Raw genomic sequence first — 57671 nt, 5'->3', positions numbered from 1 at the left:
TATCTACCACAACCCGGCCTGCGGCACGTCGCGCAATACGCTGGAGATGATCCGCAACAGCGGTACGGAACCCGAAATTATTCTCTATCTTGAGAACCCACCGTCGCGTGATGAACTGACCAGGCTGATTGCAGACATGGGGATTCCCGTGTGCGATCTGCTGCGCAAAAACGTCGAGCCTTACGAGCAACTGGGCCTTGCCGGGGGAAATTTCACCGATGACCAGCTTATTGATTTCATGCTGCTATACCCCATTCTGATTAACCGTCCGATTGTGGTGACGCCGCTGGGTACACGTCTGTGCCGCCCTTCTGAAGTCGTTCTCGACATCCTTCCGGACGCGCAAAAAGGGGCATTTACAAAGGAAGATGGCGAAGTCGTCGTTGACGCCAGCGGGAAAAAAATCTCCTGACATCAGGCGTGGCCGGGGCGAGCGCTATCAGACGGTATCCTCGCCTGCAATCCGTCCCACTATCGCCCGGATCTCCTCCCGGGTTAACGGCGACCGGTCGGTTACAAAATGCAGCGTCATCCCCTCGATAAACGCATCCAGCGCACGGGCGGTGGCCGGATCAAACCACTGCTCAAGCGTAGTCTGACTCATCTTCATCCAGTCCTGCATCACCGTTTTCAGCGCGGCGCTGCGGTGCATAAAAGCGTACAGCTGATACATCAGCGCCATATTGTGTGGCGTGGTCACGGCTGAACTGTGGATCAGCGTGGTAATGGCCTCGCACGCCCTCTCCCGCCCGGTCACCCCCGCGAAGAAATCCCGGTACTGCTGAGACATCTGCTGCGTAAACCACGTGAACGCCTCCTCCAGAAGCGACTCCATCCCGTCGAAATAGTAGGTCATCGACCCCAGCGGCACGCCTGCGCAGGTGGCAATTTTGCGGTGCGTGACGGCATGAATACCGTGCTCAGCAATGGTGTCCAGCGTCGCCTGGAGTATCTTCTCGCGGCGGTTAGGGTCGTTCGGTGGTCTGCTCATAAAATCCTCATCCAGTTTGTGTACAAATGTACACAAAGTTGCTAGTGTTGTCGCTATTGTTGTACTTCTGGTGCTGATCCCAATGACGCTAACTTCTCCTCGCAAAGCCCTGCATCTGCGCATGTGGGCGCTGTTTATGTTCTTCTTCATCCCCGGGATGCTGATGGCTTCCTGGGCAACGCGCACCCCGGCAATCCGCGATACGCTGTCCGTCTCGACGGCGGAGATGGGGATCGTGCTGTTTGGCCTGTCGATTGGCTCGATGAGCGGCATCCTCTGCTCGGCCTGGCTGGTGAAGCGCTTTGGCACGCGCGCGGTGATCCGTACCACCATGTGCTGCGCCGTGGTGGGAATGTTCGCTTTGAGCGTGGCGCTGTGGTTCGCCTCGCCGCTGATGTTTGCCCTTGGGCTGATGGTATTTGGCGGCAGCTTTGGTGCGGCTGAAGTGGCCATTAACGTCGAGGGGGCCGCCGTCGAACAGGCGATGAACAAAACGGTGCTGCCCATGATGCATGGCTTTTACAGTCTCGGCACGCTGGCGGGCGCGGGCGTGGGGATGGCGCTGACGGCGCTGGGCATTGCGGCCAATGTGCACATTTTGCTGGCGGCGCTGGTCTGTATTATCCCGATCCTCACCGGCATCAGGGCTATTCCCGCAGGCACAGGACAACACGCCTCGGACGAACAGAAGTCTGCGGCAAAAGGGTTGCCCTTCTATCGTGATTTCCAGCTAATGCTGATTGGCGTGGTGGTGCTGGCGATGGCATTTGCTGAAGGCTCCGCCAACGACTGGCTACCGTTACTGATGGTGGACGGGCACGGATTTAGCCCCACCTCCGGCTCGCTGATCTACGCCGGATTTACGCTCGGCATGACCGTCGGACGCTTTACCGGCGGCTGGTTTATCGACCGCTACAGCCGCGTGGCGGTCGTCCGTGCCAGCGCCCTGCTGGGTGGGCTGGGCATCGCGATGATCATCTTTGTGGATGTGGACTGGATTGCCGGTGTGTCGGTGATCCTGTGGGGGCTGGGCGCCTCCCTTGGCTTCCCGCTGACCATTTCCGCTGCCAGCGATACCGGCCCCGATGCGCCGACGCGCGTGAGCGTTGTGGCGACCACGGGCTACCTTGCCTTCCTGGTGGGGCCACCGTTGCTTGGATTCCTCGGTGAGCACTACGGGTTGCGCAGCGCCATGCTGGTGGTGTTAGGGTTAGTGATTATTGCCGCCCTGGTGGCGCGTGCGGTGGCAAAACCGGAAGCAGAACAAACGACAATGGAGAAGGGATATGAGCGTTAAACTGATTGCAGTCGACATGGATGGCTCCTTCCTGAGCGATGCGAAAACCTATAATCGCGCGCGTTTTCTGGCGCAGTACGCGCGCATGAAAGCGCAAGGCATCCGTTTTGTGGTCGCCAGCGGAAACCAGTACTACCAGTTGATCTCATTTTTCCCCGAGATCGCCCATGAAATCGCCTTCGTCGCCGAAAACGGCGGCTGGGTGGTGGATGCGGGCGAAGACGTGTTTAACGGCGAACTGTCGAAAGAGCATTTTCTGACCGTCGCCACCCTGTTAAACGACGTGCCCGGCATTGAGATAATTGCCTGCGGAAAAAACAGCGCCTACACGCTGAAAACGTATAACGACCTCTTCAAAGAGATTGCGGCGAAATACTATCACCGCCTTGAAAGCGTCAGCAGCTTTGACAACCTCAACGATATTTTCTTCAAGTTCGGGCTTAACGTCTCTGACGACGAAATACCGCGCATTCAGGCGCTGCTGCATGAGAAGCTTGGCGACATCATGGTGCCGGTGACCACGGGTCACGGCAGTATCGACCTGATAATCCCTGGCGTGCACAAAGCTAACGGCTTGCGGATCCTGCAAGCGCGCTGGGGCATTGAGGACAGTGAAGTGGTGGCCTTTGGCGACAGCGGTAACGACGTGGAGATGCTGCGCCAGGCTGGGTTTGGCTTCGCGATGGCCAACGCCAGACCGCATATAAAGGCTGTGGCCCGCTATGAAGCGCCGAACAATAATGACGAAGGGGTGCTGGACGTGATTGATATGGTGCTGGAGGGGAAGGCGCCGTTTAATTGATTTCGTGCGCTCTGGTCCCTTCACCCTAACCCTCTCCCACCGGGCTGAGGGTTCCCCACAAAATAATGCCTGCACAGATGGCCCCCTCTCCCTTGAGGGAGAGGGCTGGGGTGAGGGGGAACATACGGCTCTGGTGGTCATTCCGTTCACTTTATGTTCCTTGCTACTCTGTCACGACATGACCGGTGAACGTGCCAGGGTGGCTCAGTCGCCACCACCCTGGCGACCCGGGCTTCCGGCGGAAAATCGCCGCTTCGCGGTGCCTTCGGCTTATTCCTTCCGGCTTATCGGGGACGGGCGGAGGTAACATCCCTGTAAAGCCCGCCCTCTCGGCGCATCCCTGCGCCTCGCCCCGGCCTACAGGAAACGCCTCAGCGATTTACAGCCGGACCGAGGCATCGCTGAAAGCCCTCAGTTATTCTGAGGCAACGTCATCGCTTTTGCTTTCAAATTACTGGGGATCCCTCAGCCCACAGGGAGAGGGAACTGTCCCGAGCTCGCCCAGGGGGGAGAGGGAATAAGGATTACGGTTGCAGGGCATTTCCGACGCGTTTGTCCTTCAGGAACACCACCATCAGACCTACCCACAGCACACCGTTTGCGAGGTTGAACAGGCTGAACAGCCCGTTACCGCCGAAAGCATAGGCATGTTTGCTCACCTCAATACCGACAGTGAAAATCAGCATTTGCAGCATCCCCATCGCGGCAGACACCGTGCCTTTACTCATTTCACTGGCGAACAGCGTCAGGCGCACTAGGCCAGCATTCGCCACGCCGATACCAAACGCGTAAACACTCAGTCCCGCCGTCATCCACAGGTACGCATGAGACGAGGCTACGGTCGCCACCGCCGCGATAATCAGCCCTGCCGCTATGGGCCAGCCGCCCAAAATAATCAGCGAACGCACGGTACGGCGTGACGTCAGACGCGCCAGCACCAGGTTACCGATAATCAGCGCGCCAAAAATCGGCACCTGTAACAGGCCATACTCATAGCTGCTAAGCTGTTCGCCGCTGATGATAATGACCGGCGACTGGGCAATCCACGCCAGCAGTGGCAGGCTGACAAACCCCGTCGCCAGCGCGCCCGCGACAAAACGACCGTTTTTCAGCACTGCCTTATAATCCCGCCCAAGCTCTTTAAGCGAGAGCTTTTCGCCCAGGCGGGTGGCGGTTTCCGGCATCGCACGGTGCAGGCCAAAGAAAGAGATAGCCGCAAGCGCGGCAAAGAGGACGAACATCCCCTCCCACGGCGCGACGTGAACCCATGCGGCTCCCACCAGCGGCCCAAGAAGCGGTGCAATCAGCGCCACGTTTGCCATCAGCGCGGTAATTTTGATACACACCGCCTCCTCAAACGACTCCTGAATAGCGGCATAGCCCACGGCGCCAATAAAGCACAGGCTCACGCCCTGAAGGAAACGCAGCAGCGTGAACTGCTCAATACTCTGCGCCAGCAGCGTGGCGAGACAGGTGACGATAAACCACACTACGCCCGTCAGCATCACCGGACGGCGGCCAATACGATCCGACAGCGGCCCTAACAGCCACTGTAAAAACATGCCGCCCGCCAGATAGGCGGTCATGGATGTCGGTACCCACTCAATACCTGCGTTGTACTGCTCAACCACAGCCAGCATGCCGGGCTGGATCATGTCGTTGCCGATGTAGGTAGAGAATTCGTAAAGCACCAGACACAGAGGAAAAAGTAACGCCTGACGACCCAGACGATTACCGGAAGAAGAACGGTTTATCATGCAATCTCTTTAGTATGAAAAAATCGCGATGAGTGTAATGAATTGCCGCTGTCTGAGATAGCAAATTAACGTGAAAAAACAGAAATAACGCACTTATCGTTGTTGTTTAAGGTTTCCTTAAGTTGCCCTCCCTATGATAGTGCTATTTCACGTTATTGACCGAAACTATGATACACGCCGTCAGCCCTTCAGAATTATCTAAGTTACCGACAAATAAGACAAAACGTCTTTACCGTTTGCCTGCCCGCTTTTATGGTTATCAACTTTTCGTGCTTATTGCCCTTGCGGTGCTTTTTACCTGGCTTTCGCGCGATGAATCGCTTGACCGATGGATAACCGGCTTCTGGTATGACGCAGCGACGCATCATTTTCCGCTACAGCAAAACCCGTTGCTGGATCTGCTGAACCATCGGCTGGCGAAATATGTGACCATTGTTATCGCTGCCGCATCGCTGATTTACGGCGCTTACAAACGCAATGCCCGACTGGTAACGGCCGCGCTTCTGATGGGGCTGGGTGCGCTGGTAGTAGGGGTGCTGAAAAGCATAAGCCACCACAGCTGTCCGTGGGATCTGGTGGAATATGGCGGCAGGTCCGTTTCGTATCCCCTGTTCAGCGCCGTTCCGGCAGACAGCGGACCGGGACGCTGCTTTCCCGGCGGCCACGCCTCAAGCGGGTTTATGGTGATGGGGCTGTTTTTTGCCTTCTGGCGTGAACGTCCGCGCCTGGCATGGTCCTTTGTCGCGTCAGGCGTTGTTATAGGGCTGGTGATGGGCTTCGGGCAGGTCATGCGCGGCGCGCATTTTTTCTCTCACAACCTGTGGGCCGGGTGGTGGGTCTGGTTTTCCCAGGTGCTGGTTTACGGGCTGGTTTCCGCCCGGTTTGCTAAAGAGTAACGAGATTATGTTAGAAAATCTGAACTACGAACTGTTTTACCTGCTCAACGCCACACCGTCGTCACCGGAATGGATGATCGATCTCGCCACCTTCATTGCGAAAGATCTGATTAGCATTGTACCGGCGCTGGCGGTGATCCTCTGGTTATGGGGGCCTCGTACACAGGTCACCGCCCAGCGCCATCTGGTGATCAAAATGGCGATGGCAATTGGCGTGAGCGTGCTGGCAAGCTACGTGCTGGGTCACGCCTTCCCGCACGATCGTCCGTTTGTCGATCGCGTCGGCTACAACTTCCTGCACCATGCGCCGGATGACTCGTTCCCGAGCGATCACGGCACGGTGATCTTCACCTTTGCGCTGGCCTTCCTGTTCTGGCATCGCCTGTGGTCCGGCGTAGTGCTGATGGGCGTGGCAGTCGCCATCGCCTGGTCCCGCGTCTACCTGGGGGTGCACTGGCCGCTGGATATGGTCGGCGGTTTCCTGGTGGGGCTGATGGGCTGCGTCAGCGCAGCCATCCTGTGGAGCCTTTTTGGCCCGGCGCTTTATCGTGGATTATCACAGGCCTATCGCGTTCTGTTTGCCCTTCCGATCCGCAAAGGCTGGATACGTGACTAACCCCGGTCCGTCAGGTTACACTTGAGCCCCCGCCCTGCGGGGGCTCACTTTTTTAGCCCGAGGATCTATGGAAACACGTCGCGATGACCGCATTGCTCAGCTGCTTCAGGCGCTGAAGCGCAGCGATAAGCTGCATCTTAAGGAAGCCGCTTCCCTGCTTGGCGTGTCTGAAATGACCATTCGTCGCGATCTGAACAGCGACAGCGCCCCCGTTGTGCTGCTTGGCGGGTATATTGTTCTGGAGCCGCGTAGCGCCAGCCATTATCTGTTAAGCGATCAAAAAACACGCCTGGTGGAAGAGAAGCGCAAAGCCGCGCGGCTCGCCGCCTCGCTGGTGCAGCCGCATCAAACGCTGTTTTTTGACTGCGGTACGACAACCCCGTGGATCATCGAGGCCATCGACAGCACCGTTCCCTTTACCGCCGTCTGTTATTCGCTAAATACCTTCCTGGCTTTGCAGGAGAAACCAGCATGCCGGGTGATTTTGTGTGGCGGCGAGTTTCATGCCAGCAACGCCATCTTCAAGCCGCTGAATATTCAGGACACGCTGAGCAATGTATGCCCTGATATCGCCTTTTACTCTGCGGCGGGCGTGAATGTGAAACAGGGGGCAACCTGTTTTAATCTTGAAGAGTTACCGGTGAAACAGTGGGCGCTCAACGCCGCGCAGCAGCATGTGCTGGTGGTTGATCACAGTAAATTTGGCAAGGTCCGTCCGGCAAGGATGGGAGAACTGTCGCGCTTTGACGCCATCGTCAGTGATTGCCGCCCGGATGACGAGCTGGTGGCATACGCGAAAGCGCAGCAGGTGAAGTTGATGTATTGAGGTTATGCCGGGTGGCGCTGCGCTTACCCGGCCTACGTTCGAGCCGTTGTAGGCCGGGTAAGGCGAAGCCGCCACCCGGCAAAAACTTAGCTGAACCAGCTGCCAAACCAGCCGTGGAATTTCATTAACACAAAGTCCCACATCCGGCTGAAGAAGCCGCCCTCTTCCACCGCTTCCATTACCACCAGCGGACGCTGCTCAATAGATTTGCCGTTAAGCTGGAAATCTATCGTCCCGACCACCTGACCTTTTTTCAGCGGTGCGGTGAGCTGTGGCTCGGTCAGGGTATAGCTGGCTTTCAGGTTTTTCAGCTGACCGCGTGGAATGGTGACGGAACCCGCTTCACCCGCTCCCAGGTTCACTTCACTTTTATCACCAAACCAGACGCGCTGACTCACGAAGGTAGCGTCCGGCTTAATCGGCGTGACGGTTTCAAAGAAGCGGAAACCCCAGGTCAGCAGTTTTTCGGATTCGTTAAAACGAATTCGGTCGGTTTTCGTTCCCAGCACCACTGAGATCAGGCGCATATCGCCCTGCGTCGCAGAAGCCACCAGGTTGTATCCGGCCCCGGCAGTTGTACCGGTTTTCATGCCGTCCACGTTAACGTTACTGCTCCACAGCAGACGGTTACGGTTAGGCTGGCGGATATTGTTGAAGGTAAACTCTTTCTCTTTATGGATAGCGTACTCATCCGGCACGTCATGGATCAGCGCTTTGCCCAGCAGCGCCATATCGCGCGCGGTACTGAACTGACCCGGCGCATCCAGGCCGTGAACAGTTTTAAAAGTGGTATTGGTCAGACCCAGTTTTTTCGCGTAGCCATTCATCAGCCCAATAAATGAGTCCTGACTGCCCGCGACGTAATCGGCCAGCGCAATACAGGCATCATTTCCCGACTGAATAATGACCCCTTTATTCAGATCGGACACGGAGACCTGGTCGCCAGGCTTCAGGAACATCACGGACGAGCCGCGCAGCGCCGGGTTACCGGTCGCCCAGGCATCTTTCCCGACGGTGACCATGTCATTCAGCTTGATCTTGCCCGCTTTCAACGCCTGGCCGACCACATAGCTGGTCATAATTTTCGTCAGGCTCGCCGGGTCGAGTTTCTCGTCGGCGTTACCTTCCGCCAGCACTTTCCCGCTGGCGTAATCCATCAGGATCCAGGCGCGCGCATCAACAGGCGGCGCTTCGGGCGCTGTCTGTTCCGCCGCATGGAGCGTTGGGGCAAAAAGGAAAAGCAGCGCCGAGCCTGCCGCCAGGCTGCGCAGAGAGGAAGTTTTTTGCGTCATAAATGCCACCCGAGTGTCCATTCTAAAAATCACGTCACAATCACCGTGTCGCAAGAAGCGATGAGTAATAGCGCACTACAGCCTTCAAAGAAACCTGTTCCAGGTAAAGTTTTTAAAGTTTATGCAATAACATTCAGATACGCTTTGATTGCGGTGTTTTTTTTAGCATCTGTTGCGTAATTGTTAGGTTTATCTCACCATGGCGAAAAGCTGACTCGGATTCACATCTCATCGGGAGTAAATATGATTACGCTGTGGGGCAGGAACAATTCGACCAACGTGAAAAAAGTGCTCTGGACGCTGGAAGAGCTGGATTTACCGTTTAAGCAGGTTATGGCGGGCCTGGAGTTTGGCGTGAATAAAGACGCGGACTACCTGGCGATGAACCCAAACGGACTGGTGCCGCTACTGCGCGATGACGAGACAGACGCCACGCTGTGGGAGTCTAACACCATCGTGCGATACCTCGCCGCGCAGTACGGCCAGGGTCGGCTGTGGGTAGAAAATCCAGCCCAGCGCGCGCAGGGCGAAAAATGGATGGACTGGGCAAACCAGACGCTTTCCCCAACGCACCGCGTGATCCTGATGGGGCTTATCCGTACGCCGGAAGCCGATCGTGATTATCCCGCCATTCATGCCGCCCAGGACGCGTGCGAGTCGCTGTTTGCGATGATGGACGACGAACTGGCGAAGCATACCTGGTTCTCCGGCGACACGTTCGGCGTGGGCGATATCGCCGTCGCCCCTTTCGTCTGGAACCTCACTAACATGGGTCTCAGCTGGACCCCGCGCCCTCACCTTCAGCGCTGGATCCAGCAGCTCAGCGAGCGCCCGGCGTATCGCAACGTGGTGATGATCCCGGTGACCTGATTACGACCCGGACGGGCTGACTTTCCAAAGCTGCCCGTCCGTCTCGTCGGTCAGCACGTACAGGTAACCATCCGGCCCGACGCGCACATCGCGAATTCGCTGATCTTTATCCCCAAGAATGCGCCCGTCCTCCGTCACGGTATTGCCCTTCACGCTCAGCACGATGACGTCTTTCTCCTTCAGCGCGCCGATAAACAGCTTGTTTTTCCACTGCGGGAAGACGTCGCTGTTGTAGAACGCCATGCCGCTGACGGCGGGCGACACTTTCCAGACAAACAGCGGTTTTTCAGTGCCCTCAACGTGCTCGCCTTTCGCTTCCGGGATTTTCAGGCCGCTGTAGTTGATCCCGTGCGTCGCCATCGGCCAGCCGTAATTTTTGCCTTTTTCAGGAATGTTGATCTCATCCCCGCCGCGAGGGCCGTGTTCATTAAGCCACAGCGCGTCGCTCCACGGGTTCATCGCCATCCCCTGCGGGTTGCGAATGCCGTAAGACCAGATTTCAGGCCGTGCACCGGCGGTGTTCACAAACGGGTTATCCGGCGGCACTTTCCCGTCCTCCGTCAGGCGCACCACCTTACCCTGAAGCTTATCCAGATCCTGCGCCGTCGGGCGCTGGTTGTTTTCACCTAAGCCAATAAAGAGATAGCCTTTGCCGTCGAACACCAGCCGTCCGCCAAAGTGGTTGCCAGTAGAGAGCTTCGGCATCTGTCGGAACACCACCTGGAAGCCCTCAATGCGCGAGAGGTCATCGCTCAACCGCCCGTAGCCCACCGCGGTGCCCGCTTTTCCATCATCACCCGCCTCGGCGAAGCTGAGCCAGATCCGCCGTGATTGTTCAAAATCCGGGGCCAGCACCACGTCCAGCAATCCGCCCTGGCCGCTCGCCCAGACCTTCGGCACGCCGACAATCGGATCGGAGAGCCCTTTCCCTGCCTGCCAGTGCTTAAGCTGCCCGTCTTTTAGCGTGATCAGCAGCCCCTTATTATCAGGCAGAAACGCCAGCGACCAGGGGTGATCCAGTTTTGTCTGTAGCACGTCGACCTTAACCGTCTCGGGCGCCGCAAGCAGCGAAAGCGGGAATAACAGTACAGGGAGGAAAAGCAGCGAGGATCGAGGCATAACGCACTCCTTTATCGGCATATGGCTTAAAGATTAGCCACTGTTCCCGGGTGCGTTAACACTTTTACAAAAGCTTAATCAAAAGGGGGAGTTGCCTCCCCCAGGTTCAGTGTCGGGCAAGCGTTTCCGGCTTGTTCAGACACATGATGCAAAGCGCGAGCGTGGTCAGGCAGTTTTCAAGCTTCTCCGCGTTAACGGCAATAAAATTCGGGCAGTCGTGACGTCCGTTCATCAAACAGACCCCGGCGATGGAAAGCACCTCGGCGGCGCGGCGCAGCGCCACTAATTCGTTTTCAGCGCAGTGCGCTTTCAGGATGGGTGCTTTATCACGCATGAAATTGCAAAGTTCAAAGAAATTATCACGCAGATTTTCGCTTTCGCTGACTGACATATACCCTTTCGCCTTGCGGAGTTGCAGATATGCAGCCAGGTCGATTCGGGCGTTGATCAGCTTGTTAAGCAGATCGCGTTTCAGTCTGTCAACGGACATGCTATTTCCTCCTCTGTCAGCCATGTTACCCTATTAATAATAAGGTCATTTTTTGTACAATGTGATGCCTGAGATCAATAAACGATAACTGATTAACATTCTTTACAATGTTACAACGATTGCCCGCCTCAACTGCGCCATCAAGAGTGTATAAATCCCCCGCGATACGCTGTAAAATCCCGCCCTGATAACTCCATAATTGATGAATTTTTAACCTATGAGCAATGTTACGCACCCGCCGAAAATCGGCTTTGTCTCCCTGGGCTGCCCGAAGAACCTGGTGGATTCCGAACGCATCCTGACTGAACTTCGCACTGAAGGCTATGACGTGGTGCCAAGCTACGACAACGCCGACATGGTGATCGTCAACACCTGTGGGTTCATCGACAGCGCGGTCCAGGAGTCACTGGAAGCCATTGGTGAAGCCCTGACGGAAAATGGCAAAGTGATTGTCACCGGCTGCCTGGGCGCGAAGGTGGATCAGATCCGCGAAGTGCACCCGAAGGTACTGGAGATCACCGGCCCGCACAGCTACGAGCAGGTGCTGGAACATGTTCATCACTACGTACCAAAGCCAAAGCACAACCCGTTCCTGAGCCTGGTGCCGGAACAGGGCGTGAAGCTGACGCCGCGCCACTATGCTTACCTGAAAATTTCCGAAGGCTGCAACCATCGCTGCACCTTCTGCATCATCCCGTCGATGCGTGGCGATTTGGTGAGCCGTCCGATTGGCGAGGTGCTGGCAGAAGCCAAACGCCTGGCCGACGCGGGCGTGAAGGAGTTACTGGTCATCTCCCAGGACACCTCCGCCTACGGCGTGGACGTCAAACACCGCTCCGGCTTCCATAACGGCGAGCCGGTAAAAACCAGCATGGTTGGCCTGTGCGAGCAGCTTGCTAAGCTCGGGATCTGGACGCGTCTGCACTACGTCTACCCTTACCCGCACGTTGACGACGTGATTCCGCTGATGGCGGAAGGCAAAATCCTGCCGTATCTGGATATCCCGTTACAGCACGCCAGCCCGCGCATTCTGAAGCTGATGAAGCGTCCTGGATCCGTTGACCGCCAGCTGGCGCGCATCAAGCAGTGGCGCGAGATCTGCCCTGAACTGACCCTGCGCTCCACCTTCATCGTTGGCTTCCCGGGTGAAACCGAAGAAGATTTCCAGATGCTGCTCGACTTCCTGAAAGAAGCGCGTCTGGATCGCGTGGGCTGCTTCAAGTACAGCCCGGTTGAAGGCGCAACGGCCAACGAGCTGGCGGACCAGGTACCGGAAGAAGTCAAAGAGGAACGCTGGAACCGCTTTATGCAGCTGCAACAGCAGATCTCTGCTGAACGCTTGCAGGAGAAAGTGGGCCGCGAAATTCTGGTCATTATCGACGAAGTGGACGAAGAAGGCGCGATTGGCCGCAGCATGGCGGATGCGCCTGAAATCGACGGTGCGGTGTACCTGAACGGGGAAACCAACGTCAAGCCGGGTGATATTATTCGCGTGAAGGTTGAAAACGCCGACGAGTATGATTTGTGGGGCAGCCGGGTTTAATCTTTAACCCCTCACCCCGGCCCTCTCCCCAAAGGGGCGAGGGGGAACAGACCGCACCGAGCAGTCCCCTCTCCCCTCAGGGGAGAGGGTTAGGGTGAGGGGTAACTCGCCTGCAAAAACCTACCCCCTTAAATCCGCGGATCCAGCGCGTCGCGCAGCCCATCCCCCAGCAGGTTAAACGCCAGCACGGTCAGGAAAATCGCCAGGCTCGGGAAGATCGCCACGTGCGGGGCGATCACCATATCCGCCCGCGCCTCGTTCAGCATCGCGCCCCACTCCGGCGTCGGCGGCTGTGCGCCTAACCCCAGAAACGACAGGCTGGCCGCCGAGATAATCGACACGCCTATGCGCATGGTGAAATAGACCACGATAGACGAGACCGTTCCCGGCAGAATATGGCTGAACAGGATAGTGGCATCGCCGGCTCCCATGCTGCGGGCCGACTCGATAAAGGTCTGCTGCTTCAGCACCAGCGTGTTGCCACGTACCAGGCGCGCGAAAGCGGGAATCGTGAATACCGCCACGGCGATGATGACGTTCGCCATGCCGCTGCCCATCACCGCCACCACGGCAATCGCCAGCAGAATACCGGGAAAGGCAAACAGCACGTCGCAGATACGCATGATGATGCGGTCCCACCAGCCTTCATAGTACCCGGCCACCAGCCCAAGCACGGTGCCAATCGCTGCGCCCATCAGCACCGCAAAGACCCCGGCCGCCAGCGAGATCTGCGCCCCTACCAGCACGCGGCTGAAAATATCGCGCCCGAGCGAGTCCACGCCAAACCAGTGCATCATCGACGGTCCATCGTTCAGCCGGTCGTAATCGAAGTAATTTTCCGCATCAAACGGGGCTATCCAGGGGGCGATAATCGCCACCAGGATCAGCAGTAACACAAACAACCCGGCGACCATAGCGACGGGCTGACGACGGAATCGACGCCAGAACTCAACCCACGGGGTGCGAATATGGTCCGGCCTGATCCCCGGCATAGCGTTTAAAATGGCCTGGCGACGCCAGTTCAGTAATCGCATCTTACTTATACCTGATGGCCGGGTTAATGGCGGCGTACAGCACATCCACCACTAAGTTGATAAGAATAAACTCCAGCGAGAAAAGCAGAACTTCAGCCTGAATAACCGGATAGTCACGCATATCGACCGAGTCGACCAGCAGGCGCCCCAGCCCCGGCCAGTTAAAGACCTTCTCAACCACGATAGAGCCGCCCAGCAGGAAGCCGAACTGTAGCCCCATCATCGTGACCACCGGGATCATCGCATTACGAAAACCATGCTTCAGAATGACCCATTTCTCACTCACCCCTTTTGCCCGCGCGGTGCGAATGTAATCTTCGCTCAGCACGTCGACAAAGGAGGCGCGGGTGAAACGGGCCATCACTGCCGCAACGGCTGCGCCAAGCGTCATAGAGGGCAGAATGTAGTGCTTCCAGGTGTCGGCCCCGACGGTGGGCAACCAGCCCAGCTCGACGGAGAAAATCTGCATCAGCAGCATACCCAGCGCAAACGCCGGGAAAGAGATACCGGTGACCGCCAGCGCCATACCGAGCTTATCCGGCCAGCGGTTGCGCCAGACGGCGGCGACAATCCCCGCGCCCAGGCCAAACACAACCGCCCAGCTCATACTGGCAATCGTTAACCAGAAGGTAGGCATAAAGCGGCTGGCAATCTCCTCCGACACCGGACGACGCGACACCATCGAGATGCCGAAATCGCCCTGAAGGACATTGCCAATGTAGCGCAGAAATTGCCGATACAGCGGCTGGTCAAGACCGAGCTGTTTACGCACCAGTTCTATAACCGTGGCATCCGCTTCCGGTCCGGCAATCAAACGCGCCGGATCGCCGGGCAGCATGTGGACAAACAAAAACACCAGCACGGCCACAATCAGCAGCGTCGGGATAAGCCCCAGCAGGCGTTTACACACATAATTCAGCATGAGTTTTATTTTAGATCCGCGTCATCAAAGCTAAAGCCCGTATCCGGCATGATGTAAAAACCGGTCAGCGCTTTATTGTGGGCTGAGACCAGTTTTTCCACCACCAGCGGCACCCACGGCGACTCTTTCCAGATAATGTCCTGCGCCTCTTTGTACAGTCGCGCTTTCTCTTCCGGTTTGGTGGTTTTCAGGGCATCGGCCAGATCCTTATCCACCTGCGGATTACTGTAGAACGCGGTATTGAACAGCGTTGGCGGCCAGTTCTGGGAAGCAAACAGCGGCGACAGGGACCAGTCCGCTTCACCGGTTGAAGCCGTCCAGCCGGTGTAGAACATCCGCACGCCGCTCTCTTTCTGTCCTTTGCCTTCCACTTCCGCCGCGCGCTGTCCGGCATCCATCGCCGTGACCCTGGCTTTAATGCCCACCTGCGCCAGCTGCTGCTGGGTAAATTGCAGCACCTTCTGCGCGGTACTGTGGTTATGCGACGACCACAGCGTGGTGCTAAAGCCGTTCGGATAGCCCGCCTCTTTCAGCAGTTCCCGCGCTTTCGCCGGATCGTACGGCCACGGCTGATAGCTCTGCGCGTACTCAATGGTTGGCGGCATCACGCCCGTCGCCGGGGTGGCGTAGCCGGCAAAGGCCACCTTCACCAGTGCCTGGCGGTTAATGGCGTAGTTGATGGCTTCGCGCACCTTCGGGTTATCAAACGGTTTCTGCGTGACGTTCATGCTGATGTAGCGCTGCATAATCGACGGGCTGGCCACCAGCTCCAGCTTGCTGTTTTTCGCCAGCAGCGCTGCCTGTTCGTAGGGGATCGGGAAGGCAAACTGCGCTTCGCCGGTTTGCAGCATCGCGGCGCGGGTATTGTTGTCCACGACCGGCCGCCAGGTGAGGGTATCCAGCTTCGGCAGCCCCGGCTGCCAGTATCCGGCGAATTTCTTCACCTTCACATAATCGGTCTGGTTCCAGGTAAGCAGTTCGTACGGTCCGGTCCCCACCGGGTGGAAGCCAATCTCTTTGCCGTATTTCTTCAACGCCGCAGGGGAAATCATCACCGTCGCGGGATGCGCCAGGATATTGATAAACGCCGAGAACGGCTCTTTGAGGGTGATCTTCACCGTCGCCGGATCAACCGCCTCGGTTTGGGCGATATTTTTATACAGGTTGTAGCGCTTAAGACCGTTTTCCGGATTGCTGGCTCGGTCCAGGTTGACCTTAACCGCCTCGGCGTTGAAGTCGGTGCCGTCCTGGAACTTCACGCCGGTACGGAGCTTAACGGTATAGACCAGCCCGTCGTCCGACACGGTATAGCCTTCCGCCAGCACGTTTTTCAGCTTCATCTCGCGGTCCAGGCCGAATAGCCCCTGGTAGAAGGATTTTGCCACCGCCTGAGAAAGGGTGTCGTTAGCATCATACGGATCCAGCGTCGTGAAGTTAGACCCCACAGCCACCACCACGTCTTTCGCCGCGATCGCGGGGGCGGCGGCCAGCGCAGCCGTCACGCTCGCGGCAAGCAGCCATTGACGAGCAACAAAAGGAACCATTGTGTTCTCCTGCCTGTTGTAAGTTATAACCGCGAGAATGCATTGCCCTGACGCGGGGGTGCGACAAAATGACCGGGACCGACTTCACGCAGCGCCACGCGCTCCAGAGTTTCGCCCCGTTTACGAATATTGCTCGGCATTTCGTCCTGCAACAGCACGCGCTGGGCGTGACGATGCTCAGGATCGGCAACCGGTACGGCGGCCATCAGCTTGCGGGTGTACGGATGCTGCGGGTTTTCAAATACCGCCCGACGGGGGCCAATTTCAACAATTTGCCCCATGTACATCACCGCCACGCGATGGCTGATCCGCTCAACCACCGCCATATCGTGAGAGATAAACAGAAACGCAATGCCCAAATCCCGCTGTAAATCGAGCAGGAGATTGATGATTTGCGCGCGGATGGAGACATCCAGCGCTGACACGGACTCATCCGCAATCACCACTTTCGGATTCAGGGCCAATGCCCGGGCTATGCAGATACGCTGTCGCTGACCGCCAGAAAATTCGTGCGGATAACGCCAGGCATGCTCCGGTTTCAGGCCCACGCGCTCCAGCAGCCACGCGACGCGGCGCTGCGCGGCTTCACCGTCGAGCAGGTTGTGCACCCGCAGCGGCTCCATAATCGAGTACCCCACCGTATGGCGCGGATCGAGCGACGCATAAGGATCCTGAAAAATAAACTGAATATCCCGGCGTACCGCCTGCAATTTACCATTGGGGAGTGTATCGATGCGCTCACCGTTGAAGGTGATGCTCCCCTCCTGCGACTCAACCAGCCTGAGCAGCGCCCGCCCGGTGGTGGATTTACCGCAGCCGGACTCCCCCACCAGCGCCAGCGTTTCGCCCGGCCAGAGATCAAAACTGACGTATTCAACCGCATGCACTTCGCGCTTCACGCGGTTAAGGATCCCGCTGCGCAGCGGGAAACGGGTCACCAGTTCACGCACTTCAAGGATCGGCCTGCCGGAAACCACCGTGTTCTGCTCGGTTTCGTCTTCCTGCTGGCCCTGTTCGGTCTGAGAGAACAGCGGAAAACGGCGCGGAAAATCACTGCCATTCATGGCGCCCAGACGCGGGACCGCCGCCAGCAGCGCTTTAGTATAAGGATGCACCGGCGCATGAAAGACCTGCTCCACCGTGCCGGTTTCCACAGCATTGCCCTGATGCATAACCAGCACCCGATCGGCAATATCCGCCACCACCCCCATATCGTGGGTGATGAATATCACCCCCATCTCCATCTCCTGCTGCAACACCTTAATCAGTTGCAGGATCTGGGCCTGAATGGTGACATCCAGCGCCGTGGTGGGTTCGTCCGCAATGAGCACCGCCGGACGGCACGACAGCGCCATCGCAATCATCACCCGCTGGCGCATGCCACCGGAAAGCTGATGCGGATAGCGGGACAAAATCGCGTGCGCCTCAGGGATACGTACCAGCTCCAGCATCCGTTTAGCTTCGTTAAGCGCCTCATCACCGCTCAATCCCTGATGCAGGCGGATAGATTCGGCAATCTGCTCGCCCACCGGGAAGACCGGGTTCAGGGAGGTCATCGGCTCCTGAAAAATCATCGCAATATCCGCCCCGCGCACCCCCTGCATCCGGGACGCGCTCAGCTCGTTGAGATCGATAACCTGACGATTGCGACGGCGCAACAGCATCCGCTCGCTGGTGACCTGCCCGCCCGTCTGCTCAAGCAGACGCATCAGCGCCAGCGCGGTAACCGATTTACCGGATCCGGACTCGCCGACAATCGCCAGCGTCTCGCCGCGCCTGAGCGAAAACGATAAATTCTGTACTGCAGGGATGAACTGCCGCTCTTCCTGAAAGGCAATATTCAGTTGGTGGACAGCCAGCACTTCGCAGTTGTCCAGCTCTTCACTGTGCGGCACGCAATGCCCCCTTATTCACGATAAATGCCTGTGCTGGGCGCATCGCCGGCATACCCCCACGCCCGGTACATCCCTTCACTGTTGAACGGCAGCGCCACGTTGCCCTCCCGATCCACCGCGATTAAGCCACCTTCTCCGCCCAGGGCTGGCAGTTTCTCCATTACCACCCGCTCGCAGGCCTCACTCAGGCTTAATCCGCCGTAATCCATTAGCGCGGTAATGTCGTAGGCCGCCAGCGCGCGAATAAACACTTCGCCAGTGCCGGTGCATGACACCGCCGCCGTGGCGTTATTAGCGTAACACCCGGCCCCCGGCAGCGGACTGTCGCCGACGCGTCCGGGAAGCTTGTTGGTCATACCGCCTGTCGACGTCGCGGCGGCGAGGTTACCGGCTTTATCCAGCGCCACCGCGCCTACCGTGCCCATTTTGCTGCGTTCATCGAGCGGCGCGGCATGGTCCAGCTGCGTCATCCCCGCTGTACGGGCCTCCAGCAACTGCCGGTAACGCTCCTCGGTGGAAAAAAGATCGGGCGAGACCGTATCCATCCCGTGCTCGACGGCAAATTTCTCCGCCCCCGCCCCGGTCAGCAGCACATGCGGGCTTTGATCCATCACCAGACGCGCGGCCAGTACGGGATTGCGCAGTCGGCTGACGCCCGCCACCGCCCCCGCTTTCAGGGTGATGCCGTCCATCACGCAGGCATCCAGTTCATGCGTTTCATCGCGCGTAAAGACCGAGCCAATACCGGCATTAAACAGCGGACACTCCTCCAGCAGGCGCACCGCTTCGGTCACCACGTCCAGCGCGCTTTTGCCCGCTTCCAGCATGCGCTGGCCTGTTTCCACAATGGCGTTCAGCGCATCAATATAACGCTTCTCCTGCTCGGGACTGAGCTGTGCACGGGTGATTGCCCCGGCACCGCCATGAATTGCGATAACCGCTTTACTCATTTCGCATCACCCATCAGCCTGGCTGGCTGCTTTTTCTATAAATATCATTATCGTCGACGAATCTTCAGATGATTTTTGAATATAGAAAGACGCAACTGTGATGTAAAGCTTACACCCATCGGGTCATACAGTTAGCCGCACTTTTCTGCCATAATGAGCGCTTTCGTTGTTACTCCGCAGGAGCCCACCATGGATTTTACCGCCGGACTGATGCCGCTTGAGACGGCACTCTCGCAGATGCTTGATCGTATTACTCCCCTGCACGACGTTGAGACGCTGCCGCTTGTGCGCTGTTTTGGCCGTATTGCCGCGCGCGATATCGTCTCGCCGCTGAACGTGCCGGGGTTCGATAACGCGGCGATGGACGGCTATGCCGTACGTCTGGCGGATTTGCAAACGGGTCAGCCGCTGCCGGTGGCAGGTAAAGCCTTTGCCGGGCAGCCGTTCAACGGTGAGTGGCCAGCGGACACCTGCGTGCGCATTATGACCGGCGCGCCGGTGCCAAAGGGCTGTGAAGCCGTGGTGATGCAGGAAGAGACCGAACTAACGGACGACGGCGTGCGTTTTACCGCCAGCGTCAAAGCGGGACAGAATATCCGCCACATCGGGGAAGACATTACCCTCGGCGCAACGGTCTTTGCCGCCGGGCAAAAACTGACGGTCGCCGAACTGCCGGTGCTGGCATCGCTTGGCATCGCGGAGATTGACGTTGTCCGCAAGGTACGCGTGGCGGTGTTCTCAACGGGAGACGAGCTACAGCTTCCGGGTCAGCCGCTGAACGAGGGGCAGATTTACGACACCAACCGTCTGGCGGTGCACCTGATGCTTGAGCAACTGGGCTGCGAGGTGATTAACCTCGGCATCATTCCTGACGATCCGGAGAAACTGCGCACGGCGTTTATCGACGCGGACGCCTCTGCCGACGTGGTGATCAGCTCCGGCGGCGTTTCGGTTGGCGAAGCGGATTACACCAAAACCCTGCTTGAAGAGCTGGGTGAAATCGCCTTCTGGAAGCTGGCGATTAAACCGGGCAAACCGTTCGCGTTTGGCAAACTTCCGCACAGCTGGTTCTGTGGCCTGCCGGGTAACCCGGTCTCTGCCGCGCTGACCTTCTACCAGCTGGTGATCCCGCTGCTGGCGAAGCTTTCAGGCAACAATGCCGACCCGCTGCCGGAACGTGTGCGCGTGCGGGCGGCAACGCGCCTCAAAAAATCTCCGGGCCGTCTCGATTTCCAGCGCGGCATTCTGGCGCGCAACGCCGATGGCGAGCTGGAGGTGAGCACCACCGGGCATCAGGGTTCGCACATCTTTAGCTCCTTCAGCCAGGGTAACTGCTTTATCGTGCTGGAGCGCGATCGCGGCCACGTTGAGGCGGGCGAATGGGTTGAAGTGGAACGCTTTAACCACCTGTTCGGAGGCTGACATGACGGTGGAACTGAGCGACCCGGAGATGATGCGCTACAACCGCCAGATCGTGCTGCGCGGGTTTGATTTCGAGGGTCAGGAAGCGCTCAAGGCGGCCAGCGTGCTGGTTGTCGGCCTTGGCGGGCTGGGCTGCGCGGCGGCGCAATATCTGGCTGCGGCGGGCGTCGGCCGCATGACGCTACTGGATTTCGATACCGTGTCGGTGTCGAACCTGCAACGCCAGACGCTGCACAGCGACGCGACGGTTGGTCAGCCGAAAGTGGAATCTGCGCGCACGGCGCTGGCGCGAATTAACCCCAACGTTCAGTTCACCCTGATTGACGCGATGCTGGATGACGACGCGCTGTTTGCGCAGATTGCTCGGCATGACCTGGTGCTGGACTGCACCGATAACGTAGCCATTCGTAACCAGCTCAATGCGGGCTGCTTTGCCCATAAAACGCCGCTAATTTCCGGCGCGGCCATCCGCATGGAGGGGCAAATCAGCGTTTTCACCTACGCTGAGGGAGAGCCCTGCTACCGTTGCCTGAGCCGTCTGTTTGGCGAGAATGCGCTGACCTGCGTCGAGGCGGGCGTGATGGCGCCGCTGGTTGGGGTGATTGGTTCCTTGCAGGCGATGGAGGCGATTAAGGTGCTGGCGCATTACGGCACGCCCGCAGCGGGCAAAATCGTGATGTATGACGCGATGACCTGTCAGTTCCGCGAGATGAAGCTGATGCGTAATCCGGGGTGTGAGGTGTGCGGAGGTTAAACCCTGCTGCGGCCTGATGCCCTCACCCCGGCCCTCTCCCACAGGGAGAGGGAGAAAATCGTAGGCCGGGTAAGCGTCAGCGCCACCCGGCAACAGCATCAAATAGACGTCCGCCCAAACGCCCCCTGCCAGTCCTGCTCAAACTTCACAATTGCCGCATCTACTGCCGGAGAGGTAATAAACTGCTGCGCCACGTCCAGCGGCAGCGTGATGGACTCGCACCCTGCCAGCAGGCAGTCCAGCGCCTGGCGCGGCGTTTTAAAGCTCGCGGCGAGCACTTTTGACTGCGGTGCGTGCAGCGTAAGCAATTGTTGCAGTTCAATCACCGTCTGGATCCCGTCCCCGCCCTGCGCGTCCACGCGGTTCACGTAAGGGGCCACATACTCAGCACCCGCCAGCGCGGAGAGCATCCCCTGCGCTGCGCCGTATACCGCGGTACCCAGCGTCGGGATCCCTTCTGCTTTCAGCATCTTGATCGCCGCCAGCCCTTCAGCGGTCACGGGCACTTTCACCACCAGGTCATCGATTATCGCGCGCAGCTTACGTGCGTCTTCCACCATCCCCTCGGCGGTCTTCGCCATCACCTGGGCGAACAGCCGGCCCTTGCCGCCCAGCGCGTCGTGCAGCGCGGGCAGCAACTCTTCCAGGGGGGTTTTACCCGCCGCCACAATGCTTGGGTTAGTGGTCACGCCCGCCAGCGGGAAGATACGCGCCAGCTTTTTGACTGCCGCAACGTCAGATGTGTCGAGATAAAGTTCCATGATGTCACCCTCAAAATTAGCCTGCATTTACCCTATCACGAGAAAACCTGCTCATGAATTGACCCATATCAAGATAACTTTCATTCGAAAGTAATTTAATCTTCATATGTAATTAGAGGGCAAAAAAATGATCTTCAACATACAGCGTTACTCCACCCACGACGGCCCCGGTATTCGAACCGTGGTGTTCCTGAAAGGCTGCTCGCTGGGCTGTCGCTGGTGCCAGAACCCGGAAAGCCGCTCCCGCACGCGGGACGTCCTGTTTGACGCCCGTCTGTGTCTGGACGGCTGTGACCTGTGTCAGCAGGCCGCGCCAGGGTGTGTTGAACGCGCGCTGAACGGGTTGACCATCCATCGTGAAAAATTAAGTGAAAAGACGCTCACTGCCCTCACCGACTGCTGCCCGACGCAGGCGCTTACCGTCTGCGGTGAAGAGAAGCAGGTGGAGGAGATTATGGCCACCGTGCTGCGCGACAAGCCCTTCTACGACCGCAGCGGCGGCGGGATCACCCTTTCCGGCGGCGAGCCGTTTATGAATCCTGACCTGGCGCACGCCCTGTTTAAAGCCAGCCATGAACAAGGCATTCATACTGCGGTTGAAACCTGCCTTCACGTGCCCTGGCATTATATCGAGCCTTCACTGCCGTATGTCGATCTGTTCCTGGCGGACCTGAAACATGTCGACGGCGAGGTGTTCAAGCAGTGGACCGATGGCTCTGCTAAGCGGATCCTGGACAACCTGAAGCGCCTGGCTACCGTCGGGAAGAAGATCACCATCCGCGTGCCGCTGATCCAGGGCTTTAACGCCGATGAAGCGTCGGTTACCGCCATTACCAACTTCGCCGCCGATGAACTCGGCGTCGATGATATTCATTTTCTGCCGTATCACACGCTGGGCATGAACAAATACACCCTGCTCGGCCAACCCTACTCTGCCCCTGACAAACCGCTGGATAACCCTGCCCTGCTGGACTTCGCGCAGCAGTATGCCTGCCAGAAAGGGTTAACCGCGACCTTACGAGGATAAACTTATGACCACCCTGAATCTCAACACCCTCAGCGAGCGCATCAAGGCGCACAAAACGGCTCTGGTGCATATCGTTAAGCCGCCGGTCTGTACCGAACGCGCGCAGCACTATACCGAAATGTATCAGCAGCATCTGGACAAGCCGATCCCGGTACGTCGCGCGCTGGCCCTCGCCCACCACCTGGCAAAACGCACCATCTGGATCAAGCACGATGAGCTGATTATCGGTAACCAGGCCAGCGAAGTGCGTGCCGCGCCGATCTTCCCGGAATATACCGTCTCCTGGATTGAGAAAGAGATTGACGATCTGGCGGACCGTCCAGGTGCAGGCTTTGCGGTGAGCGAAGAGAATAAACGCGTTCTGCATGAAATCTGCCCGTGGTGGCGCGGCCAGACGGTACAGGATCGCTGCTACGGTATGTTTACCGACGAGCAGAAGGGCCTGCTGGAAACCGGCATCATCAAAGCGGAAGGTAACATGACCTCCGGTGACGCACACCTGGCGGTGAATTTCCCGCTGGTGCTGGAGAAAGGGCTCGACGGCCTGCGCGCGAAAGTAGCCGAGCGCCGCTCGCGCATCAACCTGACGGTACTGGACGATCTGCACGGCGATCAGTTCCTGAAAGCCATTGATATCGTGCTGGAAGCCGTAAGCCTGCACATCAGGCGCTTCGCCGATCTGGCTCGTGAGATGGCCGCCAGCGAAACCCGCGACAGCCGCCGCGACGAGCTGCTGGCGATGGCGGAAAACTGCGACATCATCGCCCACCAGCCGCCAAAAAGCTTCTGGCAGGCGCTACAGCTGTGCTACTTCATTCAGCTGATCCTGCAAATTGAGTCCAACGGTCACTCCGTCTCCTTTGCCCGTATGGACCAGTACCTTTACCCGTACTATCGCCGCGACGTGGAGCTGGACCAGAGCCTGGATCGCGAGCACGCCATCGAGCTGCTGCACAGCTGCTGGCTGAAGCTGCTGGAGGTGAACAAAATCCGCTCCGGCTCGCACTCCAAAGCCTCTGCGGGCAGCCCGCTGTATCAGAACGTCACCATCGGCGGCCAGAAGCTGGTCAACGGCGAGCCAATGGACGCGGTCAACCCGCTCTCCTACGCAATTCTGGAATCCTGCGGCCGTCTGCGCTCCACCCAGCCAAACCTGAGCGTGCGCTACCACGCTGGCATGAGCAACGACTACCTCGACGCTTGCGTGCAGGTGATCCGCTGCGGCTTCGGGATGCCGGCGTTTAACAACGATGAAATCGTCATCCCGGAATTTATCAAGCTCGGCGTGGATCGAGAGGACGCGTATGACTATGCGGCGATTGGCTGCATCGAAACCGCCGTCGGCGGAAAGTGGGGCTATCGCTGCACCGGCATGAGCTTTATCAACTTCGCCCGCGTGATGCTGGCAGCGCTGGAAGGCGGTCGCGATGCCACCAGCGGCAAGGTGTTTCTGCCGCAGCAGAAAGCCCTCTCTGCCGGTAACTTCGATAACTTCGAGGAGGTGATGGCGGCGTGGGACACCCAGATCCGCTACTACACCCGCAAATCCATTGAGATCGAGTACGTGGTGGACACCATGCTGGAAGAGAACGTCCACGATATTCTCTGCTCGGCGCTGGTGGACGACTGCATCGAACGCGCGAAAAGCATTAAGCAGGGCGGCGCGAAGTATGACTGGGTTTCCGGCCTTCAGGTGGGGATCGCCAACCTCGGTAACAGCCTGGCCGCGGTGAAGAAGCTGGTGTTTGACCAGGGCGTTATCGGTCAGCAACAGCTGGCGGCGGCGCTGGCGGATGACTTCGAGGGGCTGACCCACGAGCAGCTGCGCCAGCGCCTGATCAACGGCGCGCCGAAGTACGGCAACGACGACGACAGCGTGGACCTGCTGCTGACCCGTGCCTACGAAACCTACATTGAAGAACTGAAGCAGTATCACAACCCACGCTACGGCCGTGGCCCAATTGGGGGTAACTACTACGCGGGCACGTCGTCTATCTCCGCAAACGTGCCGTTTGGCGCAGCAACCATGGCGACGCCGGACGGACGTAAAGCGCACACCCCGCTGGCGGAAGGGGCAAGCCCGGCCTCCGGTACCGACCACCTCGGCCCGACGGCGGTGATTGGCTCCGTGGGTAAACTGCCGACGGAAGCGATCCTCGGCGGCGTGCTGCTTAACCAGAAGCTGAACCCGTCGACGCTGGAAAACGACAGCGATCGCCAGAAGCTGATGGTGCTGCTGCGCACTTTCTTTGAGGTGCATAAAGGCTGGCATATTCAGTACAACATTGTCTCGCGCGAAACGCTGCTGGAAGCGAAGAAACACCCTGATCAGTATCGTGACCTGGTGGTGCGCGTCGCGGGTTACTCGGCGTTCTTCACCGCCCTGTCACCTGATGCGCAGGACGATATTATTGCCCGTACCGAGCATACACTGTAAAAAAACGCCCGGTGGCGCTTCGCTTACCGGGCCTACATTGTCTCCCCTTAGGCCGTGTAAGGCGAAGCCGCCACCCGGCTTTCTGACTTTCATTCGAAATTAAATTTGTGCTCCCCGTCACCTTGTTATTAGAATGTTTCAAAACGCAGTGACCCAGGAGCACAGTATGACCGTAAAAGTTATCGTCACCGATATGGACGGAACTTTCCTTGATGATGCCAAGCAGTACGATCGTGACCGCTTCCAGGCACAGTTTGAGCAGCTTAAAGCCCGTAACATCGAATTTGTTGTCGCCAGCGGCAACCAGTATTACCAGCTCATCTCCTTTTTCCCGGAGCTGAAAGATCAGATCTCCTTCGTCGCGGAAAACGGCGCGCTGGTGTTCGACCACGGCGAACAGATTTTCCACGGTGAGCTAACGCGTCATGAGTCGCAGATCGTCATTGGCGAGTTGCTGAAAGACAAAGGGCTGAACTTTGTGGCCTGCGGGCTGGAGAGCGCGTACGTCAGCGATAAGGCTCCAGAAGCGTTCGTGAAGCTGATGTCGAAACACTACCATCGCTTAAAACCCATCAGCGATTACCGCGACATTGACGACGTGCTGTTTAAATTCTCCCTGAACCTGCCGGACAGCGATATCCCGAACCTGGTTGATAAACTGCATGTCTCCCTGGACGGCATCATGAAGCCGGTTACCAGCGGCTTCGGTTTTGTCGATTTGATTATCCCGGGCCTGCACAAAGCCAACGGCATCAGTCGTCTGCTGAAACGCTGGAAAGTCTCCCCGCAGGCGTGCGTGGGCATTGGCGACAGTGGCAACGATGCGGAAATGCTGAAGCTGGTGAAATATTCATTTGCGATGGGCAATGCGGCGGAAAGCATTCAAGCGGTCAGCCGTTACACTACCGACGATAACAACCATCAGGGCGCGCTGAATGTGATTCAGGCCGTGCTCGACGCCCACTCCCCGTTCGACGTCTGATCCCCTACCTGCCGGAGCCTCGCTCCGGCCCCTTCACTCTTTTTCCATCCTGTGGCGCCCGTCAAGGTTTTAAACTTGCATTAACTTATTTTTAACTTAAAGTATCACTTGTAGACACTTTTACTTTCGAATGAAAGATGCGAGGCAGTTATGACTTTTACCAGCGAAACGTTGCCAGCGGACCACAAAGCGGCAATTCGTCAGATGAAACGCGCGCTACGGGCCCAGATCGGTGACGTGCAGGCAGTGTTCGACCGGCTTAGCGACAAAATCGCCGCCCGCTTGGCGGAAATTAACGCCCTTAAAAATAAAGGTGAATCCGTATGGCCGGTAATCCCCTTTACGGATGTGAAAAACGGTACGATCACCGCCGAACAGCGCGAAGCGGTTAAACGTCGCGGCTGCGCGGTGATCAAAAGCCACTTCCCGCGCGAGCAGGCGCTGGCATGGGATCAATCGATGCTCGACTACCTCGATCTGAATAAGTTTGACGAGGTTTACAAAGGACCCGGCGATAACTTCTTCGGCACCTTAACGGCCTCTCGCCCGGAGATTTATCCGATCTACTGGTCTCAGGCGCAAATGCAGGCGCGCCAGAGTGAAGAGATGGCACAGGTACAGTCGTTCCTGAACCGTTTATGGACATTTGAGAGCAACGGTAAGCAGTGGTTCGACCCGGACGTGAGCGTAATTTATCCGGACCGCATTCGCCGCCGCCCACCAGGAACAACCTCGAAAGGACTTGGCGCACACACCGATTCCGGCGCGCTGGAGCGCTGGCTGCTGCCCGCTTATCAGCAGGTCTTTGCCCGCGTGTTTGACGGCAACGTTGAGAAATACGATCCGTGGAATGCTGCGCACCGTACCGAGGTGGAAGAGTACACAGTGGATAACACCACCAAATGCTCCGTGTTCCGCACCTTCCAGGGCTGGACGGCACTGTCGGACATGATCCCCGGCCAGGGGCTGCTGCACGTGGTGCCGATCCCGGAAGCGATGGCTTACATTCTGCTGCGTCCGCTGCTGGACGACGTGCCGGAAGACGAACTGTGCGGCGTGGCGCCGGGGCGCGTGCTGCCGATTTCTGAGAAGTGGCATCCGCTGCTCATCGAAGCGTTGACCAGCATTCCCGCGCTGGAAGCCGGTGATTCTGTCTGGTGGCATTGCGATGTGATCCACTCGGTCGCGCCGGTGGAAAACCAACAGGGCTGGGGCAACGTGATGTATATTCCTGCCGCGCCGATGTGCGAGAAAAACCTCGCCTACGCGAAAAAGGTCAAGGAAGCGCTGGAAACCGGCGCGTCACCGGGAGATTTCCCGCGCGAGGATTATGAGAAAAGCTGGCAGGACCGTTTCACCGTGAACGATCTGAACATCCACGGCAAGCGCGCGCTGGGCATGGCTTAACTGTCGTAAAGCCCTTCCCGCTCAACGGCGGTGCGTCGTTTTCCCTGACGTATCCGCCGTACCGATTCCCGCACGGCCAGCGTGCCGTTCAGCAGCAATGTTCCGACCGGCGCGTCCGGGCGCATCAGCCGCTGCTGGAGCATATATACCGCTTCTGTTCCCAGCTCATCGCGCGGGACATGCACCGCCGTCAGAGGCACATCCTGAATCGCCGCGAGATTAAAGCCGTCGATGCTCATCACCGAGACATCCTGCGGCACGCGCAGACCGTGTTTTTGCAGGGCGCTGATGGTCCCCGCCGCCATAAAGTCGCCGCCCACCAGGAACGCCGTCGGCAGATCTTTCCCTTTTTGCTGGTGAAGCCACTCACTCACCAGCTGCTCCGTCTCTTTGGCGCTGAAGCTTGGCACCATCAGCAGATCGCGCCGGTCGCTAAACCTGAGGTTATGGCCGTGCCACGCGTCGCGGATCCCCGACAGGCGCAGCTCCATGGTATAGCGACGCAAACACAGCACATTCATCACCTCCCGGTGCCCCATCTCGAACAGGTACTCCGCCGCCCGCTCGCCAATGGCGCGGTGATCCGGCGCGACGGCGGGCAGGCGCATGTGGCGGTCCCGGCAGTTAATCAGCATGCAGGGTTTGCCCACGTCTACCGCCAGATCGTGGATATGCGGATCGTCGATACCGAGGAGGATCGCCGCCTGGGTGTCCACTTCGTTCATGCGGGCCAGAAACAGCTGGGCGTCGCTGTCGTTCTCCTCCAGCGCACAGTAACGCAGGCGAACCTCGTGCGAGGCCAGCCCTTTGCTCACGCTCTGGATGACGCGGTAGTAAAAGATGTCAGACCGCTCGTCAAACGCCCGCTGCGGGGCAAACACCATCAGGCTGTTAAGCAGCAGACGCCCCGCCGCCATGCCCTCTATTACCCCCAGCTCCCGCGCGCATGCCAGCACCGTTGCCCGTGCTTTTTCGCTGGTGTTTGCCTTCCCCGCCAGCACGCGGGAAACGGTGCTGATGGAGAGCCGGGTACGGGCGGCGATTTCGGTGATTTTAAGCCTTTTATCCATTTTGTGATCTGGCTCCGGATGTGAAATGAAAAAATTTTCACAACATCTTTATCAGGTAATAACTTGCGAGAAGGCCATAATGCCGAAAATTAAACCTCGGTTATGAGAAAGTTTGCACAAAATCCACTATTTCCTGCTCAATTTCTCTCTTAAGGTGAACCTGTCACACAACTTCCATACTAGTTGTATAGCAGCTTAGCACTCTAAAACAGATAACTTTCAAACGCCTGACGCTGTGTGACACCTGAACCTTTGTCCCTTACCGTCCGTCTTGTGGAGAAGAAAATGAGTCAGGACATCAACAACACCGTTGCGACAAGCAAAACCCGTCGCGTCATTAAGAATCTGCGCTGGTACGTACTGGTGCTGTTTCTTCTTGGCGTGACCGTAAACTACATCACCCGTAACTCGTTAGGTATTCTCGCCCCCGAGCTGAAAGAGAGCCTTGGTATCACCACCGAGCAATACTCGTGGATCGTCGGCGCGTTCCAGATCGCCTATACCATTTTCCAGCCCCTTTGCGGCTGGCTGATTGACGTTATCGGCCTCAAGATTGGCTTTATGGTCTGCGCCGGGATTTGGGCGCTGATGTGTATCTTCCACGCAGGTGCCGGGAGCTGGCTGCATCTCGCGATCCTGCGCTTCTTTATGGGCGCGTCCGAAGCCGCCGCCACGCCAGCGAACGCCAAAACCATCGGTGAATGGTTCCCGAAATCAGAGCGTCCTGTTGCCGCCGGTTGGGCGGGCGTGGGCTTCTCCATCGGTGCGATGCTGGCTCCGCCAATCATTTACTTCGCTCATGCGTCGTTCGGCTGGCAGGGTGCGTTTATGTTTACCGGCGTGCTGGCGCTGCTGTGGGTGATCCTGTGGTGGATCTTCTATCACAACCCGGAGCAACACCCGAACCTGAGCCGCGACGAGCTGGCGTTTATCAAACAGGATAACGAACCCGCACCGGTCAGGCTGCCCTTTCTGACCGCGCTGAAAACCGTCTCGAAGAACAAACGGTTCTACGGTATCGCCATTCCGGCCTTTATGGCGGAACCCGCCTGGGCGGTGCTGAGCTTCTGGGTGCCGCTGTACCTCGCCAAAGAGCACGGCATGGATTTGAAACAGATCGCGATGTTCGCCTGGCTGCCGTTCCTCGCCGCCGACCTCGGCAGCGTGGCGAGCGGCTACCTCACCCGGCTTTATACCCGCTGGTTCGGCTGCACCCGCGTCAACTCGGTGGTGGCAAGTTCAGTGACCGGCGCGTTTTTGATGATTTCTCTGGCCGTTGTGGCCGTGACCCGCGACCCGTATATCACCATCGTGCTGATCTCCATCGGCGGTTTCGGCCACCAGATTATCTCCTGCATGCTGAGCGCGCTGGTCGTGGAGTCGTTCGACAAGGGCCAGATGGCGACGGTTAACGGCATGCGCGGCTCGGCGGCGTGGATCGCCAGCTTCCTGTTCTCCCTTTTGATTGGGGTGACCGCCGACAAAATCGGCTTCAACCCGCTCTTTATCGCCATGGGCTTCTTTGACCTGATTGGCGCTTTCTTCCTGGTGGCATTTATTGCTGAACGTCGCGCCAAGCGCGCCTGATAGTGGATGTATTGCATATGAAAACCCTGAAAAACTGGACCATCGATACGCAGTCAGCGAATCATCTGGAACTGCTGGTGGATAACCAGCACCGTCTGTGCCTGTATGTGCTGGAAGAGAATCTGTTCCGCGTGCTGATCAAGCGTAAAGGCCAGCTGGCACTGGACCGCACCTGGAGCATCGCGCCGGAACAAGACGTACCGTGGGAAGGCCGCCGTCGTGACGATGTCAGCGGCTTCACCTGCCCGGCCTGGACACTGACGCAGCTGGGCGATGCGTTAACCGTAGCGACCGAACAGCTGCGCGTCACCGTCCACCAGCCCCTGTGGCTGGAGTGGCACTACCGCAATGAAGCGGGCGAGTGGCAGCCGCTGGTTAACGACCGTCCCACCAGCGCCTACCTGCTGAACGCCCACGGTGACGGCGTGGCGCACTATCTCAGCCGCCGTAAGGATGAACGTTTTTACGGTCTGGGTGAGAAAGCGGGGGATTTACAGCGTAACGGCAAACGCTATGAGATGCGTAACCTGGACGCGATGGGCTATAACGCCGCCAGCACCGATCCGCTTTACAAGCACATCCCGTTCACCCTCACCCGTCGCGATGACGTGAGCTACGGCCTGTTCTACGATAACCTGAGCAGCTGCTGGCTGGATCTGGGTAACGAGATCGACAACTATCACACCGCCTACCGCCGCTGGCAGGCGGAAGCGGGCGATATTGACTACTACCTCTTCACCGGCAAGCGCGTGCTGGACGTGACGAAAGCCTTCGTGCGCCTGACGGGGAAAACGCTGTTCGGACCGAAGTGGAGCCTGGGCTACAGCGGCTCAACCATGCACTACACCGACGCGCCGGACGCGCAGGACCAGCTGATGAACTTCATCCGCCTGTGCGATGAGCATGCCATTCCGTGCGACTCGTTCCAGCTCTCCTCCGGCTATACCTCGATTAACGGCAAGCGCTACGTTTTTAACTGGAACTACGACAAAGTGCCGCAGCCGAAGGTGATGAGCCAGGCGTTCCACGACGCGGGGCTGCGGCTTGCGGCAAACATCAAGCCGTGTCTGTTGCAGGATCATCCCCGCTACGGCGAAGTGGCGGAACGCGGCCTGTTCATTCGCGATTCAGAAACCGATGCGCCTGAACGTTCCAGCTTCTGGGATGACGAAGGATCGCATCTCGACTTCACCAACCCGCAGACGGTGCAGTGGTGGCAGAACGGCGTGACCACGCAGTTGCTGGAAATGGGCATCGACTCCACCTGGAACGACAACAACGAGTATGAAGTGTGGGACGGGGAAGCGCGCTGCTATGGCTTCGGCCAGGAGATCGCCATCAAGCATATTCGCCCGGTGATGCCGCTGCTGATGATGCGCGCCTCGCTGGAAGCACAGCAGCGCTTTGCGCCGGATAAACGTCCGTATCTGATCTCCCGCTCCGGCTGTGCCGGAATGCAGCGCTACGTTCAGACCTGGAGCGGCGACAACTGTACCAACTGGGACACCCTGCGCTACAACATCCGCATGGGCCTGGGCATGAGCCTGTCCGGACTGTTCAACGTCGGTCACGACGTCGGCGGTTTCTCCGGCGACAAGCCGGATGCCGAGCTGTTCGTGCGCTGGGTACAGAACGGCGTGATGCATCCGCGCTTTACCATCCACTCGTGGAATGACGATCGCACCGTGAACGAACCGTGGATGTACCCGGGCGTGACCCCTGCGATTCGCAGCGCCATTGAACTGCGCTATCGCCTGCTGCCGTATCTCTACACCCTGCTCTGGCAGGCGCACGCCGACGACGAGCCGATGCTGCGCCCGACCTTCCTCGATCATGAACACGATGCGCAGACCTTTGAAGAGTGCGACGACTTCCTGCTGGGCCGTGACCTGCTGGTGGCCAGCGTCGTCGAAGCCGGGCAGCGCGAGCGCCGCGTCTGGCTGCCGGATAACGAAACTGGCTGGTACGATTTTTACACCCACGCGTGGTATGCGGGCGGGCAATCGATCGTCCTTGATGCGCCGCTGGAAAAGCTGCCGCTTCTGGTGCGCGCAGGGGCCGGTTTGCCGCTCAGCGAACGCATCCGTCACGTGAGCGCCGATAAAGACGTTACCCGTGAGCTAAAACTGTTCCCGGTGAAAGGCGTCGGCACCACCTCCGGGCTGCTGTTTGAGGATGACGGCGAAAGCTGGGGCTACCTGAACGGCAATGCGCTGTGGGTGGAATGGGAGATGGTGTGCGACGGCGCAAGTATCAACCTGAAGGTGAATGCGCGCGGCGACTATCGTCCGGCATGGAAGGCACTGAAGGTGTCGTTACCGACGGGGGAAAAACGTACGCTGCGGGTGAACGGGGTTGAAGGGGGCGAGTGGGTGGTTTAGTACGTCCTGATGCCCTCACCCTAACCCTCTCCCACAGGGAGAGAGGATAGAACGTAGGCCGGGTAAGGCGAAGCCGCCACCCGGCTATTTTTTTAACTCTCGATACCTTTACTGCGCAGGTAATCTTCGTAGTTACCGGTAAAGTCCACCACGCGCTCTGGCGTGATTTCGATCACGCGGGTCGCCAGGGAGCTAACGAACTCACGGTCGTGAGAGACGAAGATCAGGGTGCCCTGATACATCTCCAGCGCCATGTTCAGGGATTCGATCGATTCCATATCCAGGTGGTTGGTTGGTTCGTCCATCACCAGGATATTCGGTTTTTCCATCATCAGCTTGCCGAACAGCATACGGCCCTTTTCACCACCGGAGAGCACTTTGGCGGGCTTTTTGATGTCGTCCTGGCTGAACAGCAGACGCCCCAGAATGCTGCGTACCGCCTGCTCGTCGTCGCCTTCCTGCTTCCACTGGCTCATCCAGTCGAAGACGGTCAGATCGTTTTCGAACTCATATTCATGGTCCTGCGCGTAGTAACCAATCTGCGCGTTTTCAGACCATTTCACGGTACCGTTATCCGGTTGCATTTCGCCCACCAGAGTTTTCAGCATAGTGGATTTACCCACGCCGTTGGCACCCAGGATAGCAATCTTCTCGCCCACTTCCAGCAGCAGGTTGAAGTTTTTGAACAGCGGGCCTTCATCGAAGCCTTTGGTGAGGGCTTCCACTTCCAGCGCGTTACGGAACAGCTTCTTGTCCTGCTCGAAGCGGATGAACGGGTTCTGACGGCTGGAGGCTTTTACCTCTTCGAGCTTGATTTTGTCGATCTGACGGGCACGCGACGTTGCCTGGCGCGATTTAGAGGCGTTAGCGCTGAAGCGGCTGACGAAGGATTGCAGGTCAGCAATCTGCGCTTTCTTCTTGGCGTTGTCGGCAAGCAGACGTTCACGCGCCTGGGTTGCCGCCGTCATGTACTCATCGTAGTTGCCCGGATAAACGCGCAGCTCGCCGTAATCCAGATCCGCCATGTGGGTACACACCATGTTCAGGAAGTGACGGTCGTGCGAGATGATGATCATGGTGCTGTCGCGATCGTTCAGCGTCTGCTCCAGCCAGCGGATGGTGTCGATGTCCAGGTTGTTGGTCGGTTCGTCGAGCAGCAGGATGTCTGGATTAGAGAACAGCGCCTGCGCCAGCAGCACACGCAGCTTCCAGCCTGGCGCAACTTCGCTCATCGGACCATAATGCTGTTCAACAGGAATGCCGACGCCCAGCAGCAGTTCGCCCGCACGCGCTTCCGCAGAATAACCGTCCATTTCGCCGTACTGCGTTTCCAGGTCGGCCACTTTGTAACCGTCTTCTTCGCTCATCTCAGCGAGACCGTAGATACGATCGCGTTCCTGCTTCACTTCCCACAGCTCCGCATGCCCCATGATCACGGTGTCGAGCACGGTGAACTCTTCGAAGGCGAACTGATCCTGACGCAGCTTACCGATACGCTCGTTCGGGTCGAGCGACACGTTGCCCAGCGTCGGCTCCAGGTCACCGCCGAGGATCTTCATAAAGGTGGATTTTCCGCTACCGTTGGCACCAATCAGGCCGTAACGGTTGCCGCCGCCAAATTTGACGGAAATATTTTCGAACAGCGGCTTACTGCCAAACTGCATAGTGACGTTGCTGGTAACTAACACGGAGAGATTCCTGCGAAAAGTGTGATAAACGCGGCATTATGCCACAATTCCGAATTGAGATCCTGTGTTGCGGTAATCCACTAAACTTTAACAAAATCGAAAAAAATGTGATTTCGTACACATCTGAATTCCCAGTTAACGGGAATGCACATATAATGCGCTCCCATTACAGATTCAGACTTCTCAACTCATCGCCAGAATGGCTTAGATACCTCGCATAACATGAACATGAAATTAACAACGCTTTTTGCGGCGGCGTTAGCCGTAGTAGGTTTTTGTAAGACCGCGTCTGCGGTGACGTATCCCCTGCCGACAGACGGAAGCCGTCTGGTGGGTGAAAACCAGGTGGTGACGGTTCCGGAAGGTAACACTCAGCCGCTGGAATACTTTGCGGCGCAGTATCAGCTCGGCCTGTCTAACATGCTGGAAGCGAACCCGGGCGTTGACCCGTATCTGCCGAAAGCGGGTACCGTACTCAACATTCCACAGCAGTTGATCCTGCCGGATACCGTGCACGAAGGTATCGTGATTAACAGCGCCGAAATGCGTCTGTATTACTACCCGAAAGGCACCAACACCGTGATCGTGCTGCCTATCGGTATCGGTCAGCTGGGTAAAGACACCCCGCTGAACTGGACCACCAAAGTGGAGCGTAAGAAAGCGGGCCCAACCTGGACGCCGACCGCCAAAATGCACGCTGAGTACATTGCTGCCGGTGAACCGCTACCGGCCGTTGTGCCTGCTGGCCCTGATAACCCGATGGGTCTGTACGCGCTGTACATTGGTCGTCTGTATGCCATCCACGGTACTAACGCCAACTTCGGTATCGGCCTACGCGTAAGCCACGGCTGCGTACGTCTGCGTAATGAAGACATCAAATTCCTGTTCGATAACGTGCCGGTCGGTACGCGCGTGCAGTTCATTAACGAACCGGTGAAAGCGACGTCAGAGCCGGACGGCAGCCGTTACATTGAAGTGCATAATCCGCTGTCCACCAGCGAAGATCAGATCAACAACAACGAAATCGTACCGATTAAGCTGACCAGCGCGGTGCAGTCCGTTACCTCTCAGGCGGATGTTGACACGACCATCGTTGACCAGGCGATTCAGAACCGTTCCGGTATGCCGGTGCGTTTGAACTAATCGCGAGCACGAACAAAGCGGGCCTCGAGGCCCGCTTTTTTTTATCCGTTATTCACAATAACGATGCCGCCATGGTCATAGCGATAGTGACAATGGGCGTACTCCAGCGGCGTACCATCTTCCAGATAGATCACCTGCTCGACCTCCAGCACCGGGTCGGTTGGCTCACAGACCAGATGCTGCATATCCAGCGCACTGGGCTTCAGCGCCCGCACCACACGATACGATCCCATGATCTTCAGCCCCAGCGTCTCCTGCACATACCGGAATACCGAACTTTCAAGATGGGCTTTGTTCAGGCCGGGCACCAGATTGAGCGGCATCACCGTGGCGTCCAGGGACATCGGCTCACCGTTGAGTAAACGCAGACGGATGAAGTCATAGATCGGCGTATCCGGATTTATCATCAGCGAGGCCTGCTCTTTCTCGTTCGGGAAGCGAAGTTCGAAGTGCACCACCTGGCTCGTCACCGTGCCTAAATGTTCCCAGGTTTTGGTCGCCCCAAAGTAGTCGCTGCCGGAGAGATCCCACTGGGAAAGCTGGAGGAAATTTTTGCGGATGAACGTGCCCTGTCCCTGCCGGGTATAGACCAGCCCTTCTACGATCAGCTGACGCATCGCCTGCTGAATGGTCATCCGGCTGGTGCTGAATTCCGCCGCCAGCGCGAACTGGTCCGGCAACGGTTCATTGGCGGCGTACTGCTGGGTAATAATGCGTTTCTTAATTTCCCGCGCTATGGTGATGTACTTCGCCGCCATCTTCCTTCCTTAAATTAGTTTTCTGTCCCGCTGTTTTTCAAGGCCACTCGCTCGGCCACCTTGAGGAAAGGCAGGTAGAAGAATACACCAAATACGATGATTGCCAACTGCACCACCACCGCCCGCCAGTCTCCCGCCGTCGCCAGCCAGGCGCTGAGGATCGGCGGCGTGGTCCACGGGATCATCACCACGCAGCGCGACATCAGACCCAGCGTGGTACAGAGCCACGCAAAGTAAATCCCGATGGCGGGCAGCAGCACAAACGGGATCATCAGCGGCAGGTTAAAGACAATCGGCAGGCCGAAAATCACCGGCTCGTTGATGTTGAACAGACCCGGCGCCAGTGACAGACGCGCCACCTGCTTCGCTGATTTCTGTCTTGAGAAGATGAAGATAGCGATCAGCAATGAGATAGTGCTGCCCGTCCCGCCCACCATGCCAAAGGTCGGCACAAAAATGTTGTTGATGATGTGTGGGATCGGCTGGCCGTTGGCAAAGGCCAGCATGTTCTCGTTGGTGTTGATCAGCAGAAACGGCTCCAGCACCACGCTGTTAACTACCGACTGATGAATACCGAGCGTGAACAGGAAGTTACCGAAGCTGTAAATGAAGATCGTCCCGGGCAGACTGGTGTTGATCAGCCGCAGCGGCTGCTGAATGAATGTCGTAATGAGATGGATCAGATCCGTATGCAGAACGTTCGCCAGTATGGCCGCCAGCACCGCAAACAGGGAGAGCGTGAGGATTGTCGGGATCAGCGCGGTAAAGGATTTGCTCACCGCCGGAGGCACGTTCTCCCCCAGCGAAATGTGCAGCGCCTTCAGCCGTGAAATGGCGATAAACAGCTCGGTTGAGAGCAGCCCAATCAGCACCCCGGCGAAAATGCCGGTCGAGCCGATATTGGCGAACGTCAGCACCTGGGTGACGTTCACCGTGGCGTCGCTGCCGACAGGCGTAATCTGTAAGCGCATCGGCATCATGATGATGAAGCTGCTGACGGCGATAACTACTGCCGAGATCGGATTGTCGAAATCTTTGTTGCGCGCCAGCGACCAGGCGATCATCGGTGCCAGCAGCAGCGCGGCGATGTTCAGCGTGCCGTTGATAATCGCCTCGCCCCACACCTTAAACTGCGTGAGCGTGTCGCCTTCCAGCACCCATGGAAACACGACGTTGTTCACCAGCACCGCCAGACCGGCGAGGATGAAAATCGGCATCACCGTGGCGAAAGCGTCGCGCAGGGAGCGAAGATGCACCTGGTTTGCCAGGCGCGCCGAGAACTCAACAAATTTATCGACAAAAGACTGCATGTGCGGTGTTATTTTTGTTTCAGACATAGCGGAGTATTCCCATCAATCAGTCACAAAAACGGCCCGGCAGCGTACGGCTTACATCTCGCGTCCGTTAGTATGGATAACCTGTTTTAACCACGCGTAGCTCTTCTTCGGCACGCGCTTAAGGTCTTTCAGGTCGTGATTTTCACGGTTGACGTAGACCACGCCGTAGCGCTTACGCATGTCACCCTGCGAGCTGAGAATGTCGATTAAGCCCCAGCCGAGGTAGCCCATTACCTCTGCCCCGTCCTCGAATATTGCCGCTTTCATCGCCTCGATGTGCGCCCGGTGGTAGTCGATGCGGTAGGTGTCCTCGATCGGGTTTACCCCGTCCCAGGACTCGATCACGCCGATGCCGTTTTCAATCGGGAATACCGGCATCCGCCAGTCGTTGGCATAGCGGGTGATGATGGTGCGAAAGCCCAGCGGGTCGATCTGCCAGTTCCACTCGGTGGCTTTCAGGTACGGGTTATTTTTCTCGCCATGCAGCAGGTAATGGTTCACCGGCGTGCCTTCAGGAATGGCATCGCTGTCCAGCGTTTTGCTGGCGTAATAGCTGAAGGCCATAAAGTCGTTCTTCGTGCGCGCAAACAGCGCGAGATCGTCTGCGCGGTAGATATCACCGAAGCCCTCCTGCTCCACCACCGCCATCACCGCCGGGCTGTAGCCCTGTCCCGCGAAGACGCGCAGCAGGTTCTGGTTGAGGAATTCGTCGTACTGCTGGGCGCAGAAGATATCGCGCGGTTTGCAGGTGGCTGGATAAATCAGCTGGTGCGCCAGCATGCCGCCCATCAGCTTGCCTGGCTGGGTCTGGTGCAGGTATTCGGTCAGAGTCATGTGCGCCACCATCGCATGGTGCTGAAGCTCATACAGCTCGCGCAGGGTTTGCTCGCCTTTCATGTAACCGGAAATGCGAAAAGCTTCCGGCATATGGAAAATGTTCTGCTCGTTGAAGGTCAGCCAGTACTTCACGCGATCGCCGTAGCAGTCGATCATCTTCTTGCCGTAGCGGATAAAGGCCTCCATCACCCGGCGGTCGTTGAAGCCGTTGTACTCCTGCGCCAGCGCCAGCGGCATATCGAAGTGGTAGAGGCAGACCATCGGCTCAATACCGCGGGCGAGCAGATCGTTAATAAAGCGGTCGTAAAACGCGATACCTTCGGCGTTGAACTCGCCGTCACCCTGCGGGCAGACGCGGCTCCAGGAGATCTGGAAGCGGTAGCAGTTCATGCCCAGATCCTGCATCAGATCGAAATCTTCCCGGTAGCGGTGGTAGGAGTCGGTCGCCACTTTCCAGTCGGAGATGTTTTCTCCTGCTTCCCGAATGTCATATACCGACATCCCCTTCCCGCCCTCATTCCATGCCCCTTCCGTCTGCATGCTGGATACCGAGTTGCCCCATAAAAAGCTGGCTGGCATTGATTTGTTCATGGTTGCTCCCTATATGACTAGTCATTTAAATTTAATGACTAGTCATATAGATCGAGATGAAACATCAGGCAAAGAGAAGGAGCATTTTTTGTGAGGTGGGTTGAAATAAAGACCAGAGATAGTAGCCCCGGTAAGCGAAGCGCCACCGGGGAAAAGGAAGGTTACTGCTGCGCGAGTTGACTACGACGGTATTCCCCCTGCCGCTCCAGCATCCAGCCTGGATATTCGCGCGGCAGCGCGCTGACGGCATCAAGCTGTTTAAGCTCGTCTTCGCTTAAGCGGATCCCGGTGGCGGCAATATTATCGTCCAGCTGATCGACGCGTTTCGCACCAATAATGACGCTGGTCACCGCTTTTTGATGCAGCAGCCATGCCAGCGCGATTTGCGCCACGGAGACGCCCCTACGCTCGGCAATGACGCGCATTACGTCCACGCAGTCGAAGGCGCGATCTTTATTCACCGGCGGGAAGTCAAATTCCAGACGGCGGCCTCCGGTTTCGCTCTGCCCGTCACGACCGTATTTTCCGCTCAGCAGGCCGCCCGCCAGCGGGCTCCAGACCATCAATCCGACGCCTTCGCTCTGCATCATCGGCACCAGCTCGCGCTCCAGGTCACGTCCGGCAATGGTGTAATACGCCTGCAACGATGCGAAACGCGCCAGCCCAAGACGTACAGAAATACCGAGCGCTTTGGCAATCTGCCACGCAGTCCAGTTCGAGACGCCGATGTATCGCACGTGACCGTGCTGCACAAGGTTATCCAGTGCATAAAGCGTCTCCTCGATGGGGGTCGCGGGGTCGAAACCGTGCAGCTGATAGAGATCGATATGATCGAGCTGCAGGCGGCGCAGGCTCTCCTTTACGCTGTCGATAATGTGATAGCGCGAGCCGCCGCGTGAGTTCACTCCCGCCGTGCCCGTTTCACCAAACACCTTTGTGGCGACCACCACGTTTTCACGTGGAACGTTCAGGTTTTTCAGCGCCTGCCCGAGGATCTCCTCCGAGCGTCCTTCCGAATAGACGTCGGCAGTGTCGATAAAGTTGATGCCCGCGTCCAGCGCGCGGCCCACCAGCTGCTCGGCTTCGTTTTGCCTTAGCTGGCCAATCTTGCCCCACATGCCGCCCTCGCCGCCGAAGGTCATGGTGCCGAGGCAGAGTTCAGAAACAAACAGTCCGGTATTGCCCAGTTTTTGATAACGCATAACGCTTTCCTCGCATGTCGATTGGGTGTCTGTTAGTTATACCCGCCCCCCAGCCATCGCGAATGTGGCGTTCCTGTCCGTTTCTTGCCCAATCCTCTGAATCTATCCGCGCGGGGCATCGCCAAAGACGCTGTAGTCTGGCAGCTGAACCTGCTGATACGGCTCCCAGCCGCCGCCGAGGGCTTTGTAGAGCGCCACCAGGTCAAGCGCGCTCTGCACCTGCGCCTGCGCCCGCTGCTGTTCGGCCTGAGCGAGCTGACGCTGGGCGTCCAGCACGTCAATAAAACTGGCGATCCCCTGCCGGTAGCTGTCGCTGGCGAGATCAAAAGCGTTTTGCAGCGCCTCGATGGTTTTCGCCAGGCCCGCCTCACGCTGCTGGTCGGTGCGATAGCTCACCAGCGCGTTTTCAACGTCGCCGAGCGCCGTCAGCACCGTCTGACGATAGTCCAGCCCCGCCGCCCCTTGCTGTGCGCGGGCCACCTTGACGCTGGAGACCAGCCGACCGCCCTGGAAGATGGGGATGGAGACCTGCGGACCGAAGCTGTAAAAGTGGCTGCTCCAGTCGGTCAGCCAGCCGGATTCGCTGTTACGCAGGCCAAACTGCCCGGAGAGGGTGAAGCTTGGGAACAGTTCGGCTACCGAGACGCCAATTTGCGCCGTGGCGGCATGGAGGTTCGCCTCGGCTTCGCGCACGTCCGGGCGACGACGCGCCAGCGTTGACGGAATGCCGGTTTGCACAATATCCGGCAACGCTGGCATCGGCTGCACGGATTGTAATTCGGCATCCAGCGCCCCCGGCGGTTTGCCGAGCAGGATGGCCAGCCCGTTCATCGCCTGGCGTTCCTGCGCCTGATACTGCGGCAATTGGGCTTCAAGATTGCCCAACTGCGCCCGGGCGTTTTCTACGTCCATCTGCGGTGACAGCCCGCCCCGCTGGCGGCTTTCGGTCAGATCCAGCGTCTGCTGCGCGCTTTCAATTTGCGTATTAAGCGTGGCAATGATGCTCTGCGCCCCTCGCAGCTGTAGCCACGCCCGCGCCACTTCGGCTTCCAGCGAGACCAGCGCATCGTTACGCTGCTCGATCGCCGCCCGCTGCTGCGCCTCGGCCGCTTCTACCTGACGGCGCACCTTGCCCCACAGGTCGATTTCCCACTGAGCGTCGAAGCTGCCCTGATAGAGGTTAATCGGCTGCGTCAGCGGGCCTAACGCGCTTCGCAGCTGCGGATCGACATTATTCAACTGGTCATACACGCCGTGGGATTTCAGCTCCCCTTCCAGCCCAAGCTGCTGGCGCGTCGCCTGCACATTGCCATTCACCGACGGGAAAAATGCCCCGCCGGCCTGGTTAATCTGTTCGCGCGCGCCGGCAATGCGCAATACCGTTTGCTGTAGCGTCAGATTTCCGGCGATGGCGCGTTCAATCAGGCTGTCGAGCTGCGGCGAGCCGAAGGTTTTCCACCAGCGCGGGTTGGTGGCGGCGGAGGATGTTTGCGATTTCACCGCGCCGTCGCCCTTATCGTTCCAGTGCGTGGTGGCGGGCGGTGCAGGCTGTTGGTAGTCCGGCCCGACGGCGCAGCCCACCAGCAGCATCATTATCATCAGGGGGTGTAAACGTCTGTGTATCATCAGTGTGCTCCTGCACTCCCCTCGCTCTTAACCGGCGAGAGCAACAAACAAAACGGAATCAGTAAGAAGGCCACCGCGCTCAGAATGGTGAAGACGTCGATGTAGGCCAGAAAGCGCGACTGCTCGATCATGGTCTGGTACATCCGCCCGGTGGCAATGCCGGTCGGATCGCCCACCTGAGTGGTGAAGTTCTGGATCGCCTGGGCGCTTTCGCGTATCGCCAGCTGGAACTGCTCATTAAACGGCGAAGCGTGGTAAGCCAGATGCGCGCTGTGCGCCTGCGAGCGCTCGGTGATCGCCGCCGTCGAGAGCGAAATCCCAATCGAGCCAGCCACGTTGCGGAACATGGTAAACAGCGCCGCCGCGTCGGCGTTAAGCCGCCTCGGGATCGAGATAAAGGCGATGGTGGTGAGGGGCACAAACAGGAACCCGAGTCCAATCGACTGGGCGCTGCGGAACAGCACCAGCGTTTCGAAATCGATATCCGGTGTCAGCGTCCGGGACCAGAAGAACGACACCGCCAGGCAGGTAAAGCCGAAGGCGATGATCCAGCGCGTCTGCACCACCGGCATCAGCTTCAGTACCAGCGGAATAGTCAGCACAATCAGCACCGCGCCGGGCGAGAGCACCAGCCCGGACCAGGTGGCGGTATAGCCCAAATCCTGCTGCGCCAGTTGCGGAATAACCACCGAACTGCCGTACAGGATCATCGCCATCCCCGCCATCAGCAGGCTGGAGATCGCAAAGTTGCGGTCCTTCATACAGTGCAGATCCACCACCGGCTTTTTGGCATACATCAGCCAGTAGATCGCGCCGATAATGCCGACCAGCGTCAGTACCGCGAAGGTGCGGATAAAGTTCGAATAGAACCAGTCATCATCTTCGCCCCGGTCGAGCATCACCTGCAAACAGCCAAGTCCGAGAGCGATCAGGCCGATCCCCGTCCAGTCGACGGTGAGCTTCTCTTCCGACTTTTTCTCCCACGGCGGATCTTCCAGCAGCTGATAGATGGCCAGCACCGTCACAATCCCTACCGGAATATTGATAAAGAACACCCAGCGCCAGGAGTAGTTATCGGTGATCCAGCCTCCCAGCGTCGGGCCAAGTACCGGCGCGACGATAATGGCAATGGATGAAAGGCCAAAGGCTTTGCCCCTGTCCTCCGGTTTGAAGTAATCGAGCAGCACCGATTGCTGCGTGGGCTGCAACCCGCCGCCAAAAAAGCCCTGCATCACACGGAACAGGATGATTTGCCAAAGCTCGGTGGCGATGCCGCACAGGAACGAGCAGATGGTGAACATCACAATGCAGATCAGGAAGAACTGCTTGCGGCCAAACAGCCGGCTCAGGAAGGCCGAGATCGGCAGCACGATGCCGTTCGCCACCAGGTAGCTGGTGAGCACCCAGGTGGATTCGTCATAGCTGGCCGAGAGCGACCCCGCGACGTGGGGCAGCGCCACGTTGACGATGGTGGTGTCCAGAATTTCCATAAACACCGCCAGGGTGACCACAATCGCCACCGCCCACGGGTTACTGGCGGGCTTCCAGTTTTCGTGGCTGCTGTCCGTCATTCCACGGTGACCTTCGGTTCAACCGACAGCCCCAGCGGCAGCGGTTTGTTCGGATCCAGCCCCTTATCAATGACGATTTTCACCGGCACGCGCTGAACGATCTTCACAAAGTTACCGGTGGCGTTTTCCGACGGGAAGGCGGAGAAGCGCGAGCCGCTGCCCTGCTGGATGCTGTCAATATGGCCTTCGAGCGCCATATCCGGCCAGGCATCGACGGACACGGTCACTTTGTCGCCCGGCTTCATACGTTCAAGCTGCGACTCCTTGAAGTTCGCCACCACCCACACGTTCGGGGAAACCAGCGAGAACAGTGCCGTGCCTGCCTGCACTAGCGTACCAGGCTGGACGTTGCGTTTGGTGACAAAACCGTCGAACGGGGCGCGGACTTCGGTATAAGAGAGGTTCAGGTTGGCGGTTTCCAACTGCGCTCTGGCCTGATCGACCTGCCGTTCGCGGGCTTCGACGTTAGTCTCCTGCTGGCGGATTTGCAGCTGGACTTGCTCCGCCACCTCCAGCTGCGCCTGCGCGCTGGCCAGACCCGCCTGGGCACTCCGCAGTTGAGCGTTCGCGGCATCGATGCTTTGTTGTGTGGTCGCGCGGGGGTCAACGCCGCGCTGACGGCGGTACTCCGCCTGAGCGTTGGTCATATCCGCCTGGGCTTTCAGTACCTGGGCTTTGGCTTCATCGCGCTGGGCGGGATATTGCACCTTCGAGAGCGCCAGCTGCGCCTGCGCCTGATGCAACTGCGCAACCGCCAGCCCAAGCTGGGCCTGAGCCTGATCGCGCTGGGCGGTGGTATCACGCGGATCGATCACCACCAGCACATCCCCTTTCTTTACACGCTGGTTATCCCGCACGCGAAGTTCGGTAACGTAGCCTGCCGTTTTTGGGGCAATGGTCACTACGTCGCCGTCGGTGAAGGCGTCGTCGGTGGTCTCTTCGTTACGGGTTAAAAACCACCAGACCAGCGCCACGATCACCATCACGATGACCACGATGCCAAGGATAATTAACGGTTTTTTGCCCGGGCGCTTGCGCTCGTTATTGTTTTGATCCTGCTCGTCAGCAGGTGGATTTTGATCTTCTGCCATAGTTCAGCAACGGTCCTGTCAGTGAGCGGCATCACACTATGCCGTTCACTAAAGCTAGGACGTTGCTATACATTTGCCAGGAAAAACTGACAAATTGCGCACTATATGAGAAGGAATAGTCCGAAACCGACCGCCGCAGACCAGAGCAGCATCGGGATTGACCATAAATGGAAGCGCCACCAGATGCGGCGATCGTTGGCCATCCGCAGGGCGATGAGGTTGGCCAGCGAGCCGGGCAGCAGCCCAAAGCCGCCGACGTTGACCGCCCACGCCAGCAGTACCGTTGGGGGAACATAGTTAAGCAGCAAAATGGTGGACGGCACGTTACTGATCACCTGCGAGAGACCAATCGCCGTTAGCCATAGTCCCGGCTGCGACAGACCGCTGACGCTATGGAGAACGGTCTGCAATACCGGGAGCTGGATCAGTAGATGGACGTCAATAAACATCGCCATAAACACCAGCAGCAGCGTCCAGTCAACGCTCACCAGCACCCGCCGGGCGAGGAACAGGAAGCCACACGCCACCAGCAGCGCGCCCGCCAGCGCCTGGTTTAACTCCAGCGCGGTAATGAAAACGATATACAGTCCCAGGCAGCTCCAGACGAGACGCGGCTGCCACTGGGGGCCGGTGGTACCGCTGTGGTACTGCAACGATTTATTCGGGAAAGCAAACCAGCCCACCACCAGCAGCGTCGCCACGATCGCCAGCGCCAGCGGCGCCATCTGCCAGGTAAATGCGGTAAACGACAGGTCGGAGCGTCCCCACAGCAGAATGTTCTGCGGGTTACCGATCGGCGTGAGCAGCGAGCCTGCATTGACGGCCAGCGCTTCAAAGATAATCAGACGGGTAACCGGTATTTCGCACAGCTTACGCAGCGTGAGCGTAAGCGGCACCACGATAAACAGCGCTACGTCATTAGTGAGGAACGTCGACAGCAGCGCCGCCGAAAAGACCATGAACAGAGCCAGTTTGCGCTCGGTGGCGAAGCGGCGCACCATTTTGCGCCCCAGCACGTCAAAATAGCCGCTCAGCTCTACGCCTTTGGTGAGCATCATCAAACCGCTCAGGGTAATAATGGTGCGCCAGTCTATGGCCGCCGGCCAGGTGTGCGGCGTGAAGGGCACAAAGACGCTGAGCCCAACGCCAGTGATAAGTAAAAGATGGAAAAAACGATCGCGTTTCAGGGCCTGCAAGCCGGGGATGTTCATTCAGCGGCGGGGCCATATTTGAGCGTAAATTCGCGGAACTTCACCAGCGTCTCTTCGCTGACGTGGTGTTCCATACCTTCGGCATCCCGACGGGCGATTTCCGGGCTGACGCCCAGCACCAGTAAAAAATTCTCGACGATCTGATGGCGCTCGCGGCTCTCCTGCGCCAGCTTTTCGCCTTCAGCGGTGAGAAACACCCCGCGCCAGGGGATCATCTCGATCAGCCCGACCGACGCCAGACGTTTTAACATTTTGGCAACGGTTGGCTGCGACACCCCCAGGCGTGCGGCCATATCCACCTGGCGCGCTTCTCCAACTTCACGAATCAGATCGGAGATCAGTTCGACATAATCATCAATCAGCTCCCGGCGGTGCGCCTCACGCACCTGACGGAAGCCTTCCACATGCTCTTCAACGTTCACCAGTTGCGTCGTTTTTTTTGTTGTTGGCTTACCTGCGCGACGGTTCATTGTGCTTCCTCAATGGGTTGACGCTTCCAGCGCCCTGTAACGGAGCGCACATTGTAAACCATAGCTCTACAAGCACAAAAAATTAACGAATTAGCCATAGCTATACAATATAGCCTGTGCTATATCTGTATGTAATGCAGTCACCCTTCACGGATCGAAGGGATCATGAATCAGGAGGTCTTATGAATGAATTCAAGAGGTGTATGAACGTGTTTACCCACTCTCCTTTTAAAGTGCGTCTAATGCTGTTGAACATGCTGTGCGATATGTTTAACGCCAAACCGCATCAGGACGACAAATCTTCTCACTAAGCGGCGTCGCGGCACGCCGCTTCATTTTCCTGTCACACTTTCGTTGTAAACTCGCTTTTTCCTGATTATTTTTGCGGATTTGCAGCCCCCTTCGCAAAACATCTGTTTAGCAACTGTTGACCTTGATTCACGCTCGCACTATCTTCTTGCAGCCCTGCACAATTTGCGGCTCGCTGAAGCGGACCTCCATTCCCTTTCCACGCACTGTCCGGCAGGCTTTGACCCTTGACGCCAGGGTGAGCACATGGCGTTTTCGTGATAGTGATCTATGAACGTAACCCTGATTGATACACTTGTTACCCGCAGCCGGGCCCTAAGCCCGTGGACGGGATTTTATTTTTTGCAATCGCTGTTAATTAACTTTGCTCTTGGCTACCCCTTTAGCCTGCTTTATGCCGTCGGGTTCACCTGCATTCTTCACCTGCTATGGCGAAGCGCACCGCGCATGCAGAAAGTGCTTATCGGGATCTGTTCTCTGGTGGCTGCCGCCTATTTCCCGTTCGGCCAGGCCTATGGCGCGCCGAACTTTAATACCCTGCTGGCGCTCCACTCCACCAATATGGAAGAGTCTACAGAGATCCTGACGATCTTCCCGTGGTACAACTACGTGGTTGGCCTTTTCATTTTTGCTCTCGGCGTGATTGCGGTTCGCCGTAAGCAGGTCGGGAAAAAAACATGGGGTAAAATTGAAAGCCTGTGCCTGGCCTTTAGCGTAGTGACGTTTTTTGTTGCGCCGGTACAAAATCTGGCCTGGGGCGGCGTGTTTAAGCTTAAAGATACCGGGTATCCGGTGTTTCGCTTCGTTAAAGACGTGGTAGTGAATAACGAGGAAGTGCTCGACGAGCAGGCGCGTATGGCCGAGCTTTCCACCATGAAAGATACCTGGAACGTGCTGGCGGTGAAACCGAAGTATCACACCTATGTGGTGGTGATCGGTGAAAGCGCGCGTCGCGATGCGCTCGGCGCGTTTGGCGGTCACTGGGATAACACGCCGTTTGCCAGCTCCGTCAACGGTACGCTGTTTACCGATTACGTGGCGGCCAGCGGCTCGACGCAGAAATCTCTCGGTCTGACGCTCAACCGTGTCGTGGATGGAAAACCGCAGTTTCAGGATAATTTTGTCACCCTGGCCAACCGGGCAGGTTTTCAGACGTGGTGGTTCTCCAACCAGGGGCAGATCGGCGAGTATGATACCGCCATTGCCAGCATCGCGAAGCGTGCCGACGAGGTACAGTTCCTGAAAAGCGGTGATTTCGAAGCCGATAAAAACACAAAAGATGAAGCGTTGCTAAAAATGACCGCGCAGGTCTTTGCCACTCAGCGCACCCAGCCGCAGCTGATCGTCCTGCACCTGATGGGGTCACACCCGCAGGCATGCGATCGTACCGGGGGAAAATATGCGGAGTTTGTGCAATCCAAAGAGACCTCGTGTTATCTGTACACCATGACGCAAACCGACGATCTGCTCAGCAAGCTGTACGCGCAGCTGCGCAACAGCGGCGACAGCTTCTCGATGGTCTATTTCTCTGACCACGGTCTGGCGTTTAAGGAGCGCGGTAAAGAGGTGCAGTATCTGGCCCACGATGACAAGTTTCAGCAGAACTTCCAGGTACCGTTTATGGTGCTGTCGAGTGATGACAAAACGCATCGCATCATCAAAGCGCGCCGTTCCGCGAACGATTTCCTGAAATTCTTCTCACAGTGGACGGGGATTAAGGCGAAAGAGATAAAAAATGATTACCCGTTTATCTCCGGGAAGAAGGGCCCGCCAGTTTACATTACCAACTTCAGGTTACAGAAAGTTGACTATAACCATCTGGGGACGGATATTTTCGATATTAAGAGTAAGTGATCTCTGCCGTCTCGTGCAGGCTGATGCCCTCACCCTGGCCCTCTCCCACGGGGAGAGGGTACAAACAAAAAAAATCCGCCACATTGGGCGGATTTTTTACTGGCTCACCGAAGTGATTAGAAGCGGTAACCTACGCCCGCGATCCAGGTGCCAACGTCAACGTTGCGGATACGGCTCTGCTCATAGGAGAAGTCCAGAGCAACGTTTTCGATTGGGTTAAACTGCATACCTGCGCCATAGGAGAAACCGTAGTCGCTGTTGCTTGCAGTACGGTTCAGACCCTGGTTTTCGGTCTGCTGGAATTTACCGTAGCCAACACCTACAACACCGTAGATGCTTGCCCAGTCATTCAGGCGGTAAGCAGGACCCGCGGTGATGCCGTAGTACTGACCTTTATTGTAAGAGCCATTTTCAGTACGATCTTTCTCGGTGTAAGTGAAAGAACCGATCACACCCAGCGGGTTGTTGTCTTGCTCGTAACGGTACTTCAGGTTGAAACCGTTGGTTTTGTTCATCACGCCCTGCATATCGCTCTGAGCGTAACCACCAGTTACAGTTGAAGTTGCCGCTACAGCGGTACCTGCGGAAACAGCCAGAACAGCTGCCAGTGCTGAAAGACATGCAATTTTTTTCATAACCACCTCAAATGTGCTTCAAGTAAGTCCGTAAGTTTTAAATATATCAAAAAAATCTGTGAAACTCTTTGTCATTCACGATGTCTAATGCGACCTTTCCTGTAACAGAACATTTCCAGCACCAGCTATCTCGTTCAAATAACTCCAGATTTTCACCTGTAAATGCTAATAGTGCGCGTCATCGCCATTTAGTTCATCCAGATTATTCCTAATCTTTCAGGCGATAAAATCAGCAACGTTTTCTCATTTTACGGATTTTCCCTGGATTTTTTTCAACAGTAGCTCAACCGTTGCAGGTTATTTCCATTACACTGCGACTTTTACCTCTTTTGACAAAAATTGACAGGAGAAAGGATGCCAGGTTTACCTCGTAAATCGTCGGTCTGGATGCCGGTGGCAGTCATACTTATCGCGATGATGTCCATACAAAGCGGCGCGTCGCTGGCAAAATCGCTGTTTCCGCTGATTGGTGCGCCCGGCGTCACGGCGCTGCGTATCGCATTAGGCACCCTGATCCTCGTGGTTGTCTTTAAACCCTGGCGGCTACGGTTTAAAAAGGAGCAGCGACTGCCTCTGCTTTTTTATGGGCTGGCGCTGGGAGGGATGAACTACATGTTCTACCTCTCTATTCAGACTATCCCGCTGGGGATCGCGGTCGCGCTTGAATTTACCGGCCCGCTGGCGGTGGCCCTCTTTTCTTCTCGTCGCCCGGTAGACTTTATCTGGGTCATACTGGCCGTGCTGGGGCTATGGTTCCTGCTGCCGCTCGGCCAAAGCGTTTCACAAATCGATTTGACAGGGGCCGCTCTGGCGCTGGGCGCAGGGGCGTGCTGGGCGGTGTATATTCTCACTGGTCAGCGTGCGGGCGAAGAGCACGGCCCCGCGACGGTCGCCTTAGGCTCGCTGATTGCCGCGGTTATCTTTGTCCCGATCGGCATGGCACAAGCAACGGACTCAATATGGCAGTGGTCAATCCTGCCGGTTGGGCTGGCGGTCGCCATTCTTTCCACGGCGCTGCCCTACTCTCTGGAGATGATCGCCCTGACGCGTCTGCCTACGCGTATTTTTGGTACGCTCATGAGCATGGAGCCCGCGCTGGCTGCCATCTCTGGAATGATGTTCCTCGGCGAAACCCTGACACTGGTGCAGACGCTGGCGCTCTGTTCCATTATCGCGGCGTCAATGGGCTCTACATTGACCATGCGCCCGGAACCAAAAGTACATAAGATTGACCTCAACTAGCCCTTAAATTCTGCATGGCTTACCGGCCATGCAGAATATAGGTCTCGTCAGCCCTTCAAATAATTTCTTACAAACTCTCTTATATTGCCAAAATATTTCACCTACCCGCCTTGTCACTTAACGAATTAAGATTGATCTGCATCAATTTATATAAATAACTTTAAAATCATTAAGTTAAAACTTCAACCATCCTTTCGCTATTAAACCGATAGGCAGCGCCAAACCGCAGAGAAAAAATCCGGTGCTATACTTAATCCCGTAATTACCTGGGACACAAACATCAAGAGGATATGAGATTATGAGTACCGCTAAACTGGTGAAAACGAAAGCGTCTAATCTGCTTTATACCCGTAACGATGTATCGGATAGCGATAAAAAAGCGACCATTGAGCTGCTGAATCGCCAGGTGGTCCAGTTCATCGATCTTTCGCTGATCACCAAACAGGCCCACTGGAATATGCGCGGTGCAAACTTTATTGCCGTTCATGAAATGCTGGATGGCTTCCGCACAGCACTGGTGACTCATCTGGATACCATGGCCGAACGCGCCGTACAGCTGGGCGGTGTGGCTCTGGGTACCACGCAGGTGATCAACAGCAAAACGCCACTGAAAAGCTATCCGCTGGATATCCATACCGTTCAGGATCACCTGAAAGAGCTGGCGGACCGTTATGCGATTGTCGCGAATGATGTTCGTAAAGCGATTGGCGAAGCAAAAGATGAAGACACCGCTGATATCTTCACTGCCGCGTCACGCGACCTGGATCAGTTCCTGTGGTTCATTGAGTCAAACATCGAATAATCCCTGCGGATTGTCTGAATAACCCTCGCCCCTGGCGGGGGTTTTGCACATTTATGGTGCACACTTTTGTCCGCAACGGCCGCAAAAGTGAATAAAATGTAATAATCACCTCACACAACCGTTAACGGAAGATTGTTTTTTCGTCAGATTCTGCGCTAAATATCCCCCTGTCAGAAGACCTTAACGAAGCGCACCAAAACGGTGCTCCATTCTGGTGCAACCTGACAGAATTGCCACGCTTTTTGTGCAATGCGTGACATTATCCCCTTTGCAAAACAACAGCTTGTAAAACTGGCACGATTTTTTCATTGTGCCTGAGGTTCTCGCAGGGGATCGCCCCGTGGATATAAAAGGAAATGCTATGAAGTCTGTATTAAAAGTTTCACTGGCTGCACTTACCCTGGCGTTTGCGGTGTCCTCGCAGGCTGCCGACAAACTGGTTGTGGCGACTGACACGGCGTTCGTACCGTTTGAATTCAAACAGGGTGATAAATACGTTGGTTTTGACGTTGATCTGTGGGCCGCTGTCGCAAAAGAACTCAAACTGGATTACACCCTGAAGCCAATGGATTTCAGTGGCATTATCCCGGCACTGCAAACCAAAAACGTTGACCTGGCGCTGGCGGGCATCACCATTACCGAAGAGCGTAAAAAAGCTATCGATTTCTCTGATGGCTACTACAAAAGCGGCCTGCTGGTGATGGTGAAAGCGGATAACAACGACGTGAAAAGCGTGAAAGATCTCGACGGTAAAGTGGTCGCCGTGAAGAGCGGCACCGGTTCCGTTGATTACGCGAAAGCCAATATCAAAACCAAAGACCTGCGTCAGTTCCCGAACATCGACAACGCTTACATGGAACTGGGCACCAACCGCGCAGACGCGGTGCTGCACGACACGCCTAACATCCTTTACTTCATCAAAACCGCCGGTAACGGCAAGTTCAAAGCGGTAGGTGATTCCCTGGAAGCTCAGCAGTACGGTATTGCGTTCCCGAAAGGCAGCGACGACCTGCGTAATAAAGTTAACGGCGCGCTGAAAACCCTGAAAGAGAACGGCACCTATAACGAAATCTACAAAAAATGGTTCGGTACCGAGCCTAAATAATTTCACCTGACTTCAGGTTTGTAACGCCCGGTGGCGCTACCGCTTACCGGGCCTACATTTTTCGTTTTTCACCACGGTATACAGGAATACATCATGCAGTTTGACTGGAGCGCCATCTGGCCTGCCATTCCTCTCTTGCTTGAAGGCGCTAAAATGACCTTGTGGATTTCGGTCCTCGGTCTGGTTGGCGGGTTAATTATCGGTCTGGTGGCCGGTTTCGCCCGCACCTACGGCGGCTGGATTGCAAACCACATCGCGCTGGTTTTCATCGAAGTGATCCGCGGCACCCCCATTGTGGTGCAGGTCATGTTTATCTACTTCGCCCTGCCGATGGCCTTCAACGATCTGCGCATTGACCCGTTCAGCGCAGCTGTCGTCACCATTATGATCAACTCCGGCGCCTACATTGCGGAAATCACCCGCGGTGCGGTGCTGTCGATTCATAAAGGCTTCAGCGAAGCTGGCCTGGCGTTAGGTCTTTCCCGTCGCGAAACGATCCGTCACGTGATCCTGCCGCTGGCGCTGCGCCGCATGCTGCCGCCGCTGGGCAACCAGTGGATCATCAGCATTAAAGACACCTCGCTGTTTATTGTTATCGGCGTGGCCGAGCTGACCCGTCAGGGCCAGGAGATCATCGCGGGTAACTTCCGCGCCCTGGAAATCTGGAGTGCGGTCGCCGTTGTCTACCTGATTATCACGCTTGTCCTGAGCTTTGTTCTGCGTCGTCTTGAAAGAAGGATGAAAATCCTGTGATTGAATTTAAAAATGTTTCCAAGCACTTTGGTCCAACCCAGGTGCTGCACAATATCGATTTGAACATCAGGCAGGGTGAAGTGGTGGTGATCATCGGGCCGTCGGGTTCCGGAAAATCCACCCTGCTGCGCTGTATTAACAAGCTCGAGGAGATCACCAGCGGCGATTTGATCGTCGATGGTCTGAAGGTGAACGATCCGAAAGTGGACGAGCGCCTGATCCGCCAGGAAGCGGGCATGGTGTTCCAGCAGTTCTACCTGTTCCCGCACCTGACGGCGCTGGAAAACGTGATGTTCGGTCCTTTGCGCGTGCGTGGGGCCAGCAAAGCGGCGGCAGAAACGCTGGCAAAAGATCTGCTGGCGAAAGTGGGTCTGGCGGAGCGTGCCCACCACTATCCTTCCGAGCTGTCCGGTGGCCAGCAGCAGCGCGTGGCCATTGCCCGTGCGCTGGCGGTGAAGCCAAAGATGATGCTGTTTGATGAGCCAACCTCCGCACTCGACCCGGAGCTGCGTCACGAGGTGCTGAAAGTGATGCAGGATCTGGCAGAAGAAGGCATGACGATGGTGATCGTTACCCACGAAATCGGCTTTGCCGAAAAAGTGGCGTCCCGTCTGATCTTCATTGATAAGGGCCGCATCGCGGAAGACGGTAATCCGCAGGCGCTGATTGCGAACCCACCTAGCCAACGCCTTCAGGAGTTCCTGCAACACGTCTCCTGATAGCCATACACAGAGCCGGGCATGCCCGGCTTTTTTAGGCCGGATTGTTCCCAAAAACTCTCCTCCGCTCCGCGCGCTCTATACTTATCATTTTGCACGATATTTTTGTCGGAGGACGCCGTGCCGTGGATCCTGTTGCTACTGTTTACCCTGTTTAGCGCGCCATCACTTGCTGTCACCATTCCCGGCGTCACCACCGGAGCCACCGCCACCCAGCAAAATGCGGCGCCAGAACCCGACGCTGAAAAGAAAAAAGCCGCTTACAGCGCACTTGCCGACGTGCTTGAGAACGACACGTCCCGGCAGGAGCTTATCGATCAGCTGAGGAAAGTGGCCGCCACACCGCCTCAGGATCCGGTTCCGACTATCGCGCCGCCGGAAGTCGAAGACGAAAAGACGGTACTGGAAAACGTCACCGATATCAGTCGCCGCTACGGGGAAGCCCTGTCGTCGCGTTTTGCCCAGCTCTATCGCAACCTTGTTGGCACCTCGCATAAGCCTTTTAATCCCCACACCTTTTCTGCAGCCGCGACCCAGTTTTCTATTCTGGCCGCCGCGGTATTCATTTTTTACTGGCTGTTGCGCCTGTCTGTCTGGCCGCTTTACCGGAAGATGGGCCACTGGGGACGTAAAAAGAATCAGCATAAAAGCAGCTGGCTGCATCTTCCGGCAATGATTACCGGGGCCTTTATCATCGATTTGCTGCTGCTGGCGCTGACGCTGTTTGTCGGCCAGATGCTGGCCGACCGTCTTAATACCGGGAACAAAACCATCGCCTTTCAGCAGGGGCTGTTCCTGAACGCCTTTGCCCTGATCGAGTTCTTTAAGGCGCTCCTGCGGTTAATATTCTGTCCGCGCGTGCCGGAACTTCGCCCGTTCGCCATTTCGGATCGGAGCGCCAAATACTGGGCGGTTCGGCTCAGCGTGCTGAGCGGGTTGATCGGCTATGGCCTGCTGGTCGCCGTCCCGATTATTTCCAACCAGGTTAACGTGCAGTTCGGGGCCCTGGCGAACGTGCTGATCATGCTCTGTATTACCGTCTGGGCGCTGTACCTCATCTTCCACAATAAAAAAGCGATCACCGACAGTCTGCTTCACCTGGCCGATCGCTCCCTCTCCTTTTTCAGCCTCTTTATTCGCGCCTTTGCGCTGGTGTGGCACTGGCTGGCCAGCGCCTATTTTATTGTGCTGTGTTTCTTCTCGCTGTTCGATCCGGGCAACAGCCTGAAATTTATGATGGGGGCGACGTTCAAAAGCCTGGCGATTATCGGCATCGCGGCCTTTGTTTCTGGCCTGCTCTCCCGCTGGCTGTCGAAGACGATCACCCTGTCGCCGCAGGTTCAGCGTAATTACCCCGAGCTGCAAAAACGGGTAAATGGCTGGACATCGGTGTCGCTGAAGGTGGCGCGTATTTTGACGGTCTGCGTGGCAATTATGCTGCTGCTGAATGCGTGGGGACTGTTTGATTTCTGGAACTGGCTGCATAACGGCGCCGGGGAAAAGACCGTCGATATTCTTATTCGTATCGCGCTGATCCTGTTCTTCTCCGCCGTCGGCTGGACGCTGCTGGCAAGCCTTATCGAAAACCGTCTGGTGTCGGATGTCCACGGCAGGCCCCTGCCAAGCGCCCGCGCCCGCACACTGCTGACGCTGTTCCGCAACGCGCTGGCGGTGATCATTAGCACCATTACCATCATGATTGTGTTGTCGGAAATCGGCGTAAATATCGCCCCACTGCTGGCGGGTGCCGGTGCCCTGGGACTGGCGATCTCCTTTGGTTCGCAGACGCTGGTGAAGGATATTATCACCGGCATTTTTATCCAGTTTGAGAACGGGATGAACACCGGGGATCTGGTGACCATCGGACCGCTTACCGGCACGGTGGAGAGGATGTCCATTCGCTCCGTCGGCGTACGTCAGGATACCGGGGCGTACCACATTATTCCGTGGTCATCGATCACCACCTTTGCCAACTTTGTGCGCGGCATTGGTTCGGTGGTGGCGAATTATGATGTCGATCGTCACGAAGATGCAGATAAGGCGAAACAGGCGCTGCGGGATGCGGTGAGCGAACTGATGGAGATGGAGGATATTCGCGGGCTGGTAATTGGTGAGCCGTCGTTTGCGGGCATCGTCGGGCTGACGAACACTGCCTTTACCCTGCGCGTGTCGTTCACCACCCAGCCGCTTAAGCAGTGGACGGTGCGCTTTGCTCTCGACAGCATGGTGAAAAAACACTTCGATCTGGCGAACGTGAGAGCGCCGGTGCAGACGTATCAGCTATTGTCGCCGCCCGCTTCGCCGCTCCCTCCGCAGGAGCCGACGCTGTAACCGAGCCGGGTGGCGGCTTTGCCTTTCCCGGCCCGAGAAACGATTATTTGCGACGTTTGTTATCGTCCATAAAGGACCAGGCAATAAAGCGGCTCTGCTTCTGACCCTGCGCCATCTCTTTTTTGACCACCTTCACCGCGCCGGCTTCGGTCAGCGCGCGGTAAAGCGGCGGCAGGTTATCGCCACGAGAGACCAGCGTGGTAAACCATTTCACCTGACGACCGAAGCCTTTACTCTCGGCAATCATGCGCAAAATAAAGGCCACTTCCCCGCCCTCGCACCACAGCTCCTGCTGCTGGCCGCCAAAATTCAGCGCGCCATCTTCGGCCTGGCCCAGGTTACGCCGCTTGCGTTCACTTCCCGCACGCGCGGAGGCGGCGGAGTCGTGGAATGGCGGGTTGCACAGGGTGGCATCATATTGTTCGTTCTTATGAATTATGCCGTTGAAAATAGCAGCGGCATCCTTCTGACGACGCAGACGAACGGCCCGGCTTAACCCCGGGTTAGCGTTGATAATGGCCTGCGCGCTGGCGAAGGCCTCATCACCGATCTCGCTGCCGGTAAATCGCCACTGGTACTCATGTGCGCCTATCAGGGGGTAGATCAGGTTCGCGCCCGTACCGATATCAAGGACGGTAGCCTGTTTCGGCACTACGCCATCGTGGTCATCCGCCAGCAGATCGGCAAGATGATGGACGTAATCCGCACGGCCCGGGACCGGCGGGCAGAGAAAGCCATCAGGGATGTCCCAGTGCGTCACACCATAAAAATGGGCCAGCAGCGCTTTGTTCAGCGTTTTAACCGCCAGCGGATCGGCAAAGTTTACCGACGGTTCACCGGCTGGTGTCTGAACGATAAAACCCTGCAATTCAGGGCAGCTCAGACACAGGGCTTTCATATCGTAGCGGCTACGGTGGCGGTTACGCGGGTGCAATCCCGGCTTGTGGGAAGTCATGGCATTCTCCTTTAAACAGCCGCGTAAGATACCCTGTGACGGCGCGGGGGTAAATATCTGTCTGAGTCGCACAAAAAAACGACAAAAATCAGCGACCTGTATGTCTATGATCTGTCAACAAATTGTCAGAATTTATCGTTCAAAAAATAAGCAGATCATCATCAAATTTTTGCGCTAAATCACACGCATCAGGCTTCTAAACTTAACAGGAATCACCTGTTGTTTCCCCTGAGGATGTGATTATGAAAAAGTATCTGACCTTTATTATTGCGGGTGCGCTGGCAGGCGCATCATTCTCTGCCTTGTCCGTTCAACCTCTGACCGACAGTACCGACACCAGCCAGCTACGCGCGGCCGGGACGGTCTCTGTCAGCCGGGCAAGCAACCTTGATGACCTTCAGGACAAGCTGGCCGAAAAAGCCCGTCAGGAAGGCGCTAAAGGCTTCGTGGTGAACGCCGCCGGTGGCGATAACCATATGTACGGTACAGCGACTATCTATAAATAACTTACCGCCTTCCAAACTGCATCTGCCCGGCAGATGCAGTTCTCTCTGCCTGCGCCTTGACTGTGCGTTTTTTCACCCCATATTAAAATGCATGACTTGACCCTTTCAGGAGAACATCATGGCTTCCGGCTGGGCGAATGACGACGCCGTTAACGAACAGATCAACAGTACCATTGAAGATGCGGTTGCGCGTGCTCGCGGTGAAATTCCGCGCGGCGAAAGTTTGACGGAATGCGAAGAGTGCGGGGATCCCATTCCTGAGG

At 57.1% G+C, this 57671-nt stretch carries 51 protein-coding genes (2 of these 51 only partly in view); 27 read left to right on the top strand and 24 right to left on the bottom strand.

What is annotated here, in order from left to right; genetic code table 11:
* Window positions 1-412, top strand: the 3' portion of a protein-coding gene (arsC, locus tag ACQG03_RS07470; RefSeq protein WP_023299678.1) for a glutaredoxin-dependent arsenate reductase. It extends 14 nt beyond the left edge of the window; 412 of the gene's 426 nt are visible here — the last part of the coding sequence; the start codon falls outside the window, past its left edge; its stop codon occupies window positions 410-412.
* Between the two features lie 27 nt (window positions 413-439).
* Here the strand turns inward: arsC and ACQG03_RS07465 are convergent, their stop codons facing one another.
* Complete coding sequence (locus ACQG03_RS07465) at window positions 440-991, bottom strand: TetR/AcrR family transcriptional regulator (protein ID WP_032624580.1); 552 nt, start codon at window positions 989-991, stop codon at window positions 440-442.
* Between the two features lie 82 nt (window positions 992-1073).
* Here ACQG03_RS07465 and ACQG03_RS07460 point away from each other — a divergent pair, with 82 nt between their 5' ends.
* Complete coding sequence (locus ACQG03_RS07460; RefSeq protein ID WP_063163413.1) at window positions 1074-2288, top strand: MFS transporter; 1215 nt, start codon at window positions 1074-1076, stop codon at window positions 2286-2288.
* A complete protein-coding gene (locus ACQG03_RS07455) occupies window positions 2278-3090 on the top strand; it encodes a Cof-type HAD-IIB family hydrolase (RefSeq protein ID WP_022647558.1) in 813 nt (270 codons plus the stop codon). Before ACQG03_RS07460 ends, ACQG03_RS07455 begins: the two co-directional genes overlap by 11 nt.
* Before the next feature lie 524 nt (window positions 3091-3614).
* Here ACQG03_RS07455 and ACQG03_RS07450 read toward each other — a convergent pair.
* Window positions 3615-4847 carry an MFS transporter gene (locus ACQG03_RS07450; RefSeq protein ID WP_045621923.1) on the bottom strand — a complete coding sequence of 411 codons (1233 nt, stop codon included), beginning with the start codon at window positions 4845-4847 and terminating at the stop codon, window positions 3615-3617.
* Window positions 4848-5014: 167 nt separating this feature from the next.
* Here ACQG03_RS07450 and ACQG03_RS07445 point away from each other — a divergent pair, with 167 nt between their 5' ends.
* The 3 genes from ACQG03_RS07445 to deoR all read left to right on the top strand — a co-directional run bounded on the left by ACQG03_RS07445 (window position 5015) and on the right by deoR (window position 7185).
* The gene (locus tag ACQG03_RS07445; protein ID WP_063163414.1) at window positions 5015-5743 is read left to right on the top strand and encodes a phosphatase PAP2 family protein; all 729 of its coding nucleotides are present in this window, start codon (window positions 5015-5017) and stop codon (window positions 5741-5743) included.
* Window positions 5744-5750: 7 nt separating this feature from the next.
* On the top strand, window positions 5751-6359 hold the full coding sequence (ybjG, locus tag ACQG03_RS07440; protein WP_022647555.1) for an undecaprenyl-diphosphate phosphatase: 609 nt from the start codon (window positions 5751-5753) through the stop codon (window positions 6357-6359).
* 67 nt (window positions 6360-6426) lie between these two features.
* Entirely contained in the window at window positions 6427-7185 is a 759-nt protein-coding gene (gene deoR, locus ACQG03_RS07435; protein ID WP_022647554.1) for a DNA-binding transcriptional repressor DeoR, read from the top strand.
* An 86-nt stretch (window positions 7186-7271) separates the two neighbouring features.
* Here the strand turns inward: deoR and dacC are convergent, their stop codons facing one another.
* On the bottom strand, window positions 7272-8477 hold the full coding sequence (gene dacC / locus ACQG03_RS07430; RefSeq protein WP_023299674.1) for a serine-type D-Ala-D-Ala carboxypeptidase: 1206 nt from the start codon (window positions 8475-8477) through the stop codon (window positions 7272-7274).
* 243 nt (window positions 8478-8720) lie between these two features.
* Here dacC and ACQG03_RS07425 point away from each other — a divergent pair, with 243 nt between their 5' ends.
* On the top strand, window positions 8721-9347 hold the full coding sequence (locus ACQG03_RS07425; protein ID WP_022647552.1) for a glutathione S-transferase family protein: 627 nt from the start codon (window positions 8721-8723) through the stop codon (window positions 9345-9347).
* Here ACQG03_RS07425 and ACQG03_RS07420 read toward each other — a convergent pair whose 3' ends face one another.
* Together ACQG03_RS07420 and bssR are read right to left on the bottom strand one after the other, a co-directional pair.
* Window positions 9348-10466, bottom strand: coding sequence for a PQQ-dependent sugar dehydrogenase (locus tag ACQG03_RS07420; RefSeq protein ID WP_058676913.1), 1119 nt, complete (start codon window positions 10464-10466; stop codon window positions 9348-9350).
* 106 nt (window positions 10467-10572) lie between these two features.
* Window positions 10573-10956 (bottom strand): biofilm formation regulator BssR, encoded by a 384-nt coding sequence (gene bssR / locus ACQG03_RS07415; protein ID WP_022647550.1) that lies wholly within the window; start codon window positions 10954-10956, stop codon window positions 10573-10575.
* 217 nt (window positions 10957-11173) lie between these two features.
* Between bssR and rimO the strand changes: the two genes are divergently transcribed.
* Window positions 11174-12499: a 30S ribosomal protein S12 methylthiotransferase RimO gene (gene rimO, locus ACQG03_RS07410; protein ID WP_023299671.1), complete on the top strand. Its 1326-nt coding sequence runs from the start codon at window positions 11174-11176 to the stop codon at window positions 12497-12499.
* Window positions 12500-12627: 128 nt separating this feature from the next.
* Here the strand turns inward: rimO and gsiD are convergent, their stop codons facing one another.
* From gsiD to iaaA, 5 genes are read right to left on the bottom strand one after another with little or no spacing between them, the layout of a single operon-like run.
* The gene (gsiD, locus tag ACQG03_RS07405; protein WP_426726109.1) at window positions 12628-13533 is read right to left on the bottom strand and encodes a glutathione ABC transporter permease GsiD; all 906 of its coding nucleotides are present in this window, start codon (window positions 13531-13533) and stop codon (window positions 12628-12630) included.
* Between the two features lies 1 nt (window position 13534).
* The gene (gene gsiC / locus ACQG03_RS07400) at window positions 13535-14455 is read right to left on the bottom strand and encodes a glutathione ABC transporter permease GsiC (RefSeq protein WP_006809475.1); all 921 of its coding nucleotides are present in this window, start codon (window positions 14453-14455) and stop codon (window positions 13535-13537) included.
* 5 nt (window positions 14456-14460) lie between these two features.
* Window positions 14461-15999, bottom strand: a complete 1539-nt coding sequence (gene gsiB / locus ACQG03_RS07395; protein WP_022647547.1) for a glutathione ABC transporter substrate-binding protein GsiB — start codon at window positions 15997-15999, stop codon at window positions 14461-14463.
* A gap of 23 nt (window positions 16000-16022) precedes the next feature.
* The gene (gene gsiA, locus ACQG03_RS07390) at window positions 16023-17894 is read right to left on the bottom strand and encodes a glutathione ABC transporter ATP-binding protein GsiA (protein WP_063149502.1); all 1872 of its coding nucleotides are present in this window, start codon (window positions 17892-17894) and stop codon (window positions 16023-16025) included.
* An 11-nt stretch (window positions 17895-17905) separates the two neighbouring features.
* The gene (gene iaaA, locus ACQG03_RS07385; RefSeq protein WP_038415732.1) at window positions 17906-18844 is read right to left on the bottom strand and encodes a beta-aspartyl-peptidase; all 939 of its coding nucleotides are present in this window, start codon (window positions 18842-18844) and stop codon (window positions 17906-17908) included.
* A gap of 189 nt (window positions 18845-19033) precedes the next feature.
* Here iaaA and moeA point away from each other — a divergent pair, with 189 nt between their 5' ends.
* Both moeA and moeB read left to right on the top strand, forming a co-directional pair.
* Window positions 19034-20266, top strand: coding sequence for a molybdopterin molybdotransferase MoeA (gene moeA / locus ACQG03_RS07380; RefSeq protein WP_022647544.1), 1233 nt, complete (start codon window positions 19034-19036; stop codon window positions 20264-20266).
* Window position 20267: 1 nt separating this feature from the next.
* Complete coding sequence (gene moeB, locus ACQG03_RS07375) at window positions 20268-21020, top strand: molybdopterin-synthase adenylyltransferase MoeB (protein WP_038415730.1); 753 nt, start codon at window positions 20268-20270, stop codon at window positions 21018-21020.
* Between the two features lie 98 nt (window positions 21021-21118).
* On the opposite strand, the gene fsa is transcribed toward moeB, so the two are convergent.
* The gene (gene fsa, locus ACQG03_RS07370; RefSeq protein ID WP_022647542.1) at window positions 21119-21781 is read right to left on the bottom strand and encodes a fructose-6-phosphate aldolase; all 663 of its coding nucleotides are present in this window, start codon (window positions 21779-21781) and stop codon (window positions 21119-21121) included.
* 127 nt (window positions 21782-21908) lie between these two features.
* Here fsa and ACQG03_RS07365 point away from each other — a divergent pair, with 127 nt between their 5' ends.
* The 4 genes from ACQG03_RS07365 to ACQG03_RS07350 all read left to right on the top strand — a co-directional run bounded on the left by ACQG03_RS07365 (window position 21909) and on the right by ACQG03_RS07350 (window position 27634).
* Window positions 21909-22808 (top strand): glycyl-radical enzyme activating protein, encoded by a 900-nt coding sequence (locus ACQG03_RS07365; RefSeq protein WP_023305754.1) that lies wholly within the window; start codon window positions 21909-21911, stop codon window positions 22806-22808.
* 4 nt (window positions 22809-22812) lie between these two features.
* Window positions 22813-25245: a formate C-acetyltransferase/glycerol dehydratase family glycyl radical enzyme gene (locus tag ACQG03_RS07360; RefSeq protein WP_063163415.1), complete on the top strand. Its 2433-nt coding sequence runs from the start codon at window positions 22813-22815 to the stop codon at window positions 25243-25245.
* Window positions 25246-25411: 166 nt separating this feature from the next.
* Window positions 25412-26227: a Cof-type HAD-IIB family hydrolase gene (locus ACQG03_RS07355; protein ID WP_032624595.1), complete on the top strand. Its 816-nt coding sequence runs from the start codon at window positions 25412-25414 to the stop codon at window positions 26225-26227.
* Between the two features lie 150 nt (window positions 26228-26377).
* On the top strand, window positions 26378-27634 hold the full coding sequence (locus ACQG03_RS07350; protein ID WP_063163416.1) for a DUF1479 domain-containing protein: 1257 nt from the start codon (window positions 26378-26380) through the stop codon (window positions 27632-27634).
* On the opposite strand, the gene ACQG03_RS07345 is transcribed toward ACQG03_RS07350, so the two are convergent.
* A complete protein-coding gene (locus ACQG03_RS07345; RefSeq protein ID WP_032676354.1) occupies window positions 27631-28704 on the bottom strand; it encodes a LacI family DNA-binding transcriptional regulator in 1074 nt (357 codons plus the stop codon). The genes ACQG03_RS07350 and ACQG03_RS07345 overlap by 4 nt on opposite strands.
* Window positions 28705-28989: 285 nt before the next feature.
* On the opposite strand from ACQG03_RS07345, the gene ACQG03_RS07340 reads away from it, so the two are divergent.
* On the top strand, window positions 28990-30291 hold the full coding sequence (locus ACQG03_RS07340; RefSeq protein WP_023299659.1) for an MFS transporter: 1302 nt from the start codon (window positions 28990-28992) through the stop codon (window positions 30289-30291).
* 17 nt (window positions 30292-30308) lie between these two features.
* Window positions 30309-32672, top strand: coding sequence for a glycoside hydrolase family 31 protein (locus ACQG03_RS07335; protein WP_063163417.1), 2364 nt, complete (start codon window positions 30309-30311; stop codon window positions 32670-32672).
* 92 nt (window positions 32673-32764) lie between these two features.
* Here ACQG03_RS07335 and ACQG03_RS07330 read toward each other — a convergent pair whose 3' ends face one another.
* On the bottom strand, window positions 32765-34360 hold the full coding sequence (locus ACQG03_RS07330) for an ABC-F family ATPase (protein WP_022647534.1): 1596 nt from the start codon (window positions 34358-34360) through the stop codon (window positions 32765-32767).
* A gap of 222 nt (window positions 34361-34582) precedes the next feature.
* On the opposite strand from ACQG03_RS07330, the gene ldtB reads away from it, so the two are divergent.
* On the top strand, window positions 34583-35503 hold the full coding sequence (gene ldtB, locus ACQG03_RS07325; protein WP_003858435.1) for a L,D-transpeptidase: 921 nt from the start codon (window positions 34583-34585) through the stop codon (window positions 35501-35503).
* A gap of 41 nt (window positions 35504-35544) precedes the next feature.
* Here ldtB and ACQG03_RS07320 read toward each other — a convergent pair whose 3' ends face one another.
* The 9 genes from ACQG03_RS07320 to mntR form a co-directional block, all read right to left on the bottom strand.
* Window positions 35545-36261, bottom strand: coding sequence for a GntR family transcriptional regulator (locus ACQG03_RS07320; protein WP_063163418.1), 717 nt, complete (start codon window positions 36259-36261; stop codon window positions 35545-35547).
* 14 nt (window positions 36262-36275) lie between these two features.
* Window positions 36276-37598 (bottom strand): PTS sugar transporter subunit IIC, encoded by a 1323-nt coding sequence (locus tag ACQG03_RS07315; protein WP_063163419.1) that lies wholly within the window; start codon window positions 37596-37598, stop codon window positions 36276-36278.
* 51 nt (window positions 37599-37649) lie between these two features.
* The gene (locus ACQG03_RS07310; RefSeq protein ID WP_063163420.1) at window positions 37650-39026 is read right to left on the bottom strand and encodes a glycoside hydrolase family 1 protein; all 1377 of its coding nucleotides are present in this window, start codon (window positions 39024-39026) and stop codon (window positions 37650-37652) included.
* Between the two features lie 161 nt (window positions 39027-39187).
* Entirely contained in the window at window positions 39188-40228 is a 1041-nt protein-coding gene (locus tag ACQG03_RS07305) for an aldo/keto reductase (protein WP_063163421.1), read from the bottom strand.
* Window positions 40229-40330: 102 nt separating this feature from the next.
* Entirely contained in the window at window positions 40331-41854 is a 1524-nt protein-coding gene (locus ACQG03_RS07300; protein ID WP_426726108.1) for an efflux transporter outer membrane subunit, read from the bottom strand.
* Window positions 41854-43425, bottom strand: a complete 1572-nt coding sequence (locus ACQG03_RS07295; RefSeq protein ID WP_022647529.1) for a DHA2 family efflux MFS transporter permease subunit — start codon at window positions 43423-43425, stop codon at window positions 41854-41856. The genes ACQG03_RS07300 and ACQG03_RS07295 overlap by 1 nt, the downstream gene beginning before the upstream one ends.
* Window positions 43422-44516, bottom strand: a complete 1095-nt coding sequence (locus tag ACQG03_RS07290) for an HlyD family secretion protein (protein WP_023305746.1) — start codon at window positions 44514-44516, stop codon at window positions 43422-43424. The genes ACQG03_RS07295 and ACQG03_RS07290 overlap by 4 nt, the downstream gene beginning before the upstream one ends.
* A gap of 101 nt (window positions 44517-44617) precedes the next feature.
* Complete coding sequence (locus tag ACQG03_RS07285) at window positions 44618-45727, bottom strand: anion transporter (protein WP_022647527.1); 1110 nt, start codon at window positions 45725-45727, stop codon at window positions 44618-44620.
* Window positions 45724-46197 carry a manganese-binding transcriptional regulator MntR gene (mntR, locus tag ACQG03_RS07280; RefSeq protein WP_022647526.1) on the bottom strand — a complete coding sequence of 158 codons (474 nt, stop codon included), beginning with the start codon at window positions 46195-46197 and terminating at the stop codon, window positions 45724-45726. The genes ACQG03_RS07285 and mntR overlap by 4 nt, the downstream gene beginning before the upstream one ends.
* A 182-nt stretch (window positions 46198-46379) precedes the next feature.
* Between mntR and mntS the strand changes: the two genes are divergently transcribed.
* Both mntS and ACQG03_RS07270 read left to right on the top strand, forming a co-directional pair.
* Window positions 46380-46508: a manganase accumulation protein MntS gene (gene mntS / locus ACQG03_RS07275; protein WP_022647525.1), complete on the top strand. Its 129-nt coding sequence runs from the start codon at window positions 46380-46382 to the stop codon at window positions 46506-46508.
* A gap of 268 nt (window positions 46509-46776) precedes the next feature.
* Window positions 46777-48360 carry a phosphoethanolamine transferase gene (locus ACQG03_RS07270; RefSeq protein ID WP_022647524.1) on the top strand — a complete coding sequence of 528 codons (1584 nt, stop codon included), beginning with the start codon at window positions 46777-46779 and terminating at the stop codon, window positions 48358-48360.
* 116 nt (window positions 48361-48476) lie between these two features.
* Here the strand turns inward: ACQG03_RS07270 and ompX are convergent, their stop codons facing one another.
* Window positions 48477-48995: an outer membrane protein OmpX gene (gene ompX, locus ACQG03_RS07265; protein WP_003858450.1), complete on the bottom strand. Its 519-nt coding sequence runs from the start codon at window positions 48993-48995 to the stop codon at window positions 48477-48479.
* A 354-nt stretch (window positions 48996-49349) separates the two neighbouring features.
* Here ompX and rhtA point away from each other — a divergent pair, with 354 nt between their 5' ends.
* The 6 genes from rhtA (at window position 49350) to ybiO (ending at window position 55947) form a co-directional block, all read left to right on the top strand.
* On the top strand, window positions 49350-50237 hold the full coding sequence (rhtA, locus tag ACQG03_RS07260) for a threonine/homoserine exporter RhtA (RefSeq protein ID WP_023305742.1): 888 nt from the start codon (window positions 49350-49352) through the stop codon (window positions 50235-50237).
* Window positions 50238-50535: 298 nt separating this feature from the next.
* Complete coding sequence (gene dps, locus ACQG03_RS07255; RefSeq protein WP_000100801.1) at window positions 50536-51039, top strand: DNA starvation/stationary phase protection protein Dps; 504 nt, start codon at window positions 50536-50538, stop codon at window positions 51037-51039.
* A gap of 361 nt (window positions 51040-51400) precedes the next feature.
* The gene (glnH, locus tag ACQG03_RS07250; RefSeq protein ID WP_003858455.1) at window positions 51401-52144 is read left to right on the top strand and encodes a glutamine ABC transporter substrate-binding protein GlnH; all 744 of its coding nucleotides are present in this window, start codon (window positions 51401-51403) and stop codon (window positions 52142-52144) included.
* A gap of 93 nt (window positions 52145-52237) precedes the next feature.
* Window positions 52238-52897, top strand: a complete 660-nt coding sequence (gene glnP, locus ACQG03_RS07245) for a glutamine ABC transporter permease GlnP (protein WP_010428919.1) — start codon at window positions 52238-52240, stop codon at window positions 52895-52897.
* Window positions 52894-53616 (top strand): glutamine ABC transporter ATP-binding protein GlnQ, encoded by a 723-nt coding sequence (gene glnQ, locus ACQG03_RS07240; RefSeq protein ID WP_022647522.1) that lies wholly within the window; start codon window positions 52894-52896, stop codon window positions 53614-53616. Before glnP ends, glnQ begins: the two co-directional genes overlap by 4 nt.
* Window positions 53617-53736: 120 nt before the next feature.
* The gene (gene ybiO, locus ACQG03_RS07235; protein WP_063163423.1) at window positions 53737-55947 is read left to right on the top strand and encodes a mechanosensitive channel protein; all 2211 of its coding nucleotides are present in this window, start codon (window positions 53737-53739) and stop codon (window positions 55945-55947) included.
* Window positions 55948-55990: 43 nt separating this feature from the next.
* Here ybiO and rlmF read toward each other — a convergent pair whose 3' ends face one another.
* On the bottom strand, window positions 55991-56902 hold the full coding sequence (gene rlmF / locus ACQG03_RS07230) for a 23S rRNA (adenine(1618)-N(6))-methyltransferase RlmF (protein ID WP_023305741.1): 912 nt from the start codon (window positions 56900-56902) through the stop codon (window positions 55991-55993).
* 242 nt (window positions 56903-57144) lie between these two features.
* On the opposite strand from rlmF, the gene mcbA reads away from it, so the two are divergent.
* Window positions 57145-57408 carry a DUF1471 family periplasmic protein McbA gene (mcbA, locus tag ACQG03_RS07225; protein ID WP_022647519.1) on the top strand — a complete coding sequence of 88 codons (264 nt, stop codon included), beginning with the start codon at window positions 57145-57147 and terminating at the stop codon, window positions 57406-57408.
* 118 nt (window positions 57409-57526) lie between these two features.
* Window positions 57527-57671 carry the 5' portion of a DksA/TraR family C4-type zinc finger protein gene (locus tag ACQG03_RS07220; protein WP_022647518.1) on the top strand. 122 nt of this gene lie beyond the right edge of the window, so 145 of the gene's 267 nt are visible here — the first part of the coding sequence; it begins with the start codon at window positions 57527-57529; the stop codon falls past the right edge of the window.

This window comes from Enterobacter cloacae complex sp. 342H5 (genome assembly GCF_050030905.1).
GTDB classification, from domain to species: Bacteria; Pseudomonadota; Gammaproteobacteria; order Enterobacterales; family Enterobacteriaceae; genus Enterobacter; species Enterobacter intestinihominis.
Note: the sequence above shows the minus strand (reverse complement) of the source record. Positions and strands in the feature narration are given on the sequence as shown.

Bases quoted from the DNA above. Each gene is read 5' to 3' on its own strand.
- ompX (WP_003858450.1), bottom strand. From the start codon at position 48,995: ATGAAAAAAATTGCATGTCTTTCAGCACTGGCAGCTGTTCTGGCTGTT.
- ldtB (WP_003858435.1), top strand. From the start codon at position 34,583: ATGAACATGAAATTAACAACGCTTTTTGCGGCGGCGTTAGCCGTAGTA.
- ybjG (WP_022647555.1), top strand. From the start codon at position 5,751: ATGTTAGAAAATCTGAACTACGAACTGTTTTACCTGCTCAACGCCACA.
- ACQG03_RS07460 (WP_063163413.1), top strand. From the start codon at position 1,074: ATGACGCTAACTTCTCCTCGCAAAGCCCTGCATCTGCGCATGTGGGCG.
- ACQG03_RS07355 (WP_032624595.1), top strand. From the start codon at position 25,412: ATGACCGTAAAAGTTATCGTCACCGATATGGACGGAACTTTCCTTGAT.
- mntR (WP_022647526.1), bottom strand. From the start codon at position 46,197: ATGAACCGTCGCGCAGGTAAGCCAACAACAAAAAAAACGACGCAACTG.
- ACQG03_RS07445 (WP_063163414.1), top strand. From the start codon at position 5,015: ATGATACACGCCGTCAGCCCTTCAGAATTATCTAAGTTACCGACAAAT.
- glnP (WP_010428919.1), top strand. From the start codon at position 52,238: ATGCAGTTTGACTGGAGCGCCATCTGGCCTGCCATTCCTCTCTTGCTT.
- ACQG03_RS07420 (WP_058676913.1), bottom strand. From the start codon at position 10,466: ATGCCTCGATCCTCGCTGCTTTTCCTCCCTGTACTGTTATTCCCGCTT.
- ACQG03_RS07365 (WP_023305754.1), top strand. From the start codon at position 21,909: ATGATCTTCAACATACAGCGTTACTCCACCCACGACGGCCCCGGTATT.
- ACQG03_RS07425 (WP_022647552.1), top strand. From the start codon at position 8,721: ATGATTACGCTGTGGGGCAGGAACAATTCGACCAACGTGAAAAAAGTG.
- ACQG03_RS07290 (WP_023305746.1), bottom strand. From the start codon at position 44,516: ATGGCAGAAGATCAAAATCCACCTGCTGACGAGCAGGATCAAAACAAT.
- moeA (WP_022647544.1), top strand. From the start codon at position 19,034: ATGGATTTTACCGCCGGACTGATGCCGCTTGAGACGGCACTCTCGCAG.
- iaaA (WP_038415732.1), bottom strand. From the start codon at position 18,844: ATGAGTAAAGCGGTTATCGCAATTCATGGCGGTGCCGGGGCAATCACC.
- rimO (WP_023299671.1), top strand. From the start codon at position 11,174: ATGAGCAATGTTACGCACCCGCCGAAAATCGGCTTTGTCTCCCTGGGC.
- ACQG03_RS07295 (WP_022647529.1), bottom strand. From the start codon at position 43,425: ATGACGGACAGCAGCCACGAAAACTGGAAGCCCGCCAGTAACCCGTGG.
- fsa (WP_022647542.1), bottom strand. From the start codon at position 21,781: ATGGAACTTTATCTCGACACATCTGACGTTGCGGCAGTCAAAAAGCTG.
- ACQG03_RS07310 (WP_063163420.1), bottom strand. From the start codon at position 39,026: ATGAACAAATCAATGCCAGCCAGCTTTTTATGGGGCAACTCGGTATCC.
- ACQG03_RS07335 (WP_063163417.1), top strand. From the start codon at position 30,309: ATGAAAACCCTGAAAAACTGGACCATCGATACGCAGTCAGCGAATCAT.
- ACQG03_RS07360 (WP_063163415.1), top strand. From the start codon at position 22,813: ATGACCACCCTGAATCTCAACACCCTCAGCGAGCGCATCAAGGCGCAC.
- ACQG03_RS07320 (WP_063163418.1), bottom strand. From the start codon at position 36,261: ATGGCGGCGAAGTACATCACCATAGCGCGGGAAATTAAGAAACGCATT.
- ACQG03_RS07345 (WP_032676354.1), bottom strand. From the start codon at position 28,704: ATGGATAAAAGGCTTAAAATCACCGAAATCGCCGCCCGTACCCGGCTC.
- ACQG03_RS07300 (WP_426726108.1), bottom strand. From the start codon at position 41,854: ATGATACACAGACGTTTACACCCCCTGATGATAATGATGCTGCTGGTG.
- glnH (WP_003858455.1), top strand. From the start codon at position 51,401: ATGAAGTCTGTATTAAAAGTTTCACTGGCTGCACTTACCCTGGCGTTT.
- dps (WP_000100801.1), top strand. From the start codon at position 50,536: ATGAGTACCGCTAAACTGGTGAAAACGAAAGCGTCTAATCTGCTTTAT.
- gsiC (WP_006809475.1), bottom strand. From the start codon at position 14,455: ATGCTGAATTATGTGTGTAAACGCCTGCTGGGGCTTATCCCGACGCTG.
- moeB (WP_038415730.1), top strand. From the start codon at position 20,268: ATGACGGTGGAACTGAGCGACCCGGAGATGATGCGCTACAACCGCCAG.
- rlmF (WP_023305741.1), bottom strand. From the start codon at position 56,902: ATGACTTCCCACAAGCCGGGATTGCACCCGCGTAACCGCCACCGTAGC.
- ACQG03_RS07455 (WP_022647558.1), top strand. From the start codon at position 2,278: ATGAGCGTTAAACTGATTGCAGTCGACATGGATGGCTCCTTCCTGAGC.
- gsiD (WP_426726109.1), bottom strand. From the start codon at position 13,533: ATGCGATTACTGAACTGGCGTCGCCAGGCCATTTTAAACGCTATGCCG.
- dacC (WP_023299674.1), bottom strand. From the start codon at position 8,477: ATGACGCAAAAAACTTCCTCTCTGCGCAGCCTGGCGGCAGGCTCGGCG.
- ACQG03_RS07315 (WP_063163419.1), bottom strand. From the start codon at position 37,598: ATGTCTGAAACAAAAATAACACCGCACATGCAGTCTTTTGTCGATAAA.
- deoR (WP_022647554.1), top strand. From the start codon at position 6,427: ATGGAAACACGTCGCGATGACCGCATTGCTCAGCTGCTTCAGGCGCTG.
- ACQG03_RS07340 (WP_023299659.1), top strand. From the start codon at position 28,990: ATGAGTCAGGACATCAACAACACCGTTGCGACAAGCAAAACCCGTCGC.
- mcbA (WP_022647519.1), top strand. From the start codon at position 57,145: ATGAAAAAGTATCTGACCTTTATTATTGCGGGTGCGCTGGCAGGCGCA.
- gsiB (WP_022647547.1), bottom strand. From the start codon at position 15,999: ATGGTTCCTTTTGTTGCTCGTCAATGGCTGCTTGCCGCGAGCGTGACG.
- ACQG03_RS07450 (WP_045621923.1), bottom strand. From the start codon at position 4,847: ATGATAAACCGTTCTTCTTCCGGTAATCGTCTGGGTCGTCAGGCGTTA.
- bssR (WP_022647550.1), bottom strand. From the start codon at position 10,956: ATGTCCGTTGACAGACTGAAACGCGATCTGCTTAACAAGCTGATCAAC.
- ACQG03_RS07285 (WP_022647527.1), bottom strand. From the start codon at position 45,727: ATGAACATCCCCGGCTTGCAGGCCCTGAAACGCGATCGTTTTTTCCAT.
- rhtA (WP_023305742.1), top strand. From the start codon at position 49,350: ATGCCAGGTTTACCTCGTAAATCGTCGGTCTGGATGCCGGTGGCAGTC.
- mntS (WP_022647525.1), top strand. From the start codon at position 46,380: ATGAATGAATTCAAGAGGTGTATGAACGTGTTTACCCACTCTCCTTTT.
- ACQG03_RS07270 (WP_022647524.1), top strand. From the start codon at position 46,777: ATGAACGTAACCCTGATTGATACACTTGTTACCCGCAGCCGGGCCCTA.
- ACQG03_RS07465 (WP_032624580.1), bottom strand. From the start codon at position 991: ATGAGCAGACCACCGAACGACCCTAACCGCCGCGAGAAGATACTCCAG.
- ACQG03_RS07350 (WP_063163416.1), top strand. From the start codon at position 26,378: ATGACTTTTACCAGCGAAACGTTGCCAGCGGACCACAAAGCGGCAATT.
- ACQG03_RS07305 (WP_063163421.1), bottom strand. From the start codon at position 40,228: ATGCGTTATCAAAAACTGGGCAATACCGGACTGTTTGTTTCTGAACTC.